Genomic DNA, 57671 nt, shown 5'->3' on the forward strand with positions numbered 1-57671 from the left:
CTTCGTAGCTGTACTTGTCGTGCATGTAGTGAATAACGTTCAGTGCGGTGACGTACTGTTTAGCCAGCCAGTCCATGAAGTGATCCATGCGGTCCATAACTTCGTCGAAGTTCAGAACGTCGCCTTTGATCGGTTCAGATTTAGGACCAACCTGCATTTTCAGTTTTTCATCAACGCCACCGTTGATTGCGTACAGCATGGTTTTCGCCAGGTTTGCACGCGCACCGAAGAACTGCATTTGTTTACCAACAACCATCGGGCTTACGCAGCAAGCGATAGCGTAGTCGTCGTTGTTGAAGTCCGGACGCATCAGGTCATCGTTCTCGTACTGCAGAGAAGAGGTGTCGATGGACACTTTAGCGGCGAATTTCTTGAAGTTCAGAGGCAGTTTTTCAGACCACAGAACGGTGATGTTCGGCTCCGGAGAAGGACCCATGGTGTACAGGGTGTTCAGGAAGCGGAAGCTGTTTTTGGTAACCAGAGTACGGCCATCAACGCCCATACCGCCGATTGATTCAGTTGCCCAAATCGGGTCACCGGAGAACAGTTCATCATATTCAGGAGTACGCAGGAAGCGAACCATACGCAGTTTCATGACCAGGTGGTCGATCATTTCCTGTGCGTCTTGCTCGGTGATTTTGCCTGCTTTCAGGTCACGTTCGATGTAAGCATCCAGGAAGGTGGATACGCGACCGAAGGACATTGCTGCACCGTTCTGAGATTTAACCGCGGCCAGGTAGCCGAAGTAAGTCCACTGGATAGCTTCCTGAGCGTTGGTAGCCGGACCAGAGATATCGCAGCCATATTTAGCAGCCATTTCTTTGATCTGACCCAGAGCGCGGTGCTGTTCAGCGATTTCTTCACGCAGACGGATAGTTGCTTCCAGGTTTACGCCATTTTCCAGATCGGACTGCAGAGAGACGAACTGAGCGTATTTGTCTTTCATCAGGTAGTCGATACCGTACAGCGCAACGCGACGGTAGTCACCGATGATACGGCCACGGCCATACGCATCTGGCAGACCAGTCAGAACACCGGATTTACGGCAGTTCAGAATGTCTTTGGTATAAACATCGAATACACCCTGGTTGTGGGTTTTACGGTATTCGGTGAAGATTTTTTTCAGCATCGGGTCCAGTTCGCGATTGTACGCTTTGCAGGAACCTTCAACCATTTTGATACCGCCAAACGGGATAATCGCACGTTTCAGCGGAGCTTCAGTTTGCAGACCAACAATTTTCTCAAGCGCTTTGTTGATGTAGCCAGCGTCGTGAGAAGTGATGGTAGAAGCAACGGAGGTGTCAAAGTCAACAGGCGCGTGAGTGCGGTTTTCCTGTTTAACGCCTTCCATTACGCTGTCCCACAGTGCAGTGGTCGCTTCAGTTGCGCCAGCCAGGAAGGACTCGTCACCCTCATACGGAGTGTAGTTTTTCTGAATGAAGTCACGGACGTTTACTTCATTCTGCCAATCACCTTTGGTAAAACCTTCCCAGGCTGTGGCTAACTTTTCATTAAGCTCGGACATGTAACACCTACCTTCTTAAGTGGATTTTTTATTTACTGCGTGTAATGAGCATCAACAAATTAATGATGATCGTTACCACGCAGGTAAATGACCCAGTATGTCAACCCGACCAACAAACCGCCGCCGATAATGTTACCGATCGTAACCGGAATCAGGTTATCGGTGATGAAATTCATCACGGTCAGGTGAGAAAAATTCTCCGGAGAAGAACCGACAGCGGTCCAGAATTCCGGGGTGGCGAAATCGCGTATTACGATACCCATAGGGATCATAAACATGTTTGCGATACTGTGCTCAAAACCGCTGGCAACAAACATTGCGACCGGTAATACCATGATAAACGCTTTGTCCATCAGGCTGCGGCCAGAGTAGCTCATCCATACCGCCAGGCACACCATTAGGTTAGCCAGAATACCAAGGCTTACAGCTTCAACAAAAGTATGGTGCACTTTGTGGTCGGCAGTTTGCAGGACGTTGAGTCCCCACGCGCCGTTGGCGGTCATATACTCGCCAGAAAGCCACATGAGTAACACAAAAATCAGCGCACCAATCAGGTTACCGACATAAACGTTAAGCCAGTTCTTCGCTAACTGACCCCAGGTAATACGACCACTGGCTTTAGCGACGACAATCAGTACGGTTGAAGTGAAGAGGTCAGCGCCGCAGACAACGCAAAGGATCAGCCCCAGGGAAAAGCAGATACCACCCACCAGCTTTGCCATGCCGAAAGGCATTGTGCCGGTACCGGTTGTGGCAGTGATATAGAAAACAAAGGCAATTGAAATGAACACACCGGCAGTAATTGCCAGATAGAACGTCTTAAGCGGATGTTTCGTTGCTTTATAGACGCCTGCTTCTTCGGCAACTTTGGCCATAGCAGCAGGAAGTATAAGATCAAAAGGGTTGTCAGCTTTCACACTAACTCTCTCTTTATTAAGTCGGCGACGAGATACTAACAAAGCATTATAGATGAGAATTTGATATAGATCATATCTCGCCTGGCTTATAGGCCCGTAAGACGCATGGTTTTTATGCAATTACGGTGTAACTTGTTGATTATCCATGTAAAAATAAATTTTAAAAATTATAAAGTGAGTTGAAATTTTTCTTTATGCCTCCAGTCGGACGGTTAATTAAAATGGAGTAATTGAGATAAATAGCGATATTAATAAACCAAAAATTTTAATATCAACTACTAATATTTAACCTTGTTTTTACATTTATTTTTGAGTACACAAAAATAAAAAAACAGGGCGCTTAGAGCGCCCCGTAATATAGCCCAGACAATACGTTTAGCCTACTCAACGCGGGCTGTTTGCCACTATTTTGACCAGTGTGCTGCTTTCGCGCGTTGCAGCTTCTCATAGGCTTTCAGCAGAGACTGATGTGCCGGGAAAGCCCGCAGATCGCTATCAACCGTTTGTAATCCGTAGAATGGCGCTTCTCCGCTCATTGCTGCACTTGCTGCTTCAACTGCCTCTGCACCGTACATACGAACAAATGCGTTAAGATACTGCAGCGGCTGACGATCTTCTTCCTGAGAGAGCAGCAGCAGAGTTTGCAGGCAACGGTAATAGTTTGCGCGTTCAGCACTAAAGACGGATGCATTAAATTCCATTGTCCATTCCGTCCAGATCAGTGCCTGCTCAAGGTCACCACCCGCCAGAGCCAGCATTACTTTGAGCTCGCCAATGCGCAGGGTATACCAGCCATTATCCGCACCGGTCGCCAAACCCAGCAGCTCACGTACGCGAGTGAAGTCGTCAAATCCTTCTTCATCCAGTTGTGCGAGCAGGTTGAGGTAGTCTTCTTTTTCCCATTCGCTGCCTGGCAGAGAGAGAATGGTCTCACGCAGGTGCGCTCCCATGCTGTTGTTGGCTAACCACAAATCTTCTGCAGGGTAGATGTCAGACATGCCCGGGACGATAATGCGGCAAGCGTAAACGCTCAGATGCTCGTAGTCGGCGATGTAGACTTCCTTATCTTCCGCTTTGAAGATGGCCATCAGGGTGGCGAACTCTTCTTCCGTGGTGCCAGAGAAATTCCAGTCAACGAACGGGTAATCGGCATCTTGCTTGAACAGATCCCAGGAGATCAGACCGCTGGAATCGATGAAGTGCGTTTCGAGGTTAGTGTGCTCAGCCACTTCTTCATCGTCGAAGGTTGGGGGAGTGAAGACATCAAGATCTTTCAGGCCACGGCCCTGCAACAGTTCAGTGACGGTACGCTCCAGTGCAACACCGAAATCCGGGTGCGCGCCGAAAGAGGCAAAACAGGTACCGTTAGCCGGGTTGAACAGTACAACGCAGATAACCGGGTATTTGCCGCCCAGCGAGCCGTCGTATGCGAAGATTGGGAATCCTTCGGCTTCCAGCTTTGCAATGGATTCAACGACTGCCGGGTAACGCGCCATCACTTCGGCCGGAATTTCCGGCAGGCTGATGCTTTCCGCGATAATGCGGTTTTTCACATAGCGCTCAAAAACTTCAGACAGCCCCTGAACGCGGGCTTCATTCGGTGTGTTACCCGCAGACATACCGTTAGATACGTACAGATTACCGATAATGTTCATCGGAATGTAAACGGTCTGATTATCTGACTGACGGGTAAACGGCAGGCCGCAAACGCCGCGTTCTTCATTGCCGGATTGCAGATCGATAAGCATGCTACCGGTCAGTTCATTGTCTGGATCGTAGAATGCACGCAGACGCGCATCCAGCAAACCTTCAGGTACGTCATCATCTTCTGTCAGTGGGAACCATTTTTCGTTCGGGTAATGTACGAACGGGCCGTTAGCGATGGTGTCGCCCAGCCAGAAATCCGCAAAGAAGTAATTCGTGGACAGACGCTCAAAATATTCGCCCAGTGCGGAGGCCAGCGCCGCTTTTTTCGTCGCACCTTTACCGTTGGTAAAGCACAGCGCGCATTCTTTGTCGCGAATATGCACAGACCAGACGTTAGGAACGGGATTCAACCACGAGGCTTCTTCAATTTGAAAACCGAGGTCGAGTAATTTTTGCTGGAAGCGAGCGATGGAATCTTCCAGTGCGGCATCTTTGCCGGGGATAAATGTTTGCGTCATGAAAATCACTTTTGTCGTACGGAAAGCGCGCAATGATACGGGTTTTCAATGAATGGCGCTATCGCCGCCCGAGCCTCGGCGCAAATAAAGCATTTGATTCACACCGTAGCGTGTTCAGTCGAATGTCTGCGGACTATCTGCTGAAGGGAAGGGGGCTTCTTTCTTTATATATCTCTGCGCTATGCAAAACCAGAATGGTCGAAGGTTGGCTGGGCCAAATGCGCCTCCTGATAGCGAAAATCTCGGTTTTTATCCGTCAATCCGATAGATTCTTTTGTGTGATGCACCGCTCATTTTTGCCCTGGCCAGTTTTACCCATTGCGGCGCGTGTCACTGAATGATAAAACCGATATCCACAGGAATAACTTATACCCAATGTCTGTCACAGGAATTATCGTAAACGACAGGATGTTGATCGGATAACAACACAACGTGGTGAGGGGAAATGGCTCAGGTCTTCAATTTTAGTTCAGGTCCGGCAATGCTACCGGCAGAAGTACTTAAACTGGCTCAACAGGATCTTCGCGACTGGAACGGTCTTGGCACGTCGGTGATGGAAATTAGCCACCGTGGCAAAGAGTTCATCCAGGTCGCAGAGGAAGCGGAGCAGGATTTTCGCGATCTTCTCAGTATCCCCTCCAACTATAAAGTGTTGTTCTGTCATGGCGGTGGCCGTGGGCAGTTTGCGGGTATCCCATTAAATATTCTGGGTGACAAAACCACGGCGGATTACGTCGATGCCGGTTACTGGGCCGCCAGTGCAATTAAAGAAGCGAAAAAGTACTGCACGCCAAATGTTATCGACGCCAAAGTCACCGTTGACGGACTGCGTGCTGTTAAACCGATGAGTGAATGGCAGCTTTCTGACAATGCGGCGTATCTGCACTATTGTCCGAACGAAACCATCGACGGTATCGCGATTGATGAAACGCCGAATTTTGCCAGCAACGTGGTGGTTACGGCGGATCTGTCCTCGACCATTCTTTCCGCACCGCTTGACGTTAGTCGTTATGGCGTAATTTACGCCGGGGCGCAGAAAAACATCGGCCCGGCCGGGCTGACCATTGTCATCGTACGTGAAGATTTGCTGGGTAAGGCCCATGTGTCCTGCCCGTCAATCCTCGACTATACCGTGCTGAATGACAACGACTCCATGTTCAATACGCCACCGACCTTTGCCTGGTATCTGTCTGGCCTGGTTTTTAAATGGCTGAAAGAGCAGGGCGGTGTTAACGCGATGGATAAAATTAACCAGCAAAAAGCGGAACTGTTGTACGGCGTGATTGATAACAGCGATTTCTACCGCAACGATGTGGCGAAATCGAACCGTTCACGCATGAACGTCCCGTTCCAGTTGGCTGACAACGCGCTGGATAAACTTTTCCTGGAAGAGTCGTTTGCTGCCGGTCTGCATGCACTGAAGGGACATCGTGTAGTTGGCGGAATGCGGGCTTCAATCTATAACGCTATGCCGCTGGAAGGCGTAAAAGCACTGACCGATTTCATGGTCGATTTCGAGCGCCGCCGCGGCTAATCTGCTGTATTTTCATCCCCACAGTCAGTCTGTGGGGTTTTTATGTCTGTTTTTGAGAGTTGAGTTTCATGGAATCCCTGACGTTACAACCCATTGCGCGGGTGGATGGCACCATCAATCTGCCTGGATCCAAAAGTGTTTCTAACCGCGCTTTGCTGCTGGCTGCATTAGCAAATGGCACCACTGTCCTGACCAACCTGCTGGACAGCGATGATGTCCGCCATATGCTTAATGCTCTGAATGCGTTAGGGATTAGCTATACCCTTTCTGCCGATCGCACGCGTTGCGAGATAATCGGTAACGGCGGCGCGCTGCATGCAGAAGGCGCTGTAGAGCTGTTCCTTGGCAATGCCGGAACCGCAATGCGCCCGCTGGCCGCAGCGCTGTGCCTGGGCAGCAATGACATCGTGCTGACGGGCGAACCGCGCATGAAAGAGCGCCCGATTGGTCATCTGGTTGATGCGTTACGCCAGGGCGGAGCCAACATTGAATACCTGGAGCAGGAAAATTATCCGCCTCTACGTCTGCGCGGTGGTTTCACCGGAGGGCAAGTTGAGGTAGACGGCAGCGTATCCAGCCAGTTCCTCACTGCATTGCTGATGACTGCGCCGCTGGCGCCGCAGGACACGACGATCGCCATTAAAGGTGAGCTGGTATCCAAACCTTACATTGATATCACACTGAACCTGATGAAAACGTTTGGTGTTGAAATTGAGAATCAGAACTACCAGCGCTTTGTCGTGCAGGGCAACCAACAGTACCAGTCTCCGGGCGCCTATCTGGTAGAAGGCGACGCTTCATCGGCCTCGTATTTTCTTGCGGCTGGCGCGATCAAAGGCGGTACGGTGAAGGTTACCGGGATTGGGCGTCATAGCATGCAGGGTGATATTCGCTTTGCTGATGTGCTGGAAAAAATGGGCGCGACCGTGACATGGGGTGATGATTTTATTGCCTGTACTCGCGGTGAGTTGAACGCTGTCGATATGGACATGAACCATATTCCTGATGCGGCAATGACCATTGCGACCGCCGCGTTGTTTGCAAAGGGCACAACGACTTTACGGAACATTTACAACTGGCGCGTCAAAGAGACCGACCGTCTGTTTGCGATGGCAACGGAGTTGCGGAAAGTGGGCGCGGAAGTTGAAGAGGGGCATGATTTTATCCGTATCACTCCGCCGGTTAAGCTGCAGTTTGCGGATATTGCGACCTATAACGATCACCGTATGGCGATGTGTTTCTCGCTGGTGGCGTTGTCTGACACGCCGGTAACCATTCTGGACCCTAAATGCACCGCCAAAACCTTCCCGGATTATTTCGAACAGTTGGCCCGTATTAGTACTCCTGCCTGATCCTCACGAAACGCCGGTCCCTGGACTGGCGTTTCGATGTCCGTAACCGCACTGTTTTTACGCTTACAACTAATGCTAATTTGTTGATGATTTAACTTATTTATTTGTTTTTATTATAAATATCATCGGAAGATTAGCATGAAAAATAAATCACTCTTTTTGGCGTTGGCGGTTTCCGCTACGTTGTTGGCAGGTTGTAAAAATGGCGTAAATGGCGACCTTGTTGCCAGTTCCGGTATGGCGGCTTATAAAGCTGCGACGCTTTCCGACGCTGATGTCAAATCTCTCTCTAACAGTTCATGTAAGCAGATGGATAGCGAAAACCAGCTAGCGGGCGCAAAAAGCAAATACACTAAGCGTCTGAATAAAATTGCGAAAGCGTTGGGTAATAACATTGATGGAACGCCGGTCAACTATAAGGTTTATATGACCAGTGATATCAATGCCTGGGCAATGGCGAATGGATGCGTACGTGTTTATTCGGGTTTGATGGACCAGATGACCGACAATGAGATTGAAGGTGTGCTGGGTCATGAGTTGGGCCATGTTTCTTTAGGACACTCACGTAAAGCAATGCAGACTGCGTATGCCACACTCGCTGCGCGCGATGCTATTTCTGCGACCAGCGGCGTCGCTTCTCAGCTTTCCCAGTCTCAGTTGGGCGATCTGGCGGAAGGTGTGATTAACTCAGCGTTCTCCCGTAGCCAGGAATCGGATGCGGATGACTTTTCCTATGATTTGCTGAAAAAACGCGGTATTGACCGTCAGGGGTTAGTGACTGCGTTTGATAAGTTTGCCACGATGGACGCAGGCCATGCAAAATCACTGATGGATTCTCATCCGGCATCTGACGATCGTGCTCAGCATATGCGTGAACGTATCGCTGCAGATAAAAAGTAAAACAGTGTCATCTTCCGGGCTGGTTTCTCGCTAGCCCGCTATAATTGCGCAATTCTTCCTCATATCGTTACAGACTAATCGGGTTTTTACACTCTGTGTTAACGATTATTAGCGTTGGCGCGTATAATGCGCGGCGTTCACGTTAACGTATGCCCGTTTAAGGAGAAAAAGATGACGGCAATTGCCCCGGTTATTACCATTGATGGCCCAAGTGGTGCAGGAAAAGGCACCTTGTGCAAGGCAATGGCGGAAGCATTGCAGTGGCATCTGTTAGATTCAGGCGCGATCTACCGCGTACTGGCGCTCGCAGCGTTACATCACCATGTTGATGTCACTTCTGAAGATGCTCTGGTACCGCTTGCCTCACACCTGGATGTGCGTTTTATCTCAACGGACGGCAACCTGGAAGTCATTCTGGAAGGCGAAGATGTCAGCGGCGAAATCCGCACCCAGGAAGTGGCGAATGCCGCCTCTCAGGTCGCTGCGTTTCCTCGCGTACGCGAAGCGCTGTTACGTCGTCAACGCGCGTTTCGTGAAGCGCCCGGCCTGATTGCCGACGGACGTGATATGGGCACGGTGGTGTTCCCTGATGCGCCAGTAAAAATTTTTCTGGACGCCTCCTCGCAAGAACGTGCGCATCGACGTATGCTACAGTTGCAGGAGAAGGGCTTTAGTGTTAACTTTGAACGCCTTTTGGCCGAGATCGAAGAACGCGATTACCGCGATCGCAACCGTGCTGTAGCGCCGCTGGTTCCCGCTGCTGATGCTTTAGTTTTAGATTCAACCCGATTAAGCATTGAGCAAGTGATTGAAAAAGCGTTACAATACGCGCGCCAAAAACTGGCTCTCGCATAAGTGCGACCGAATTTGCAGTACCCCCGTTGCAATGGATTGACAGCGGGTATGTTAAACAACCCCATCCGGCATGGAGCCAGGTGGACGTTAAATATGAAACCTGAAGATTAAACATGACTGAATCTTTTGCTCAACTGTTTGAAGAATCCTTAAAAGAAATCGAAACCCGCCCGGGTTCCATCGTTCGTGGTGTTGTTGTTGCTATCGACAAAGACGTAGTACTGGTTGACGCCGGTCTGAAATCTGAGTCCGCCATTCCGGCAGAGCAGTTCAAAAACGCCCAGGGCGAGCTGGAAATCCAGGTTGGTGACGAAGTTGACGTTGCTCTGGATGCAGTAGAAGACGGCTTCGGTGAAACCCTGCTGTCCCGTGAAAAAGCTAAACGTCACGAAGCTTGGATCACGCTGGAAAAAGCTTACGAAGAAGCTGCAACCGTTACTGGTGTTATCAATGGCAAAGTCAAGGGTGGCTTCACTGTTGAGCTGAATGGTATTCGCGCGTTCCTGCCGGGTTCCCTGGTAGACGTTCGTCCGGTCCGCGACACGCTGCACCTGGAAGGCAAAGAGCTTGAATTCAAAGTAATCAAGCTGGATCAGAAGCGTAACAACGTTGTTGTTTCCCGTCGTGCCGTTATCGAATCCGAAAACAGCGCAGAACGCGATCAGCTGCTGGAAAACCTGCAGGAAGGCATGGAAGTTAAAGGTATCGTTAAGAACCTCACTGACTACGGTGCATTCGTTGATCTGGGTGGCGTTGACGGCCTGCTGCACATCACCGACATGGCATGGAAACGCGTTAAGCATCCGAGCGAAATCGTAAACGTTGGCGACGAAATCACTGTTAAAGTGCTGAAGTTCGACCGCGAGCGTACTCGTGTATCTCTGGGCCTGAAACAGCTGGGCGAAGATCCATGGGTAGCTATCGCTAAGCGTTATCCGGAAGGTACCAAACTGACTGGTCGCGTGACCAACCTGACCGACTACGGCTGCTTCGTTGAAATCGAAGAAGGCGTTGAAGGCCTGGTTCACGTTTCCGAAATGGATTGGACCAACAAAAACATCCACCCGTCCAAAGTTGTTAACGTTGGCGACGTAGTGGAAGTTATGGTTCTGGATATCGACGAAGAACGTCGTCGTATCTCCCTGGGTCTGAAGCAGTGCAAAAACAACCCATGGCAGCAGTTCGCGGAAACCCACAACAAGGGCGACCGTGTTGAAGGTAAAATCAAGTCTATTACTGACTTCGGTATCTTCATCGGCCTGGACGGCGGCATCGACGGCCTGGTTCACCTGTCTGACATCTCCTGGAACGTTGCAGGCGAAGAAGCAGTTCGTGAATACAAAAAAGGCGACGAAATCGCAGCAGTTGTTCTGCAGGTTGACGCAGAGCGTGAGCGTATCTCTCTGGGCGTTAAACAGCTCGCAGAAGATCCGTTCAACAACTGGGTTGCACTGAACAAGAAAGGCGCAATCGTAAACGGTAAAGTCACTGCAGTTGACGCTAAAGGCGCAACCGTAGAACTGGCTGACGGCGTTGAAGGTTACCTGCGCGCTTCTGAAGCTTCCCGCGACCGCGTTGAAGATGCAACTCTGGTTCTGAGCGTAGGCGACGACGTTGAAGCTAAATTCACCGGCGTTGATCGTAAGAACCGTGCAATCAGCCTGTCTGTTCGTGCTAAAGACGAAGCTGATGAGAAAGATGCAATCGCAACTGTTAACAAACAGGAAGATGCAAACTTCTCTAACAACGCAATGGCTGAAGCTTTCAAAGCAGCTAAAGGCGAGTAATATCGAGTACTCTATACCCGCACATGCAACTTGAAGTATGACGGGTATAAATCCTTTGTGCTGTTAACAACACAAAGGGTGACGAGTAGCTTGACAGATTACAGGATTCGTCCTGTAATCAATGACAAAGGGCGGCTACGGCCGCCCTTAATCAATGCAGCAGCTAATTTTGCCTTTAAGGAACCGGAGGAATCATGACCAAGTCAGAATTGATTGAAAGACTTGCAACCCAGCAACCTCATATTCCCGCGAAAGCGGTTGAAGATGCAGTAAAAGAGATGCTGGAACATATGGCCTCGACTCTTGCGCAGGGCGAGCGTATTGAAATCCGCGGTTTCGGCAGTTTTTCTTTGCATTACCGCGCACCACGCACCGGACGTAATCCGAAGACTGGCGATAAAGTGGATCTGGAAGGAAAATATGTTCCGCACTTTAAGCCGGGTAAAGAACTGCGCGATCGCGCCAATATTTACGGTTAAGTCCTCAGCAAGACTTAGCCCCGAGAAAAGCACCTGTATGGGTGCTTTTTTCATTTTCACCTCCCAGTGCTGGAATCTCTCTCCCAACATATTTGTATGTTACATCTGCAGTTAAATAACATCGGAACGCACCTCGTTTACCGGTAAATAGTTGCCAGACATCTGCTGAATTGTCCTGCACACTCCCTGTCACAGGGAGGTGTCATATGAAACTAACAACAATCAGTACGTGTGCGTTATGCGGCATTCTCCCGCTGACGGTATTACCCGTATTACCTGACATGCTGTGTGTCAGCTTGGTATTTGGTCTGGCGTGTCTGCTTTGTCTCATTCCTCATCGATATATGCATTACGCTGGATTAGTCCTGCTGTTTTTCCTGTGGGGAATACTGGCTGCGAAAGAGGTTATCTGGGCCGGTAATACGCTGCCTGCGAAAACCCAGCAAGCCATTGTGAGGATAACCGGAACTGACAATATGACAACGCACTACGGCCAAATCACTCACCTTCAGGGGAAACGAATCTTTCCTGCCGTTGGCGTCGTACTGTATGGACAGTACTTACCTGGCGATGTTTGCGCAGGTCAGACATGGGCGATGATGCTGAAAGTTCGTGCTGTGCATGGGCAACTGAATGAAGGTGGATTTGATAGCCAGCGCTATGCATTGGCACAGCATCAGCCGCTAACGGGGCGATTTCTGCAGGCCTCAGTGATTACACCGCAATGCAGTCTGCGTGCACGTTATCTCTCCTCGCTAAAAACCACGCTTGCCGCCTATCCCTGGCAGCAAGTCATACTGGGGCTGGGGATGGGGGAACGTTTGTCTGTATCGCAGGCGGTAAAAAATATAATGCGTGACACCGGAACAGCACATTTGATGGCCATTTCCGGGCTGCATATTGCTTTTGCCGCACTCCTCGCTGGCGGATTGATACGAGGCGGACAATTTTTTATGCCAGCACGCTGGATCTGCTGGCAGGCTCCGCTAGTCGGGGGGGTGCTCTGCGCTGCATTTTATGCCTGGCTGACGGGGCTGCAACCACCGGCATTACGCACGGTCATCGCGCTAATGGTATGGGGGGCACTAAAACTAAGCGGCAGGCAGTGGAGTGGCTGGGCGGTCTGGATTACCTGTCTGGCAGCAATTGTGGTAGTAGATCCGGTCGCGGTGATTTCACAAAGTCTGTGGTTGTCTGCTTTCGCCGTAGCGGCGCTGCTATTCTGGTTTCAGTGGATGCCGATGCCGTGCTGGCCGCTCTCGCGTATCGGACGTGCAGTGCTGGCGCTTGCTCATCTTCAACTGGGAATTACGGTACTGCTTCTGCCTGTCCAAATCGCATTATTTCACGGTGTTAGCCTGAGCTCATTGCTGGCCAATTTATTTGCGGTACCGCTGGTCACATTTGTTTCAGTTCCTCTGATATTAGCGGGTATGGTCGTGCATTTAACCGGTCAGGTGATGATCGAGGCAGGGCTGTGGTATCTCGCTGACCGTTCTATGGAGCTGTTATTTTGGGGTCTCAATAGCTTACCGGAAGGATGGCTCAACATTGATGCGCGTTGGCAATGGCTTGCACTGTCCCCATGGCTGATGCTTATTGCATGGCGATTAAATGCCTGGGAAACGCTACCGGTTGCCTGTTTTACCGGGCTTTTGTTATTGAGTGGACCGTTCTGGAGGACACCCCGCGCTGATTTGTGGCAGGTACATATGCTGGACGTCGGGCAGGGGCTGGCGATGGTGATTGCGCGTAATGGTAAAGCACTGCTTTATGATACTGGTCTGGCATGGCCTGAAGGTGATAGCGCGCAACAGCTGATTATTCCCTGGCTACGTTGGCACAACCTGGAACCGCAAGGGGTAATTCTAAGTCACGAGCATTTGGATCACCGTGGAGGGTTGCAATCGCTACAGCAAGCCTGGCCGTCACTGTGGATCAGAAGTCCGTTGGGCTGGAAAGGGCATCTCCCTTGTTTTCGCGGGGAGCATTGGCAATGGCAGGGATTAACATTTAGTGCACATTGGCCAGTCAGTGGAAATAAAGAGCAGGGGAATAACCATTCCTGTGTGGTAAAGGTGGATGACGGACATCAGAGTATTCTCCTGACTGGTGATATTGAATCCCCTGCTGAACAAAAAATGCTAAGTCACTACTGGCAGCATCTGCAGGCTACGTTTGTGCAGGTTCCACACCACGGGAGTAACACGTCATCCTCATTGGCGCTGATTCAACGCGTTGGCGGACAGGCCGCAATAGCCTCAGCATCCCGCTACAATGCCTGGCGTCTACCGTCATGGAAAGTCCGACAGCGTTACCGGAAACAAAATTATCAGTGGCTGGACACACCCCACCAGGGGCAAATCACGCTAGATATTTATCAAAAAAGTTGGCGCATACGCAGCTTACGGGATCAGATTTTACCCCGTTGGTATCATCAGTGGTTTGGCGTGTTGGAGGATAACGGGTAGAATATGCGGCTATTCTAACAAATGCTGGTTTTTTGAATGCATAACGATAAAGATCTCTCTACGTGGCAGACGTTTCGCCGACTATGGCCAACCATAGCGCCTTTTAAATCGGGTCTGATCGTGGCGGGTATAGCGTTAGTCCTTAACGCGGCCAGCGATACCTTCATGTTATCGCTCCTCAAGCCATTACTGGATGATGGTTTTGGTAAAACTGATCGCTCTGTGCTGCTGTGGATGCCTCTGGTGGTCATTGGGCTAATGATAGTTCGCGGTATTACGAGCTACGTCTCCAGCTACTGTATTTCATGGGTGTCAGGCAAAGTGGTCATGACCATGCGCCGCCGCCTGTTTGGTCATATGATGGGTATGCCTGTCGCCTTTTTTGATAAACAGTCTACCGGTACGCTGCTGTCTCGTATTACCTATGATTCAGAGCAGGTCGCGTCATCATCTTCTGGTGCGCTAATCACCGTAGTACGTGAAGGTGCCTCGATTATTGGCCTGTTTATCATGATGTTCTATTACAGTTGGCAGCTGTCATTGATCCTGATTGTGCTGGCGCCAATTGTGTCAGTGGCAATCCGAGTGGTTTCCAAGCGCTTTCGTAGCATCAGTAAAAACATGCAAAACACCATGGGGCAGGTTACGACAAGTGCGGAGCAGATGCTGAAAGGCCACAAAGAAGTTTTGATTTTTGGTGGTCAGGAAGTTGAAACCAAGCGTTTTGACAAAGTCAGCAACAAGATGCGTCTGCAGGGTATGAAGATGGTTTCTGCCTCTTCTATCTCCGATCCTATCATCCAGTTGATCGCTTCTCTGGCTCTGGCCTTCGTGTTATATGCGGCCAGTTTCCCAAGCGTGATGGAAAACCTGACGGCAGGGACAATCACCGTTGTCTTCTCTTCAATGATCGCCCTGATGCGTCCACTGAAGTCACTGACTAACGTCAATGCGCAGTTCCAGCGCGGTATGGCGGCATGCCAGACCTTATTTACGATACTGGATAGCGAACAAGAGAAAGATGAAGGTAAACGCGTCATTGAGCGCGCTTCTGGCGATCTGGAGTTCCGTAATGTGACCTTTACCTACCCGGGCCGTGACATTCCTGCGCTACGTAACATCAACCTGAATATTCCGGCGGGCAAAACCGTTGCCCTGGTTGGTCGTTCGGGTTCTGGTAAATCCACTATCGCCAGCCTGATCACGCGCTTCTACGATATTGATGAAGGGCAGATTCTGATGGATGGGCACGACCTGCGTGAATACACCCTGTCATCGCTGCGCGATCAGGTGGCGCTGGTATCGCAGAACGTTCACCTGTTCAATGATACGGTTGCCAACAACATCGCCTACGCGCGTACCGATATGTACAGCCGCGAGCAGATCGAAAAAGCGGCACAGATGGCCTACGCCATGGATTTCATCAACAAGATGGATGATGGTCTGGATACGGTGATTGGCGAAAACGGCGTGCTGCTTTCAGGTGGTCAGCGCCAGCGTATCGCCATCGCTCGCGCCTTGCTGCGCGACAGTCCGATCCTGATCCTCGATGAAGCTACGTCGGCGCTGGATACCGAATCCGAACGCGCGATTCAGTCTGCGCTGGATGAGCTACAGAAAAACCGTACCTCTCTGGTTATTGCTCACCGCCTTTCTACCATTGAACAGGCAGACGAGATCATCGTGGTGGAGGATGGTCTGATTGTCGAACGCGGAACCCATAGCGAACTGCTTGAGCAGCGTGGGGTTTATGCACAATTACATAAGATGCAATTCGGTCAATGATCGCACGTATCTGGTCTGGTGAATCGCCGCTGTGGCGATTGCTACTTCCACTCTCCTGGCTGTATGGCCTGGTGAGTGGCGGGATCCGCCTATGCTACAAGCTTGGGCTTAAACGTGCATGGCGTGCGCCAGTACCGGTGGTGGTGGTTGGCAATCTTACCGCGGGCGGCAATGGTAAAACGCCGGTAGTGATTTGGCTGGTTGAGCAGCTGCAGCAACGCGGTATTCGTGTGGGCGTAGTGTCTCGTGGTTATGGCGGGAAAGCAGTGACTTATCCGCTATTGCTAACGGCAGACACCACTACCGCAGAAGCGGGTGATGAGCCTGTGCTTATCTTTCAACGTACCGGCGTACCCGTAGCGGTATCTCCGGTAAGATCGGATGCGGTAAAAGCGATCCTTGCTCACCATGACGTGCAGATTATTGTGACAGACGATGGGTTACAGCACTATCGTCTGGCTCGTGATGTGGAAATCGTGGTGATTGACGGTGTGCGTCGGTTTGGTAACGGCTGGTGGCTCCCTGCTGGGCCAATGCGTGAACGCGCAGGTCGCCTTAAATCGGTAGATGCCACGATCGTTAATGGCGGCGTTGCGCGACCGGGTGAAATTCCCATGCATCTTGAGCCGGGGCCGGCCGTTAATTTACGTACCGGTGAACGTCGCGATGTGGCGCAACTGCCTGATATTGTCGCCATGGCGGGTATCGGTCATCCACCCCGTTTTTTTGCCACGCTTGAGGCATGTGGCGCCAGGTTACAAAAATGTGTCGCACTGGCGGACCATCAGTCTCTGACCTACAGTGACGTCAGTGCGTTGTTAGCAGAAGGACAAACGCTGGTGATGACGGAAAAAGATGCGGTTAAATGTCGTGCGTTTGCCGATGAAAACTGGTGGTATTTACCGGTTGACGCTCATCTGTCAGGCGAACGGCCTGATGTGTTGCTGGATAGCTTAATCTCGCTGACTCGCTGACTGATTCACGCTGCGGCAGCGAATCATTTATGAGGCCATAAATGTCGTTGCCGCACCTTTCTTTGACAGATGCCCGTCATCTTCATCTTGCTGCCCAGGGGCTACTGAAAAAAACACGCCGCCGGGCAACGCCTGCAGATATTCTTCCCACCATTTCGCGTATGTCGTTACTGCAAATCGATACCATCAATATTGTGGCGCGCAGTCCCTATCTGGTGCTGTTTAGTCGTTTGGGTGACTATTCCCCCCAATGGCTGGATGAGTCCTTACTGCAGGGCGAATTGATGGAGTATTGGGCGCATGAAGCCTGTTTTTTACCGCGCAGCGACTTTACGCTGATACGCCATCGTATGTTGGCTCCGGAAAAAATGGGCTGGAAATACAAAGCGGCGTGGATGAAAGAACATGCCCATGAAATTGAGCAACTGTTACAGCATATCCAGCATAACGGGCCGGTACGTTCAGCCGATTTCGAGCATCCGCGTAAGGGCGCCAGCGGTTGGTGGGAATGGAAACCACAAAAGCGGCATCTGGAAGGGCTTTTTACATCCGGGAAAGTGATGGTGGTGGAGCGGCGTAATTTTCAGCGAGTGTATGATTTAACGCATCGCGTCATGCCTCATTGGGATGACGAGCGTGACCGGCTGTCGCAGGATGAAGCCGAAATTGTGATGCTGGATAATAGCGCCCGTAGTTTGGGTATTTTCCGTGAGCAGTGGTTGGCGGACTACTATCGCCTGAAGCGTCCGGCGTTAAAAAACTGGTGCGATATGCGAAGGGAACAGCGACATATAATTCCTGTTGATGTAGAAGGGCTGGGCACCTTGTGGTTGCACAGCCACCTTCAGCCGCAACTGGAACTTGCTCTGGCGGGAAAGTTGACTGCCACCCACAACGCTGTTTTATCCCCGTTTGATCCGGTGGTCTGGGATCGTAAACGGGCAGAACAGCTGTTTGATTTTAGCTACCGACTGGAATGCTATACGCCAGCGCCGAAACGTCAGTATGGTTATTTCGTCTTGCCGTTGCTGCATCGCGGGCAGTTAGTTGGGCGCATGGACGCCAAAATGCACCGTAAAACCGGCGTGCTGGAGGTTATTTCGCTGTGGTTGCAGGATGGCATCAAACCAGGGGTTACTCTGCAAAAAGGATTGTTTCAGGCGATTGATGATTTTGCCCGCTGGCAGCAGGCGACGCGAGTGACATTGGGGCATTGCCCGGACGGTTTATTTGCTGAATCTCGGCACGGTTGGGAAATAGACCCAGCCTCTTAATTGATTATGTTAATATTTACGGATTCACAATCCGGTCCATCTGGAGGAACTATGGATCATCGTCTGCTTGAAATCATTGCCTGCCCGGTATGCAATGGCAAACTCTGGTTTAACCAGGAAAAACAGGAACTGATTTGTAAACTGGATAACCTTGCTTTCCCACTGCGCGACGGCATTCCAGTTTTGCTGGAAACCGAAGCCCGTGTTCTGACTGCTGATGAGAGTAAATCATGAGTTTTGTGGTCATTATTCCTGCGCGTTATGCGTCCACACGTTTGCCGGGTAAGCCGCTGCTGGATATCAACGGCAAGCCCATGATTGTGCATGTCCTGGAACGTGCGCGTGAATCTGGCGCTGAGCGTATTATTGTTGCCACCGATCATGAAGATGTCGCTCGTGCGGTAGAAGCGGTGGGTGGCGAAGTGTGCATGACCCGTGCCGATCACCAGTCTGGCACGGAGCGACTGGCGGAAGTTGTCGAGAAATGTGGCTTTAGCGATGATACCGTTATTGTGAACGTCCAGGGTGATGAGCCGATGATCCCGGCGGTCATTATTCGTCAGGTCGCTGAGAATCTGGCGCAGCGCCAGGTTGGTATGGCGACCCTTGCAGCCCCGATTCACAGCGCAGAAGAGGCGTTTAATCCAAATGCGGTAAAAGTTGTGCTGGATGCCGAAGGTTATGCTCTCTATTTTTCCCGTGCGACGATCCCATGGGATCGCGACCGTTTTTCCAAAAGCCTCGAAACGGTGGGCGATACCTTCCTGCGTCACCTGGGCATTTACGGTTATCGCGCCGGATTTATTCGCCGTTATGTAAACTGGCAGCCGAGTCCGCTTGAGCATATTGAAATGCTGGAGCAACTGCGTGTGCTGTGGTACGGCGAGAAAATTCACGTTGCCGTCGCAAAAGAAGTCCCGGGAACCGGCGTAGACACTGCCGAAGACCTTGAGCGCGTTCGCGCTGAAATGCGTTAGTTTTTCTCATGACACTCCCCCCGGTGATGCGATTTTTTGGGAGGAGTGTCGTATCGTTACGCTTTCCCTCCACTTTTCTTTTCATCAATTGATCTCATCCGGGTGACATCTGTCTGCACGACGCTCATTATGAAAGCAGTAGCATTAATGAGGGCAATCTGAAATGGAACAGTTGCGTGCCGAACTCAGCCATCTGCTGGGTGAAAAACTCAGTCGTATTGAATGCGTAAATGAAAAAGTGGATACGGCCCTGTGGTCACTGTATGACAGCCAGGGAAATCCGATGCCACTGATGGCGAGAAGTTTCACCACACCGGGGATGGCGCAGCAGTTAGCATGGAAAACCACCATGCTGGCACGTAGCGGGACTGTGCGTATGCCAGTCATTTATGGGGTCTTAACGCACGAAGAGCATCCCGGCCCTGATGTCCTGTTGCTTGAGCGTTTACGCGGTGTGCCGGTAGAAGCGCCAGCCAGAACGCCCGAACGCTGGGAACATTTAAAGGATCAGATTGTAGAAGGTCTGCTTTCATGGCATCGACAGGATAGCCGCGGCTGTGTGGGAATGGTGGATAACACGCAAGAGAATATCTGGCCATCCTGGTATCGTCAGCGAGTTGAGGTGCTGTGGACTACGTTAAGTCAGTTCAACAATACCGGGCTGACAATGCAGGACAAACGGATCCTGTTTCGTACCCGTGAGTGTTTGCCCGCTTTATTTGAAGGATTCAATGATAACTGCGTGCTGATCCACGGTAATTTCAGCTTACGCAGCATGCTTAAAGACGCCCGTAGCGATCAGCTTCTGGCAATGGTGGGGCCGGGGTTGATGCTGTGGGCGCCCAGGGAATATGAACTGTTCCGCTTAATGGATAATGCGCTGGCGGAAAGCCTGCTATGGCAATACCTGCAGCGCGCGCCAGTGGCGGAGTCGTTCATCTGGCGGCGCTGGCTGTATGTGTTATGGGATGAGGTTGCGCAACTGGTCAATACCGGACGTTTTAATCGTTCCAACTTTGACCTGGCAACGAAATCACTACTGCCGTGGCTCGCCTGAACCTTTTAGCCACTGCCAGATGCGCCCCAACGTTTCGTAACCAACACGATCGCTATGCATCAGCCAGACAGGCGAAGGAATTGCTCGCTCCCACGGATTGAGTGGTGAATCGATGGCCAGTTGATTAGCGGGTGCAGGCAACGGATGCAGTCCGGCCTGCTGGAAGAAAATCATCGCACGCGGTAAGTGCGATGCGGATGTCACCAGCAGGAACGGCGTATCGCCAATGGCCTGTTTTACTGCTATCGCTTCTTCTTCGGTATCTTTAGGTTTGTCCAGCGTAATGATCTCGCTGCGGGGCACGCCCAGCGACTGCGCCACGCGAGCGCCAGCTTCAGCCGTGCTGACATTATTGGTTTTTGCGGCAGCGCCGGTAAAGATAAGCTTCGAGCCCGGGTTTGCGCGCCATAGGCGAATACCTTCATTCAGACGTGGAAGGCTGTTGTTGATCAGGTTTGAACTTGGCGCCCACTGCGGATTCCACGTATATCCGCCACCCAACACCACAATGTACTCCACTTTTTGCGTACCCTGCCAGGTTGGATAACTATCCTCAAGCGGTTTCAGCAGACGATCGGCGACAGGTTGCAGGCTAAGCAGTAAAAGTGCGAGCCAACTCAGGCTGATACACACTTTCCCCGTTTTCTGAAAGCGGCTAAACCAGATTAACCCCAGGCCGATGCCCATCACAAGCAGCATCAACGGAAGCGGCAGCATCATACCGCCAATCACTTTCTTCAGCGTAAAAAGCATCCTTTTTGGTTCCTTTTTTAACCATATAGCAGGGGATCTGCAGCGATATTACACCAGGAAGGTTCATTCTCGGCGTGGGTGTGACAAAATAGCGGTTTTACTTAGTCACCCTAAAGCCAGCCTGTGGAGAGCCCGATGCGGGATCGCAATTTTGATGACATTGCAGAGAAGTTTTCCCGTAACATTTACGGCACCACCAAAGGTCAATTAAGACAGGCTATTCTCTGGCAGGATTTGGATCGCTTACTGCCCACGCTCGGTGAACAGAAATTACATATTCTGGATGCGGGTGGGGGCGAAGGGCAAACGGCCATCAAAATGGCGGAGCGCGGTCACTTCGTGACATTATGTGACCTGTCCGGTGAGATGATCGCCCGTGCGCAACAGGCAGCAGAGGCAAAAGGTGTGAGCGGAAACATGCATTTCATACAATGCGCCGCTCAGGATGTTGCTGCGCATTTGGAAAGCCCGGTTGATCTGATATTGTTTCATGCTGTGCTGGAATGGGTGGCCGAACCGGTTTGCGTGCTGCAAACCCTGTGGTCGGTATTACGTCCCGGCGGCGCGTTATCGTTAATGTTCTACAATGCTAACGGTCTGCTGATGCACAACATGGTCGCAGGGAATTTCGACTATGTGCAGGTTGGGATGCCAAAACGTAAAAAACGTACGCTTTCACCAGACTATCCGCGTGAACCAGGACAGGTTTACCAGTGGCTGGAAGAGATCGGTTGGCAGATAACCGGTAAGACAGGCGTGCGCGTGTTTCATGATTATCTGCGAGATAAGCATCAACAGCGTGACGGTTATGAAATGTTACTTGAGTTAGAAACGCGCTATTGCCGCCAGGAACCGTATATCAGCCTTGGCCGCTATATTCATGTCACCGCGCGCAAACCGCAGATGCAAGGATAACCTATGAGTGAATTTTCCCAGACAGTCCCCGAACTGGTTGCCTGGGCCAGAAAAAATGACTTCTCCATCTCTCTGCCGGTAGACAGACTTTCGTTCCTGCTGGCGGTAGCCACGCTGAACGGTGAGCGACTTGACGGTGAGATGAGCGAAGGCGAGCTGGTGGATGCGTTCCGCCATGTGAGTGATGCGTTTGAGCAAACCAGCGAAACCATCGGTGTTCGCGCCAATAACGCGATTAACGACATGGTACGTCAACGTCTGCTGAACCGCTTTACCAGCGAGCAGGCGGAAGGTAACGCTATTTATCGTTTAACGCCGCTGGGGATTGGCATCACGGATTACTATATTCGTCAGCGCGAATTCTCTACATTGCGTTTGTCGATGCAGTTGTCGATTGTTGCTGGTGAGCTGAAGCGCGCGGCAGATGCCGCCGCAGAAGGTGGTGATGAATTCCACTGGCACCGCAACGTCTATGCACCATTGAAGTATTCGGTAGCGGAAATTTTCGACAGTATCGATCTGACCCAGCGCATCATGGATGAACAGCAGCAGCAGGTAAAAGACGACATCGCACAGTTGCTAAACAAAGACTGGCGGGCGGCAATTTCCAGCTGTGAAATGCTGCTGTCTGAAACGTCTGGTACGCTGCGTGAACTGCAGGATACGCTGGAAGCCGCAGGCGATAAGCTCCAGGCGAACTTGTTACGCATTCAGGACGCGACGATGGCTCATGACGATTTGCATTTCGTCGACCGGCTGGTGTTCGACCTGCAAAGCAAGCTCGACCGTATTATCAGCTGGGGTCAGCAATCCATCGATTTGTGGATCGGCTACGATCGTCACGTGCACAAGTTTATCCGTACCGCTATTGATATGGACAAAAATCGCGTCTTTGCCCAGCGTTTACGTCAGTCTGTCCAGAGCTATTTTGACGATCCGTGGGCGTTGACCTATGCCAATGCCGATCGTCTGCTGGATATGCGTGACGAAGAGATGGTGCTGCGTGATGAAGAGGTCACCGGTGAGCTCCCGGCCGATCTGGAATATGAAGAATTTAACGAGATCCGCGAACAGCTGGCGGCAATTATCGAAGAGCAGTTGGCTATCTATAAATCCAGACAAACGCCACTGGATCTCGGATTGGTCGTGCGCGAGTATCTGGCGCAATATCCACGTGCGCGTCACTTCGACGTTGCGCGTATTGTTATCGATCAGGCGGTACGTCTTGGCGTAGCGCAAGCAGACTTCACCGGACTGCCAGCCAAATGGCAGCCGATTAATGATTACGGAGCCAAGGTACAGGCGCATGTCATTGACAAATATTGAACAAGTGATGCCGGTAAAGCTGGCGCAGGCGCTGGCGAATCCGTTATTTCCGGCGCTGGATAGCGCCTTACGTTCGGGCCGCCATATCGGTCTGGATGAACTGGATAATCATGCCTTCCTGATGGATTTTCAGGAATATTTTGAAGAGTTTTACAGCCGCTATAACGTGGAATTGATCCGTGCGCCGGAAGGGTTCTTCTACCTTCGTCCGCGTTCAACGACGCTCATTCCCCGTTCGGTCCTGTCTGAACTGGACATGATGGTCGGTAAAATTCTTTGCTATCTCTATCTCAGCCCGGAACGTCTGGCGAACGAAGGGATTTTTACTCAGCAAGAGCTGTACGACGAGCTGCTAACGCTGGCGGATGAAGCCAAACTGCTGAAGCTGGTGAACAACCGTTCGACCGGTTCGGACGTTGATCGCCAGAAACTCCAGGAAAAAGTGCGTTCTTCACTTAACCGCCTGCGTCGTTTAGGCATGGTGTGGTTTATGGGTCACGACAGTAGCAAATTCCGTATTACGGAATCAGTCTTCCGCTTTGGCGCGGACGTGCGCAGCGGTGACGATCCGCGCGAAGCGCAGCGTCGCTTAATTCGTGATGGCGAAGCGATGCCGGTCGAGAACCGCCTGCAGCTCAACGATGAGCCCGAAGAGAATCAGCCGGACAGTGGAGAAGAAGAATAATGATTGAACGCGGTAAATTTCGCTCACTTACGCTGATTAACTGGAATGGTTTTTTTGCCCGTACGTTTGACCTTGATGAGCTGGTTACCACGCTGTCGGGCGGGAACGGGGCGGGTAAATCCACCACCATGGCGGCATTCGTTACAGCGCTTATCCCGGACTTAACCTTGCTGCATTTTCGTAATACCACCGAAGCCGGTGCAACCAGCGGCTCACGCGATAAAGGTCTGCACGGAAAGCTGAAAGCAGGTGTCTGTTACTCGATGCTTGACGTGCTCAACTCGCGCCATCAGCGTGTGGTCGTTGGCGTGCGTCTGCAGCAGGTTGCCGGGCGCGATCGTAAAGTGGACATCAAGCCATTTGCGATTCAGGGGTTACCGATGTCGGTGCAGCCAACCCAACTGGTCACGGAAACGTTGAACGAACGGCAGGCTCGCGTGCTGTCTCTTGCTGAGCTAAAAGAGAAGCTTGATGAGATGGAAGGCGTGCAGTTTAAGCAGTTCAACTCGATAACCGATTATCACTCGTTGATGTTCGATTTGGGCATCATTGCCCGTCGTCTGCGCTCTGCCTCCGACCGTAGTAAATTCTATCGCCTGATTGAAGCCTCACTGTACGGCGGTATCTCCAGCGCCATTACTCGCTCACTGCGCGATTACCTGCTGCCAGAAAACAGCGGCGTGCGTAAAGCGTTCCAGGATATGGAAGCGGCGCTGCGTGAAAACCGCATGACGCTGGAAGCGATTCGCGTCACCCAGTCAGATCGTGACCTGTTTAAGCATTTGATCAGCGAAGCGACTAACTATGTGGCGGCAGATTATATGCGCCACGCTAATGAACGTCGTATTCACCTCGACAAAGCGCTGGAATATCGTCGTGAACTGTATACCTCGCGCCAGCAGCTGGCCGCAGAGCAGTATAAGCATGTGGATATGGCGCGTGAACTGGGCGAGCATAACGGCGCGGAAGGCGATCTGGAAGCCGATTATCAGGCTGCGAGCGATCATCTGAATCTGGTGCAAACCGCACTGCGTCAGCAGGAAAAAATTGAACGCTACGAAGCGGATCTCGAAGAGTTGCAGATCCGTCTCGAAGAACAAAATGAAGTCGTGGCAGAAGCTGTCGATCGTCAGGATGAGAATGAAGCCCGTGCGGAAGCCGCCGAGCTGGAAGTGGATGAGCTGAAAAGCCAGCTTGCCGATTACCAGCAGGCGCTGGACGTCCAGCAAACGCGCGCCATCCAGTACACTCAGGCGATTCAGGCACTGAGCCGAGCCAAAGAGCTTTGCCACTTACCGGATCTGACCGCCGATAGCGCCGCTGAATGGCTGGAAACCTTCCAGGCCAAAGAGCAGGAAGCGACCGAGAAGTTGCTGACGCTGGAACAAAAAATGAGCGTGGCGCAAACTGCGCACAGCCAGTTCGAACAGGCTTACCAGCTGGTGGCGGCTATCAACGGCCCGCTGGCGCGTGGTGAAGCCTGGAGCGTGGCGCGTGAGCTGCTGCGCGAAGGCGTTGAACAGCGCCACCTGGCGGAACAGGTTCAGCCATTGCGCATGCGTTTGAGCGAGCTGGAACAGCGTCTGCGCGAACAGCAGGAAGCCGAGCGTCTGCTGGCTGAATTCTGCAAGCGTCAGGGTAAACAGTTCGATATCGATGAGCTGGAAGCGCTGCACCAGGAACTGGAAGCGCGTATCGCCGCCTTGTCGGACAGCGTCTCGTCTGCCAGCGAACAGCGTATGACGCTGCGTCAGGAGCAGGAGCAGCTGCAATCGCGTATCCAGCATCTGATGAAACGCGCGCCTGTCTGGCTGGCCGCGCAAAATAGCCTGAACCAGCTTAGCGAACAGTGTGGTGAAGAGTTTACCTCCAGCCAGGATGTGACTGAGTATCTGCAACAATTGCTGGAGCGCGAGCGTGAAGCCATTGTTGAGCGTGATGAAGTCGGCGCGCGCAAAAATGCGGTTGATGAAGAGATTGAACGTTTAAGTCAGCCGGGCGGGGCGGAAGATCAGCGCCTCACTGCGCTGGCGGAACGCTTCGGCGGCGTGCTGCTGTCTGAAATCTATGACGATGTTAGCCTTGAAGATGCGCCGTACTTCTCTGCGCTGTACGGTCCTTCGCGCCATGCCATCGTGGTGCCGGATCTGTCACTGATTACTGAGCAACTTGATGGGCTGACGGATTGCCCGGAAGACCTCTATTTCATCGAAGGGGATCCGCAGTCGTTTGATGACAGCGTTTTCAGCGTCGATGAACTTGAAAAAGCGGTGGTGGTGAAAACCGCCGAGCGTCAGTGGCGTTATTCCCGCTTCCCGACGGTGCCGATTTTTGGTCGTGCTGCGCGCGAAAGCCGTATCGAAACCCTGCATGCCGAGCGTGAAGGGCTGTCTGAACGTTTTGCAACGCTCTCCTTTGACGTCCAGAAAACCCAACGTCTGCACCAGGCGTTTAGCCGCTTTATTGGCAGCCATCTGTCGGTGGCATTTGAAGCCGATCCGGAAGCGGAAATTCGCCAACTGAACAGCCGTCGCGTTGAACTCGAACGTGCGCTGACCAATCATGAAAATGATAATCAGCAAAGCCGTATGCAGTTTGAACAGGCGAAAGAGGGGGTTTCTGCTCTTAACCGCCTGCTGCCGCGTTTGAATTTGCTGGCAGATGACATGCTGGCCGATCGTGTGGACGAAATTCGTGAGCGTCTGGATGAAGCCCAGGAAGCGGCGCGTTTTGTGCAGCAGCACGGCAACCAGTTAGCCAAACTGGAACCGATGGTTTCGGTTCTGCAAAATGACCCGGAGCAGTTTGAACAGCTGAAAGAAGACTACGCGTATTCTCAGCAGATGCAGCGTGATGCGCGTCAGCAAGCTTTTGCCCTGACCGAAGTGGTACAGCGCCGGGCGCACTTTAGCTATTCCGACTCCGCCGAAATGCTCAGCGGTAACAGCGATCTGAATGAGAAACTGCGTGAGCGTCTGGAACAGGCGGAAGCTGAACGTACCCGCGCCCGTGAAGCGTTGCGCAGCCATGCCGCGCAGTTGAGCCAGTACAATCAGGTTATGGCCTCGCTGAAAAGCTCTTATGACACCAAGAAAGAGCTACTGAACGATTTACAACGCGAACTGCAGGATATCGGCGTTCGCGCAGACAGCGGCGCTGAAGAGCGTGCGCGTATTCGTCGTGATGAACTGCATGCGCAGCTCAGTAATAATCGCGCGCGTCGCAACCAACTGGAAAAAGCGCTAACCTTCTGCGAAGCGGAGATGGAAAACCTGACCCGCAGACTGCGCAAGCTTGAGCGCGATTACCATGAAATGCGTGAGCAGGTGGTGACCGCGAAAGCCGGCTGGTGTGCGGTGATGCGGATGGTGAAAGATAACGGTGTGGAGCGTCGTCTGCACCGTCGCGAGTTGGCCTATCTTTCCGGTGACGAACTGCGTTCGATGTCGGATAAGGCGCTCGGTGCGCTACGTCTGGCGGTTGCGGATAACGAACATCTGCGCGATGTGCTGCGCATGTCTGAAGATCCAAAACGTCCAGAACGTAAAATTCAATTCTTTGTTGCGGTTTACCAGCATCTGCGTGAACGTATTCGCCAGGATATTATCCGTACCGACGATCCGGTTGAAGCCATCGAGCAGATGGAGATTGAATTGAGCCGTCTGACGGAAGAGTTAACCTCCCGTGAACAGAAGCTGGCCATCAGCTCTCGCAGCGTGGCAAATATTATTCGTAAGACAATTCAGCGCGAACAGAACCGTATTCGTATGTTGAACCAGGGTCTGCAAAGCGTGTCGTTTGGCCAGGTAAACAGCGTTCGTCTGAACGTCAACGTACGCGAGACGCATGCCACCTTGCTGGACGTACTCTCCGAGCAGCATGAGCAGCACCAGGATCTGTTTAACAGCAATCGTCTGACCTTCTCTGAAGCGCTGGCGAAGCTGTATCAGCGTCTGAATCCGCAGATTGACATGGGACAGCGTACGCCGCAAACCATTGGTGAAGAACTGCTCGACTACCGCAACTACCTGGAAATGGAAGTTGAGGTTAACCGTGGTTCTGACGGTTGGCTGCGTGCCGAATCGGGCGCCCTGTCCACAGGGGAAGCGATCGGTACCGGGATGTCAATCCTCGTGATGGTTGTTCAAAGCTGGGAAGATGAAGGGCGTAGACTGCGTGGGAAAGATATCTCGCCATGCCGCCTGTTGTTCCTTGATGAAGCCGCACGACTTGATGCCCGCTCCATCGCAACCCTGTTTGAACTGTGCGAGCGTTTGCAGATGCAGCTGATTATTGCTGCGCCGGAAAATATCAGCCCGGAGAAAGGCACAACCTACAAACTGGTGCGTAAAGTCTTCCAGAACACCGAACACGTTCATGTGGTGGGTCTGCGTGGTTTTGCCCCTCAGTTACCTGAGCCCTTACCTGGGATAGAAGATGCCTCTTCGCAGGCAAGCTAAGTAAAAAGGCGGCGCTAAAGCCGCCTTTTTCTTTTCCGATATGCACATGATACCTGGTGTAATTTCTTTAGACTTCTTTACATTAGGTTAGGCAAAAATGATTTGATGTTTATATACTGAAGGTAAGCCTAACGCGTCACCGGGCTTGCTCGTCATACTTCAGAATGTATTGGCGTTTTACAGGCCCGCTCCCTTGAGAGTAATGGGGAATACAGGCGGTCTGGCTACTCAAAGTATGATAAAGAAAACAGGGGGCAAGGGATGTTGCTTAATAAAATGTGTGGTCGTCGGCTGTCGGCAATCAGTTTGTGCCTGGCCGTAACATTCGCTCCACTGTTCAACGCGCAGGCTGATGAGCCTGAAATGATTCCTGGCGACAGCTCTGCGGCCGTCAGCGAACAGCCTACAGCGTTATCGCAACCGCAGGTACAATCTTACGCGACAGGTGTGATGGCGGGAATTCAGTCTCTGCCCAATGGCACATCTGTGGACAAAGCCCGCGCTGAATTGCAATCTCAGCTACCAGCAGGCTATACGCCGGTTTATATGAGCCAGCTGGAATTACTGTATGCCGCACGCGAAATGAAACCGATGTGGGAAAATCGTGATGCGGTAAAAGCCTTTCAACAACAGTTAGCCGAGGTGGCGATTGCCGGGTTTCAGCCGCAGTTTAACGCCTGGGTTGCGTTACTGACTGACCCAGCAGTCACAGGCCTGGCACGTGATACTGTACTTTCTGATGCGATGATGGGCTATCTGCACTTTATTGCCAATATCCCCGTCAAAGGTAGCCGCTGGCTCTACAGCGATAAGCCTTATGCACTGGCAACGCCACCGCTCTCCGTTGTTAACCAATGGCAGGTAGCGCTGGACAACGGTCAGCTAACTTCATTTATCACCAGCCTTACACCTCAGCATCCACAGTATGCTGCAATGCATGAGTCGTTGCTGAAGCTGGTGGGGGATTCGCGACCCTGGCCACGGTTAACCAGCACCACGACGTTGCGTCCCGGTGAATGGAGTAATGATATCCCGGCGCTGCGCGAAATTCTGCGTCGTACCGGAATGCTGAACGCCGGTGTCAGCACTTCTGCCAAAGAAGGGCGTAGCGCCTACGATCGCGAACTTGTTGACGCGGTGAAACGTTTTCAGACATGGCAGGGGCTGGGGGCCGATGGCACGATTGGCCCTGCGACGCGTGACTGGCTGAACGTGACGCCTGCTCAACGCGCGGGCGTACTGGCGTTAAATATTCAGCGTTTGCGCCTGCTGCCGAGCGATCTGTCTACCGGCATCATGGTAAACATCCCAGCCTACTCGCTGGTTTATTATCAGAACGGAAATCAGGTGCTGGCTTCCCGTGTTATTGTCGGACGTCCCGATCGTAAAACGCCGATGATGAGCAGCGCGTTGAATAATGTGGTTGTAAATCCACCGTGGAACGTGCCGCCGACGCTGGCCCGGAAAGATATTCTGCCTAAATTGTGGAACGATCCGGGGTACCTTGAGCGTCACGGGTATACTGTAATGCGCGGCTGGAACAGCAAAGAGACGATAGATCCGTGGCAGGTTGACTGGGCTACAATCACCGCCTCAAATCTGCCGTTCCGCTTCCAGCAGGCACCGGGCGCGCGTAATTCGCTGGGTCGCTATAAATTCAATATGCCGAGTTCGGACGCTATTTATCTGCACGATACGCCAAACCATAATTTGTTCCAGAAGGATACTCGGGCGCTAAGTTCTGGCTGTGTGCGCGTGAATAAGGCCTCGGAACTGGCGAATATGCTGCTGCAGGATGCTGGCTGGAATGATACGCGCATCTCGGATGCCCTGAAGCAAGGGGATACGCGGTATGTAAATATCCGCCAGAATATTCCGGTCAACCTGTACTATCTGACTGCCTTTGTGGGAAGCGATGGACGTACGCAGTATCGAACAGATATTTACAATTACGATCAGACAGCGCGATCCAGCGCACAAATCATGTCGAAAGCTGAGCAATTAATCAGATAAATGAAGCAGTTCGAGGAAAATGATTGTCGTAAGTTATGACGAAAACGGGGCAGGATGGCTGCAAGCCCCGTATTTCCTGGGTTTGGGAGCCTTGACGTGGACTACTTAGCCAGATAAGGTTTCCCGCGTGCGCTAGAGCATACATACGATAACATTGACCTGTAGACCTTAATACCATGGACAAATTTGACGCTAATCGCCGCAAACTGCTGGCGCTTGGTGGCATTGCCCTCGGCGCTGCCATCCTGCCTACGCCTGCGTTTGCTACACTCTCCACCCCACGTCCGCGTATATTGACTCTGAATAACCTGCATACCGGTGAGTCAATAAAAGCAGAGTTTTTTGATGGCAGGGGCTATATTCAGGACGAATTAGCAAAACTTAATCACTTTTTCCGTGACTTTCGGGCGAATAAAGTGAAATCCATCGACCCGGGATTGTTTGATCAACTCTTCCGTCTGCAGGGATTGCTGGGTACGCGTAAACCCGTACAACTGATCTCCGGCTATCGTTCCATCGATACCAATAACGAACTCCGTGCACGTAGTCGTGGTGTGGCAAAGAAAAGCTACCACACGAAAGGCCAGGCCATGGATTTCCACATTGAAGGCATCGCATTAAGCAATATTCGCAAAGCTGCGTTATCTATGCGCGCAGGTGGTGTAGGATACTACCCCAGCAGTAACTTTGTGCATATCGACACCGGGCCTGCACGGCACTGGTGATCCGTAAGCTTAATGAAACAGGAGCTGTATGAACTATCGTATTATTCCGGTCACTGCATTCGCCCAGAACTGCTCGCTAATCTGGTGTGAGCAGACGCGTCTGGCCGCACTGGTCGATCCCGGCGGTGATGCCGAGAAAATCAAACAGGAAGTCGATGCCAGCGGTTTGACGCTCATGCAGATCCTGCTTACCCATGGACATCTTGACCATGTAGGGGCAGCGGCTGAACTGGCACAGCATTATGGTGTTCCGGTTATTGGTCCGGAAAAAGAAGATGAGTTCTGGTTACAGGGGCTCCCTGCTCAGAGCCGCATGTTTGGCCTGGGTGACTGTGAGCCGCTGACGCCCGATCGCTGGCTAAACGAAGGCGATCGGATTAGCGTCGGCAACGTAACCTTACAGGTGCTGCATTGCCCGGGTCACACGCCAGGGCATGTTGTCTTCTTTGATGAACAATCAAAGTTACTGATTTCAGGCGACGTGATTTTCAAAGGTGGCGTAGGGCGCAGTGATTTCCCGCGTGGGGATCACAACCAATTGATTGATTCGATTAAACGTAAACTCTTACCATTGGGTGATGACGTGACGTTTATCCCGGGTCACGGCCCACTTTCTACGCTGGGTAACGAACGGCTACATAACCCGTTCCTGCAGGATGAAATGCCAGTCTGGTAACACCGCAGATAAATAAAAAGGCCGCGATTGCGGCCTTTTTATGCGCAATAAATTACAGCACTGCGACAATCGCTTCGCACAGCGGTGCCATGTTATCTGGCGTCATTCCTGCGACGTTTACACGTCCGGAAGCGACGGCATAGACACCAAACTCTTCACGCAGACGCAGAACCTGTTCTTTTGTCAGGCCGCTGAAAGAGAACATACCGTTCTGTTTGATGATAAAGCTGAAGTCGCGGTTTGCACCTTTCTCCTGCAGCGTATTGACAAACAGTAAACGCATGCGCTGAATACGTTGGCGCATGTCAGTCAGTTCCTGTTCCCAGATGGCACGCAGCGCATCGTTGCTCAGAATTGTGGCGACTACGGATGCACCGTGGGCTGGCGGGTTGGAGTAGTTCGCACGAATTACCGATTTCATCTGGCTAAAGGCACGGTCAACGGTTTCAGCATCAGCTGCAACCAGTGTACAGGCACCTACGCGCTCATTGTACAGACCAAAGTTTTTGGAATAGGAGCTGGCGACAATCAGCTCTTTATGCAGCGCGGCGAATGCACGCAGACCCTCTGCATCTTCTTCCAGACCACGCGCAAAGCCCTGGTAGGCGAAGTCGAACAGTGGTAACCAACCTTTTTCGACTGACAGCTGAGCCAGCGTTTGCCACTGCTCCAGCGTCGGATCGATACCGGTCGGATTGTGGCAGCATCCGTGGAATAATACGACGTCGCCAGCTTGTGCTTCAGCCAGGCTTGCCAGCAATGCATCAAAGTCCAGTGAATGGTTTGCAGCATCGTAATAGTTATATTCACGCACTTCCAGACCAGCAGAATTAAATACGCTCTTATGGTTCGGCCAGCTTGGGTTGCTGACCCACACGCGTTTTGCGCTGGTGTTTTTTGCCAGGAAATCAGCGGCCACACGCAGGGCACCCGTACCACCAGGGGTCTGTGCGGTACGCGCGCGTTTTTCATTAATCAGAGCACTTTCTTTACCAAACAGTAATTCCTGAGTGCAGCGACCAAACTCTGGAATACCGTCAATGCCAAGATAGTTTTTGGTGGTTTCATTTTCCAGGATATATTGCTCGGCTTTTTTAACGCTGGTCAGTACCGGCGTTTTGCCTGTCTCATCTTTATATACACCGATTCCGAGGTTGATTTTCCCCGGGCGGTCATCGGCACGAAACAAATCAGCCAGGCCCAAAATGGGGTCGGCAGGAGCGGCGGTAATGTTCTCAAACATGACGAGGTTCCATTGTGGTTACAGAAGGGAAGTCCGCTATCAGGTTAACGGTAGATTTACAAAATGCCAACCGTTAGTGACGAAAAGCAGGGGTGTTTTTTGAAGACGCAAGAATCCGCTGGCGGATATAAAAAAACAGGACCGAAGTCCTGTTTTTTAGGCATTTAGCAAAGAGGTCTGCTATTAGAACTGGTAAACGATACCCACTGCAACGGTGTCGTCAGAGCCTACGCCCAGTTTGTTGTCAGAATCGATCTGGTTGATGATGTAATCAACATAGGTGGACATGTTTTTGTTGAAGTAGTAAGTCGCGCCCACTTCGAAGTAGTTCACCAGATCTACGTCACCGATACCTTCGATATCCTTACCTTTAGATTTGGTATAGGCGAGGGACGGACGCAGGCCGAAGTCGAACTGGTACTGAGCAACTAACAGTACGTCTTCAGTTTTGTTCGCATAACCGTTAGAAATGCGGGTTGCGTTGCGGGTTTCGCTGTAGTTCGCTGCCAGGTAGATGTTGTTAGCATCGTATTTCACGCCGGTAGCCCACTGCTCAGCTTTGTCGCCATGGCCGCGCAGAAGCGGGTTTTGCTGGGCATCGGTACGGTCAGCCGCGCCGTATGCACCGACGATACCGAAGCCTTCGAATTCGTAGCTTACAGAACCGCCAACGCCGTCACCATTAGAGCGACGAACGTCATCACGCTCGTTTTTACCCAGGTACTGAACAGCGAAGTTCAGGCCTTCAACCAGACCGAAGAAGTTGGAGTTACGGTAAGTCGCGAGGCCACCGTTACGCTGAGAGAAGAACTGGTCGGAAGCCGCAGTATCGCCACCGAATTCTGGCAGCATATCGGTGTAACCCAGTGCATCGTATACGACGCCGTAGTTACGACCGTAATCGAAGGAACCTGCGTCACCGAATTTCAGACCAGCAAACGCCAGACGGGTTTTGTTCCCATTCTGAGAGTCGTCACCGCCTTCGGAGTTATTGCCGCTGAACTGGTATTCCCACTGGCCGTAACCGGTCAGCTGGTCGTTAATCTGAGTTTCCCCTTTGAAACCAAGACGGGCGTAAGTCTGATCGCCATTAGGTGCGTAGGCGTTGTCACCGTTGTGCTTGGAAAAATAGTGCAGACCTACAGCTTTACCGTAGATGTCTACTTTATTGCCATCTTTGTTATAAACTTCTGCAGCGTTAGCTGCCCCGGCTACCAGCAGAGCAGGGATAACCACTGCAAGAATATTGCGCTTCATCATTATTTATTACCCTCATCGGTTTTTATATGACACCTGCCACTGCCGCCAATAAATTCCGTCAATAAAAATTTACGGAACTATTGATGAGAGTTTGGTGTCTTTATGTGTCTGCAGGCATCTTTCCATTCAAACTACCGTTTCGCTACTCTCAAAGTGCTACAAATATAAAGATTTGGTTTCAAAAAGAAAAAATGTGTAACAAAACGTTATTTTTATGCAACTTTGTGAACGACTTCAAATTTCAGGTGTCCCTGCGATTGAATTTTGCTCAGTTTTATCTATTTATATGATTTTCTTATACTTAATTTTGCTAACGACATTTTTATCTAGCCCCGCAAAAAAGAACCATTTTTACAAATGCATATTTTGGCCGTCCAGAATGCCGTGTGAATGGGTAATAAATGCTCTATTTGATCATGAAGTGCTAATCCACAATAAAAATAGTGATTATTTTTTGTTCTCAAATGTTGCAGTGAAACATTGCGTAACAGGAAGGGGGAATTTACGGGTTGAGTTTAGTGCGGGATGAGAGTCCATCTAAGGCGACAAATACAGCAATGCGCTGAACGAAAAAAGGCCAGCAGTGCCGGCCTTTATGATTAAAGCGACAACGTTAGAAGCTGGCGTTACGCGGTGTACGCGGGAACGGAATAACATCGCGGACGTTCTGTACGCCGGTGACATAAGCGATCAGACGCTCAAAGCCCAAACCAAAACCGGAATGCGGAACGGTACCGTAGCGACGCAGATCGCGATACCACCAGTAATCTTCTTTGTTCAGACCCATCTCCAGCATACGGGCATCCAGCACGTCCAGACGCTCTTCACGCTGAGAACCACCGATGATTTCACCGATTCCCGGTGCCAGCACGTCCATTGCCGCAACGGTTTTACCGTCGTCGTTAAGGCGCATATAAAACGCCTTAATATCTTTCGGATAGTTTTTAACAACCACCGGCGCTTTAAAGTGTTCTTCGGCAAGATAGCGTTCATGCTCAGAAGACAGATCGACACCCCAGTAAACCGGGTTTTCGAACTGTTTGCCGCATTTTTCCAGGATGCTTACCGCATCGGTGTAATCCACCTGCGCGAAGTCAGCATCAATAAAACGTTCCAGGCGTGATACCGCGTCTTTGTCGACACGTTCGGCGAAGAACTTCATATCATCCGCACGTTCTTCCAGTACGGCTTTGAACGCGTATTTCAGCATTGCTTCAGCCAGACCTGCAACATCGTTCAGATCGGCAAAAGCGACTTCCGGCTCGAGCATCCAAAACTCTGCCAGGTGACGACTGGTGTTAGAGTTTTCTGCACGGAACGTCGGGCCAAAAGTATAAATTTTGGACAGGGCGCAGGCGTAAGTTTCACCGTTCAACTGACCGGAAACGGTCAGGAACGCTTCCTTACCAAAGAAGTCTTTATCGAAATCGACTTTACCCTGATCGTTACGCGGCAGGTTTTCCAGATCCAGCGTAGAAACACGGAACATTTCACCCGCACCTTCCGTATCGGAAGCGGTGATCAGCGGAGTAGATACCCAAAAGAAACCCTGCTCATGGAAGAAGCGATGCAGCGCTTGCGCCAGCGTATGACGTACGCGCGCTACCGCACCAATCATATTGGTGCGCGGACGCATATGCGCCACTTCACGCAGATACTCAATGCTGTGACGCTTAGCCGCCATTGGGTAGGTATCAGGATCTTCAACCCAGCCCGCGACTTCAACTTCAGTGGCCTGAATTTCAAAGCTCTGTCCTTGTCCAGGTGATGCAACGACTTTACCCGTTACGATAACTGAACAACCCGTCGTCAGGCGCAGTACGTCCTGATTGTAATTGGGCAGAGAATTATTGATGACGGCCTGTACAGGATCAAAGCAGGAACCGTCATAAACGGCGAGGAAGGAGATGCCAGCTTTTGAATCTCGGCGGGTACGCACCCATCCGCGCACGGTGACTTCGCTGTCAACGGCTACGCGGCCCTGGAGTACGTCGGCTACAGGCACAACGCTCATAATATTCTCTCTGTTAATAGTCGGATATATAAACACATGTCCACCCATAATGGGGGGGATACCTATGTTACCTGGCATCTGCAATCAGACAAGCAGAATTCGTAGCTGGAGTGAAAGATTTCGGAAATAAACGTGAAAAGGGAGCCAAAGTGGCTCCCTGGAAGGACTAGCTGGCTTTTTTAATATGCGGGAGATCGAAGGCTTTGCGCAGCGCGCGCACAAACGCTTTATCATGGCAGATGGTTTTACCCGGGCTGTCAGATAACTTCGCCACCGGTTTGCCGTTACATTCGACCAGCTTGATAACGATATTCAGCGGCTTAACCTGGGGGATGTTACACGTCAGGCGTGTCCCGATACCAAAGCTCAACTTCACGCGAGAAGAGAAGTGGCGGTAGAGTTCAATCGCTTTATTCAGATCGAGGTTATCGGAGAACACCAGCGTTTTGCTTTGCGGGTCAATGCCCAGTTTTTCATAATGGGCGATGGCTTTCTCACCCCATTCCACCGGATCGCCAGAGTCGTGGCGCAAACCCTGATAGTGGGTGGCAAACTCAACGCCAAAGTCGCGCAAAAACGCGTCCATGGTGATGCAATCGGTCAGGGCGATGCCGAGCTGGTCGGGATATTCGTTCAGCCAGGCGGCCAGGGCAACGCGCTGGCTGGTGGCAAGCTCAGGGCTGATTTGCTGGTGTGCCTGGAACCATTCATGCGCCTGGGTTCCCATCGGCGTTAATGACAAACGACGGGCAAGATCGTAGTTGCTGGTGCCAACAAACCACGGCTCTTGCTGCAGGCGTTTAACGATAGCCTGCTGGACTTCACGTGAAAAACGACGACGCGTACCGAAATCCATCAGATGGAAGCGGGACATATCGACATCTTTCGTTAAAGCAGAGAATTCTGCTAATTTGTTTTCCAGCTCAGCCAGCGCCTGTGGGACGCCTGATTCGGGCGAGCGATAACGGTGTACCAGCTCGCTTATCACCGCTAACAGCGGAACTTCCCACATGATCACTTCGCGCCATGGCCCGGTTAAGCGAATGTTCAACTTACCGTTGTCATTGGTGACGCAAACCTGTTCCGGGTTATAGCGGAAATCACGTAACCAGGTGAGGTAATCAGCTTTGAAGAAAGGCAGGCCGGAGAGCCACTGGTACTCGTCCTCCTGCAGTCGCAGGTGCTGCATAGCATTCACCTGTTCGCGAATAGAATCGGCATAAATACCGAGCAGGTCATCGCCACGGCAACGAAATTCAGCCGCTACTTGTACATCATAGTAGTGGTGAAAAACGGCTTGCTGCATATGCAACTTATAAGCGTCTGTATCCAGCAGCGAGTGCAGAACAGGAGAAGCGAATTGTGTCATAGGTGCGCAGTAGCATCCTCTCACGGGAGCGTTTAGTACAATAAACAACTAAGAAAACCGCTGGAGTATACCCTGTTTAGCGATTTATTGAACCCCGATCACACCATAAGCTGTCTTTCTGGTCGAGGGCAATTCGTGCCGCGTGTTATAAAAATGTAGCAAAAAGGGCGTTTGTGCCTGAAAAGATGAACATTCTGCGTAGCGTGATTTACGCAACAGGAATAGACTGAAGCCGAGACTCTACCAAAGATGCTAAAGGTTTTTTTATGACACAACAGCCACAAGCCAAATACCGCCACGACTACCGTGCGCCGGATTACCAGATTACTGATATTGACTTGACCTTTGACCTGGATGCTGAAAAAACCGTGGTCACCGCAGTGAGCCAGGCTGTCCGTCATGGTGCATCCGATGCGCCCCTGCGCCTGAATGGCGAAGATCTGACCCTGGTGTCAATCCACGTGAATGATGAACCGTGGACAGCATATAAAGAAGAAGAGGGCGCTCTGGTCATCAATCAACTGCCGGAACGTTTTACGCTGCGTATCGTGAATGAAATTAGCCCAGCGGCGAATACCGCGCTGGAAGGGCTTTACAAGTCAGGTGACGCGCTGTGTACCCAGTGCGAAGCGGAAGGCTTTCGCCATATTACCTGGTATCTCGACAGGCCGGACGTGCTGGCGCGTTTTACGACCAAAATTATTGCCGATAAAACCAGATATCCATTCCTGCTTTCCAACGGTAACCGCGTGGCGCAGGGCGAACTGGAAAACGGTCGCCACTGGGTACAGTGGCAGGATCCATTCCCGAAACCGTGCTATTTGTTTGCGCTGGTAGCGGGTGATTTCGACGTGCTGCGCGACACCTTTACCACCCGCTCCGGGCGTGAAGTGGCGCTGGAACTGTATGTCGATCGTGGGAACCTGGACCGCGCGCCGTGGGCGATGACCTCGCTGAAAAACTCCATGAAATGGGATGAAGAGCGCTTTGGCCTCGAATATGATCTCGACATCTATATGATTGTCGCCGTGGATTTCTTCAACATGGGCGCGATGGAGAATAAAGGTCTGAACATCTTTAACTCCAAATACGTGCTGGCGCGTACCGATACCGCCACCGACAAAGATTATCTCGATATTGAGCGCGTCATCGGTCACGAATATTTCCATAACTGGACCGGCAACCGCGTGACCTGTCGCGACTGGTTCCAGTTGAGCCTGAAAGAGGGGTTAACCGTGTTCCGCGATCAGGAATTCAGTTCCGATCTTGGCTCACGTGCGGTAAACCGTATCAGCAATGTGCGTACCATGCGCGGCCTGCAGTTTGCTGAGGACGCCAGCCCGATGGCGCATCCTATCCGTCCGGATATGGTCATTGAAATGAACAACTTCTATACCCTGACCGTATATGAGAAGGGTGCGGAAGTGATTCGTATGATCCACACCCTGCTGGGTGAGGCTAACTTCCAGAAAGGGATGCAGCTGTACTTTGAGCGTCACGATGGTAGCGCCGCGACCTGTGATGATTTCGTGCAGGCGATGGAAGATGCGTCGAACGTCGATCTCTCCCATTTCCGCCGCTGGTACAGCCAGTCCGGTACGCCGATTCTGACCGTGCGAGATGACTACAATCCAGCAACGGAACAGTACACACTGACTATCAGCCAGCGTACGCCAGCCACGCCGGATCAGGCTGAAAAGCAGCCCTTGCATATTCCTTTTGCCCTTGAGTTGTATGACAACGAAGGGAAAGTGATCCCGCTACAAAAAGGCGGGCACCCGGTGAATTCCGTACTCAACGTGACCCAGGCAGAGCAGACGTTTGTCTTTGATAACGTCTACTTCCAGCCGGTTCCGGCGCTGCTGTGCGAATTCTCCGCGCCGGTGAAACTGGAATATAAATGGAGCGATCAGCAACTGACCTTCCTGATGCGCCATGCGCGTAACGATTTCTCTCGTTGGGATGCGGCGCAAAGCCTGCTGGCGACCTATATTAAGCTCAATGTTGCCCGTCATCAGCAGGGACAACCGCTGTCGCTGCCGGTCCACGTGGCCGATGCATTCCGCGCGATTCTGCTCGATGAGAAAATCGATCCGGCACTGGCGGCAGAGATCCTGACGCTGCCTTCAGTAAATGAAATTGCCGAACTGTTCGACATCATTGATCCGGTGGCGATAACCGAAGTACGCGAAGCGTTAACCCGCACGCTGGCGGCCGAGCTGGCGGATGAATTCCTCGCCATCTATAACGCTAATCATCTTGATGAATACCGCGTTGAGCATGGCGATATTGGCAAACGTACGCTGCGCAACGCCTGCCTGCGATTCCTGGCCTTTGGCGAAACCCATCTGGCTGACACGCTGGTAAGCAAGCAGTACCGTGAAGCGAACAATATGACCGATGCGCTGGCGGCGCTGTCTGCGGCGGTCGCAGCACAGTTGCCGTGTCGTGACGCGCTGATGCAGGAATACGACGACAAATGGCACCATGACGGTCTGGTGATGGATAAATGGTTTATCCTGCAGTCCACCAGCCCGGCGAGAAATGTGCTGGAAACGGTACGCGGCCTGCTGAAGCATCGTTCCTTTAGTATGAGTAACCCGAACCGCATCCGTTCGCTGATTGGTGCCTTCGCGGGCAGCAACCCGGCGGCATTCCATGCGGAAGATGGTAGCGGTTATCAGTTCCTGGTGGACATGCTGACTGAGCTCAACAGCCGTAACCCGCAGGTGGCGTCACGTCTGATTGAGCCGTTGATTCGTTTAAAACGCTATGATGCAAAACGTCAGGCGAAGATGCGTGCGGCGCTGGAACAGCTGAAAGGACTGGAGAATCTGTCAGGCGATCTGTTCGAGAAAATTACTAAAGCGTTGGCCTGAGACGTTGACCTGTAGTTTTGTTGGCCGGATAAGGCGGTAACGCCGTCATCCGGCAAAATGCCCGGTGGCGCTCATGCTTACCGGGCCTACAACGTCCTGAATGTTTATCCATGCAGTCGGATTGACTGTTCTGCCTCGCCACGCTGCATCACCCGGTTCAACACCTCGGCTTCCAGTTCTGCCAGACGCACCGAGCCAATCCGGCGTGGTCGCGCAATATCCACCGTTAAATCCAGTCCGATTTTTCCATCCTCAATCAGCAAGACACGATCGGCCATTGCCACCGCTTCGCTGACGTCATGGGTGACCAGCAGTACGGTAAAGCCGTGCTCTTGCCACAAAGAGACAATCAGATCCTGCATCTCAAGGCGGGTTAAGGCATCCAGCGCGCCGAGGGGTTCATCCAGCAGAAGCAGACCGGGGCGATGAATTAATGCCCGCGCCAGGGCCACGCGCTGTTTTTGTCCGCCAGAAAGCGCTGCGGGCCACTCCTGAGCACGATTCTCCAGCCCAACTGCGGCCAGCGCATCTCGGGCTGCATTGCGCCAGTGACCTTTCAGACCCAGACCCACGTTATCGATAACCGTCTTCCATGGCAGCAGACGCGCATCCTGAAACATCATTCGCGTATCATCCTGAATCTCTGCCAGCGGGGTGGTTCCGGCGAGTAATGCGCCAGAGGTGGGCGACTCCAGCCCAGCCAGCAGGCGCAGCAACGTACTTTTACCTCCGCCACTGCGGCCTACCACGGCAACGAACTGTCCGGCCGGAATATGCAAATCTAACTGATTGAGCACCGTATTGGCGGCGTATTGTTTTGTCACGGCGCTCAGCAAAAGCGGCGTGCCCTGGTTCAGGCGAGCGGTGTTCATACGGTAGCCTCCTTCACATGGTAAGCCGGGTTCCAGCGCAGCCAGATTCGCTCCAGCAGTTGGGCACTGACATCGGCTAGTTTGCCGAGCAGGGCATAGAGAATAATGGCCACCACGACCACATCGGTTTGTAGAAATTCGCGGGCGTTCATCGCCAGGTAGCCAATACCGGCATTGGCTGAAATGGTTTCTGCGACGATAAGCGTCAGCCACATCAGCCCGAGAGCGAAACGCACCCCAACCATAATCGAGGGCAGGGCGCCGGGGAGGATCACATGAATAAACAGTGAAAAACCAGACAACCCATAGCTGCGCGCCATTTCAACCAGCCCGCGGTCGATATTGCGTATCCCGTGCCAGGTGTTGATGTAAATCGGGAACAGCGTGCCCAGGGCGACGAGAAAGATCCTGGCGGATTCATCAATACCGAACCACAAAATCACCAGCGGGATCAGCGCCAGATGCGGTACGTTACGCAGCATCTGCACCGAGGTATCCAGCAGGCGTTCTCCCCAACGCGAAAGACCGCTGATCAGTCCCAGCGTCAGGCCAATCGATCCACCGATAGAGAATCCGATCAGCGCGCGCCAGGCGCTGATCGCCAGATGCTGCCAAAGTTCGCCGCTGGCGGAAAGCGTCCAGAAAGCTTCGACCACGCCCTCCGGTGAGGGCAGGATGCGGTTGGACAGCCAGCCCATTGATGATGCGAGCTGCCAGAGCGCCACCAGACCTACCGGTAAAAACCAGGGCGCGAGGCGCAATAACCACCTATTTTTCTGTGTTGCCATTAGCCGCTCCTTAGCTTTGTGCGACTTTGCGCGGGATGAATTCGTTCGCCACCGCTTCGCCTTGCTGTTGCAGGCGCTGCGGTTGCGGAATTTCGGGTATCGCGACATCCAGATGCGGGAACAGCAGCTCACCAACTCTGTATGCCTCTTCCAGATGCGGATACCCGGACAGCACAAAGCTGTCGATTCCCAGCGCGGCATACTCGTTAATACGCGCTGCGACCGTAGGACCATCTCCGACCAGTGCGGTCCCTGCGCCACCGCGTACCAGTCCGACCCCCGCCCACAGGTTCGGGCTAATTTCCAGTTTGTCGCGTTTACCGTTGTGCAGTGCAGCCATTCGCTGCTGACCAACCGAATCCGTTTTTGAGAAGGCTGCCTGGGCTTTGGCGATGGTGTCGTCATCCAGATGGGTTATCAGACGATCCGCTGCCTGCCATGCCTCGCGCGTTGTCTCCCGTACGATCACATGCAGACGAATACCGAAGCGGATCTTACGCCCGCGCGCCGCCGCTTTAGCCCGCACCTGTTCAATCTTCTGTTTCACCTGTTCGGGCGGCTCGCCCCAGGTCAGGTAGAGATCAACCTGTTCGGCGGCCAGATCTTGTGCGACGTCAGACGAGCCGCCGAAATAGAGTGGAGGATGTGGCCGCTGGATCGGCGGGAAGAACAGTTTTGCCCCGCGAACATGAATATGTTTGCCGTTGAAATCCACCGTTTCACCTTGCAGCAAGCGCCGCCAGACCTGAGTAAATTCGCCAGAGGCTTCATAGCGCCCGGTGTGATCGAGGAACACGCCGTCGCCAGCCAACTCCTGCGGATCGCTGCCGGTCACCAGGTTAAATAGCGCCCGACCATTAGAAAGCCTGTCGAGCGTTGCTGCCTGACGCGCGGCAACCGTCGGCGAGGTGACGCTTGGGCGTAGCGCGACCAAAAATTTTAACCGCTGGGTGACCGGGATCATCGAGGCGGCGACCAGCCAGGCATCTTCGCAGGAGCGACCGGTGGGGATCAGCACGCCGGTAAACCCCAGACGGTCGGCCGTTTGCGCAATTTGTTGCAGATATCCGTGATCGACCGGGCGCGAACCTTCTTCCGTTCCAAGATAATGACCGTCACCGTGGGTGGGTAAAAACCAGAACATGTTCAGACTCATAATTTTTCTCCTGCCTGCTGAGTGGGTTGCCAGATACGCTGGCGAATATCGATTTTTTTCGGCACCAGACGGTTGTCATAAAACAGATCCGCGGTTTGTTGCTGTAGCGCAGCAACAGAGTCGCTGACGGGCGTAATGGTGGTTGGCGGGCGGTGATCCAGATAAGAGGCAATTACCGGCTCAGGCAGGCCCATGGTTTTAGCCAGCAGGGCAATGCTTTGCTGGCGCTGGCTGAGGGTTAACGCATCGGCCTGGCTAAAGGTATTCAGTATGCCAAGAATAAAAGCGCCATTTTTTTCGGCATAAGGACGTGCGGCGAGATAAAACGAACCGGTTTGCTTGAGGTCTGAGCCGTCTTTCAGCACGCGTACATCACCTTGCAATAACGCGGCGGAATAGTAGGGATCCCAGATAGCCCACGCATCAACGTTTCCTTGCTGGAAGGCCGCTCGCGCATCGGCTGGCGTCAGATAGGTCGGTTGAATATCGGTAAATTTCAGCCCAGCCTGTTGCAGTGCACGGAGCAGTAAATTGTGGGCGCTGGAACCTTTCTGGAAAGCGACTTTATGTCCTTTAAGCTGCGCGACGTTCTGGATCGGGCTATTTTTCGGCACCAGAATCACTTCAGCTTTCGGTTTGGGGGGCTCAACGCCCACGTAAACCAGATCGGCCCCCGCGGCCTGGGCGAAAATGGGTGGAATGTCACCCGTACTGCCGAGATCGATACTGCCGATATTGAGCGCTTCCAGCATTTGTGGCCCGGCAGGGAACTCAACCCACGAGATTTTGGTTTGCGGGTAGCGTTTCTCAAGTAGCTGATGGCTTTTGGCCAACACCATGCTGACGCTCCCTTTCTGATAACCAATGCGTAGAGCATCGGGCGCAGGTTCTGCGGCGTGCGCCAGCGTTGACAGTGACAGCAGCCCAGCCAGTGTGAACCACGACGTGTGACGTTTGAGCAGATTAAGCATGGGCGGCACCTCGCAGGGCATTCAGTTGAGGGAGTTGGATATCGCGACGATGCAATGCCAGCCAGAAGGTGTCGAGCGCACTATCCATGCGCTGCTGCAGGTTGGGCGTAAACTGCGGTTTATGCTGATAATCGATGACCTGCGAATCATCGGCAAATACGCCGTGCAGGATCTCCTGGGCTTTTAACGCACTCAGTACCGGTTTCAGCGCGTAATCGACGGCCAGTAAATGCGCCACGCTGCCGCCGGTCGCCAGCGGCAACACCACTTTTCCTTCCAGCGCCCGCTCGGGGAGCAGATCGAGCAGCGTTTTCAGTGCGCCAGAGTAAGCGGCTTTATAGACTGGTGTTGCGACAATCAGCCCGTCTGCATCCTGCAATTGTTCGATAAATGTGTTCAACGCCGGACTGTCAAAACGGGCATAGATCAGGTCTTCCGGGGCAAAATTGTGCAGGTTCCAGTGAAAGACTTCGACATCATGACTGTTGAGTTTTTCTCGGGCATATTCCAGTAACGCGCTGGAGCGAGAGGGAAAGCGTGGGCTTCCCGCCAGAGTAATGACGCGCATAATTTCAACCTCTCCTTATAACTAATTGTTTGCTTTTAGTTAACATTGATAACAATTTATGCAGTCTGGCAGAGAGATTTTGTTTATCGAAATGATTTATACGGGATAGAAAAGTTGGAAATTGAATAAAAAGGCAGGGGCCAGGAAAACGATTGCTATTTATTGCCGCAGGTCAATTCCCTTTTTGCTCGCGATCGCACATAATACGCCCCCGGTTTGCACACCGGGAATCCAGGAGAGTTCATGTACTACCCCTTCGTTCGTAAAGCCCTTTTTCAGCTCGATCCAGAGCGCGCTCATGAATTGACATTCCAGCAGTTACGTCGCATTACCGGCACGCCGCTTGAAGCGCTTGTCCGCCAGAAAGTACCGGCAAAACCGGTTACCTGTATGGGGCTGACGTTTAAAAACCCGCTCGGTCTTGCTGCCGGACTGGATAAAGACGGGGAGTGCATTGATGCACTTGGCGCGATGGGATTCGGCTCAATTGAAATAGGTACCGTGACGCCGCGTCCTCAGCCGGGTAACGATAAACCGCGTCTGTTCCGTCTGGTTGATGCAGAAGGTTTGATCAACCGCATGGGGTTTAATAACCTGGGTGTTGATAACCTGGTTGAGAACGTTAAAAAATCGCATTTTGACGGTATTCTGGGGATTAATATTGGCAAGAATAAAGATACCCCAGTAGAGAATGGCAAAGATGACTATTTGATTTGTATGGAAAAAGTCTATGCTTATGCAGGTTATATTGCGATTAATATCTCTTCACCGAATACGCCGGGATTACGTACGCTGCAATACGGCGAGGCTCTGGACGATCTGCTGACGGCTATTAAAAATAAGCAAAACGATCTGCAAGCGATCCACCATAAATATGTGCCGGTGGCGGTAAAGATCGCGCCGGATCTTTCTGTGGAAGAACTGATCCAGGTTGCTGACAGTTTAGTTCGGCATAATATTGATGGCGTAATTGCGACTAACACCACGCTCGATCGTTCGCTCGTTCAGGGAATGAAAAATTGCGATCAAATGGGTGGTCTGAGCGGGCGACCATTGCAATTAAAAAGTACAGAAATTATTCGCCAGTTGTCTCAGGAATTAAAAGGGCAGTTGCCAATTATTGGTGTTGGCGGGATCGACTCGGTGATTGCCGCGCGGGAAAAAATGGCTGCCGGCGCAAGCCTCGTACAGATTTATTCGGGCTTTATTTTTAAAGGTCCGCCGTTGATTAAAGAAATCGTCAGCAATATCTGATCTATGCCTTAATCCGACAACCAGGGCTTTATTTCTGGCCCTGGTTGTTTTATATTCCTTTACTGTTGCTTATTTAAACATTCTGAGCTTTTATTATTAAGGCAATAAACGAAGCGGCAAAAGGATACTGTCGTAATGGCGATGATTAAGGAAAGGAGAGAAACTGATGCGAATTAAACCCGACGATAACTGGCGCTGGTATTATGATGAAGAGCACGATCGTATGATGCTCGATTTAGCCAATGGCATGTTATTCCGCTCGCGTTTTGCGCGTAAAATGCTCACGCCTGATGCTTTTTCTCCATCTGGTTTTTGTGTTGATGACGCCGCGCTTTATTTCTCCTTCGAAGAAAAATGCCGTTATCTGGATTTAGCTAAAGAACAAAAAGCGGAACTGGTGCTAAATGCGCTGGTGGCTATTCGGTATCTTAAACCGCAAATGCCAAAAAGCTGGCACTTTGTTGCGCACGGTATTAACTGGTCGCCAACCGTGGGTGACGCCGCCTGTGTGGATTTAAGCGATACCGAAGAACAGGTAAATCTGTTAGTGGTCGAGCCGGGTGAAAATGCCGCACTGTGTTTGCTTGCGCAGCCCGGAGTGGTCATCGCTGGTCGCACCATGCAACTTGGCGATGCGATTAAAATCATGAATGACAGACTGAAACCACAGGCAATTGTCGACAGTTTCAACCTTGAGCAGGCGGTCTAACTTTCCAGCCTGATTGCTGTCTTGGGTACACAACTGCAGCAAAGAATCGTTCCGTCATCGCCAATCGCTGATTTTTTCAGTGGGTTGACTTCGCCTTCTACCAGCCGAATCCGGCAGCATCCGCAAATTCCCGCACGACACGAGTAGGGAACACGGATCCCCTGGTTTTCCAGCTGTTCCAACAATACCTGCTGATTATTTCCGCGAAACGTTTGACCCTGCCAGTCAATCATCACTGTTGCATCGGGTTGTTGTTGCAAAGCCGTATCATCAGATTCCGTCGCGCTGTACAGCCGGGCGGGTCGGGTCGCCAGTATTTCGACTTCATCACCTACACGAATTACGCCGCTATTACGGGCGATGAGATTCTGGCCGAAATCGACATCACCGTTGTCCGCCGCCGTGCGGAAGGTTTGCAGCGTTGCCAGTGGCTCGCCAGACGGATGTTTCTGGCCTTTTTCTGGGCTGACGGTAGTGAAAATACAGCGGCTACAGGGTTTTGCCACATCAAAAATGACGTCGCCGATGCGAATCACTTTCCAGGTATCTTCTTCCCAGGCGCCAGCGCCTGAAATCACCAGATTAGGGCGAAACTGTTCCATTTTGACGCTTGCCGGACAGCGCTGTTGCAGATCGCGTAGCGACGCTTCATTGGTCAGCAGGTAGGGATAACCGTCGGCGAAGGATAAGGGAACGTCATCGTGGCGCTTTACCCGGCGCGTAAGTTGCGGGCCAACCCAACGCAACTGCACATCACGGGAAAAGAAACCGCTGATCCAGCGATTGATATCCGCTGGTGCTACTCGCGCGGTAAAATGATTTCCCCATACTTCAGTTGGCGCATCCTGGGCGGCGAAGTCGGCAAATCGTACGAGCGCACTGCTGCCGTCTGGCGCCGTAAGATGCAGTCCATCGTGGAAAGGAGAAGGGGTAAAGCGGACCATTTGCGGGAACTGTCGGGCAGTGATGAACGTTCCGTCAGGTTCAGTGATCATAAATATGCGATCAAAGGCAAGGCCGCTGATATCTGCCAGGGCGTGCGTTAGCCCAATGCCGCGCATTGATTTAACCGGATGGATAAAAAGTCGGGTTAACGTGACCACTGTACAGCCCCTCGAATGAAAATAAGCCTTCAACTTTATGACATACAGCCCATATTAGCTATAATGCGCAGCAATTTTCTTGGAGTAAAAGTGACATTATGAATTCTCTGTTTGCCAGTACGGCCCGCGGGCTGGAAGAGCTGTTAAAAACTGAACTGGAAAACCTCGGCGCGCTGGAGTGCCAGGTCGTTCAGGGTGGGGTCCATTTTAAGGGCGACACGCGGCTTGTTTACCAGAGCCTGATGTGGAGCCGCCTGGCCTCGCGCATTATCCTGCCGATGGGAGAATGCAAGGTCTACAGCGATCTTGATCTGTACCTCGGCGTTCAGGCAATCGACTGGACAGAGATATTTAATCCTGGTGCCACCTTTGCCGTGCATTTTAGCGGCCTGAACGAGACGATTCGTAATAGTCAGTACGGTGCACTGAAAGTAAAGGATGCGATTGTCGATGCCTTTACCCGTAAAAACCTGCCGCGTCCGAACGTAGATCGTGAATCACCCGATCTGCGCATTAACGTCTGGTTGAACAAAGATACCGCCAGCATCGCCCTCGATCTGAGCGGTGACGGCCTGCATCAGCGTGGTTATCGCGATCGCGCGGGTCAGGCGCCGATTAAAGAAACGCTGGCCGCCGCTATTGTTATGCGTTCTGGCTGGCAGCCGGGAACCCCGTTACTCGATCCGATGTGTGGTTCCGGCACACTGCTGATTGAAGCGGCGATGTGGGCAACCGATCGCGCGCCGGGCCTGCACCGTGGCTACTGGGGCTTCAACGGTTGGGCGCAGCACGATGAAGTCGTCTGGCAAGAAGTCAAAGCCGAAGCACAGGTTCGTGCACGCAAAGGGTTGGCGGACTATACCTCGCACTTCTATGGATCTGACAGCGATGCGCGGGTAATTGAAAAAGCGCGCAGTAATGCTCGCCGCGCCGGTATTGCCGATCTGATGACGTTTGAAGTTAAAGATGTCGCTAAACTGAGCAACCCGCTGCCGAAAGGACCGTATGGTACGGTTATCAGCAACCCGCCATACGGCGAACGTCTGGATAGCGAACCGGCGTTGATAGCTCTGCACAGCCTGCTGGGACGCACGATGAAAAACCAGTTTGGCGGCTGGAATTTGTCGCTGTTCAGCGCCTCGCCGGATCTGCTCAGCAGCCTGCAATTGCGTGCGGATAAACAGTTTAAAGCGAAAAATGGCCCGCTGGATTGTGTACAGAAGAACTATCACGTTGCAGAAACGACCGCTGACAGCAAACCTGCAACGGTGGCGGAAGATTATGCCAACCGCCTGCGCAAGAATATTAAGAAATTGGAAAAATGGGCACGTCAGGAAGGGATTGAATGCTATCGCCTGTATGACGCTGACCTGCCGGAATACAACGTTGCAGTGGACCGCTATGGTGACTGGGTCGTGGTTCAGGAATATGCGCCGCCGAAGACGGTTGATGCGCAGAAAGCACGTCAACGCCTGTTCGACATTATCGCCGCAACGCTGTCGGTACTGGAAATCGCACCAAACAAACTGGTGCTGAAAACCCGTGAGCGCCAGAAAGGAAAGAACCAATACCAGAAAATGAACGAGAAGGGCGAGTTCATTGAGGTGAGCGAGTATAACGCGCGCCTGTGGGTAAACCTGACCGATTATCTGGATACCGGCCTGTTCCTCGATCACCGAATTGCACGCCGCATGTTGGGGCAGATGAGCAAAGGGAAAGACTTCCTTAACCTGTTCTCCTATACCGGCAGCGCCAGCGTACATGCGGGATTGGGCGGTGCGCGCAGCACCACAACGGTAGATATGTCGCGTACCTATCTGGAATGGGCAGAGCGTAACCTGCGACTGAACGGGTTAAGCGGACGTGCGCACCGCTTGATTCAGGCCGACTGCCTGGGCTGGCTGCGTGATGCCAATGAACAGTTTGATCTGATCTTCATTGATCCGCCGACGTTCTCTAACTCTAAGCGTATGGAAGACTCGTTCGATGTGCAGCGCGATCATCTGGCGCTGATGAAAGATCTGAAACGCCTGCTGCGTAAAGACGGCACGATTATGTTCTCCAACAACAAACGTGGATTCCGTATGGACCTCGACGGTCTGGCTGAACTGGGATTGAAAGCACAAGAAATTACCCAAAAAACGCTTTCCCAGGACTTTGCCCGTAACCGTCAGATCCACAACTGCTGGCTGATTACCGCAGCCTGAAAGGAAAAATAAATGTCATTGATCAGTATGCATGGCGCATGGCTGTCGTTCAGCGATTCGCCACTTCTTGATAATGCAGAATTGCATATCGAGGATAACGAACGCGTCTGTCTGGTAGGCCGTAACGGCGCGGGAAAATCGACGCTGATGAAGATCCTGAACCGTGAGCAGGGTCTTGACGATGGGCGTATTATTTATGAGCAGGATCTGGTTGTGGCGCGTCTGCAGCAGGATCCGCCGCGCAACGTGCAGGGTAGCGTCTACGATTTCGTCGCCGAAGGGATTGCAGAACAGGCGGTTTACCTCAAGCGTTATCATGATATCTCGCATCTGGTGATCACCGACCCGAGTGATAAAAACCTCCAGGAACTGGCGAAGGTTCAGGAACAGCTGGATCACCATAATCTGTGGCAGCTGGAAAACCGTATTAATGAAGTACTGGAACAGCTTGGCCTGGAAGCAGACATGGAGCTGGCATCGCTTTCCGGCGGCTGGTTACGTAAGGCGGCGCTGGGCCGTGCGTTAGTAAGTAACCCGCGCGTACTGCTGCTGGATGAACCGACGAACCACCTGGATATTGAAACCATCGACTGGCTGGAAGGGTTCCTGAAAACCTTCAATGGGACAATCATTTTCATCTCCCACGACCGTTCATTTATTCGCAATATGGCGACGCGCATTGTCGATCTCGACCGCGGCAAGCTGGTGACCTATCCCGGGAACTACGATCAGTATCTGCTGGATAAAGAAGAAGCATTGCGCGTAGAAGAGTTACAAAACGCGGAATTTGACCGCAAACTGGCGCAGGAAGAAGTCTGGATCCGTCAAGGGATTAAGGCGCGTCGAACCCGCAATGAAGGCCGCGTGCGTGCGCTGAAAGCCATGCGTCGCGAGCGTGGCGAGCGGCGTGAAGTGATGGGCACAGCGAAGATGCAGGTCGAAGAAGCGAGCCGCTCAGGCAAGATTGTTTTCGAAATGGAGAATGTTGATTACCAGGTTGACGGGAAGCAGCTGGTGAAAGATTTCTCCGCGCAGGTGCAGCGCAGCGACAAAATTGCCTTAATTGGGCCTAACGGCTGCGGCAAAACAACGCTGCTGAAGCTGATGCTGGGACAATTACAGGCCGACAGTGGTCGCATCCACGTCGGGACGAAACTGGAAGTTGCCTATTTCGACCAGCACCGTGCTGAACTGGATCCGGATAAAACCGTGATGGATAACCTTGCTGAAGGTAAGCAAGAGGTGATGGTGAACGGTAAGCCGCGCCATGTGCTGGGCTATCTTCAGGACTTCCTGTTCCATCCGAAACGTGCGATGACGCCAGTACGTGCTCTCTCTGGCGGGGAACGCAATCGCCTGCTGTTGGCGCGTTTGTTCCTGAAACCCAGCAATCTGTTAATTCTCGATGAACCCACCAACGATCTCGACGTCGAAACGCTGGAACTGCTCGAAGAGTTGATTGACGGTTATCAGGGGACCGTATTGCTGGTAAGCCACGACCGTCAGTTTGTTGACAATACTGTTACCGAGTGCTGGATTTTTGAAGGTGGCGGCAAAATTGGTCGTTATGTGGGCGGCTATCATGACGCGCGTGGCCAACAAACACAGTATGTGGCGTTTAAACAACCCGTTGAGAAAAAAACGGAGGAAACTGTTGCGCCTAAAGCAGAAATTGTAAAACGCGGCACCAGCAAACTAAGCTATAAACTACAGCGCGAACTGGAGCAGCTTCCTGCGCTGCTTGAAGAACTGGAAGCTAAGCTGGAAGCCTTACAGACTCAGGTTGCTGACGCCGCGTTTTTTAGTCAGCCGCACGAGCAAACGCAACAGGTGTTAGCTAATCTGAACGAAGCAGAACAAGAACTTGAGCAAGCCTTTGAGCGCTGGGAGTATCTTGAGTCTTTGAAGAATGGCGCATAATTAAAGGAGCACATATGTGCGAACATCACCATGCCGCGAAGCATATTTTGTGCTCGCAGTGTGACATGCTGGTGGCGCTTCCTCGCCTTGAGCATGGTCAGAAAGCGGCATGTCCACGATGTGGCACTACGTTAACGGTTGAGTGGGACGCGCCACGGCAGCGTCCTACCGCCTATGTGTTAGCAGCATTGTTCATGCTGCTTTTATCAAACCTGTTTCCCTTTGTGAATATGAACGTCGCAGGGGTGAGTAGTGAAGTGACGTTGCTGCAAATTCCCAGCGTGCTCTTTTCTGAAGATTACGCCAGTCTCGGCACCTTCTTTATCTTATTCGTTCAGTTGGTTCCGGCCTTTTGTCTGCTGACGATCCTGCTACTGGTAAACCGGGTTGAGATGCCGGGGCGGCTTAAAGCATGGCTGGCGCGCATTTTGTTTCAGTTAAAAAGCTGGGGAATGGCAGAAATCTTCCTTGCGGGCGTGCTGGTGAGCTTTGTTAAACTAATGGCCTATGGCGATATCGGTGTGGGCAGTAGTTTCATCCCGTGGTGCTTCTTTTGTCTTCTCCAGTTACGAGCATTCCAGTGTGTCGATCGTCGCTGGCTGTGGGATGATATTGCGCCGATGCCGGCTATCAAACAGGTCTTAAAGCCAGGTGTTCCCGGTATCCGACAAGGGTTGCGTTCCTGCTCCTGTTGCACGGCTATTCTTCCGGCTGATGAGCTGGTGTGTCCGCGCTGTCAAACGAAAGGCTATGTGCGGCGTAAAAACAGTTTGCAATGGACACTGGCATTACTGTTCACGTCGATCATGCTTTATCTTCCTGCCAATATTCTGCCGATTATGATCACCGATTTGCTGGGGTCAAAACTGCCATCAACCATTCTTGAGGGCGTGGTTTTAATCTGGAGCGAAGGTTCTTATCCCGTGGCTGCAGTTATCTTTATCGCCAGTATTATGGTGCCGACCTTAAAAATGATCGCCATTGCCTGGCTATGTTGGGATGCCAAAGGGCATGGCAAACGCGACAGCGAACGTATGCACCTGATTTATGAGGTGGTGGAATTTGTCGGTCGCTGGTCAATGATCGACGTTTTTGTTATTGCGGTGCTCTCTGCGCTGGTGCGTATGGGAGGGTTGATGAACATTTATCCTGCAATGGGTGCTTTGATGTTTGCTTTAGTCGTCATTATGACAATGTTTTCTGCGATGACATTTGATCCGCGTCTGTCGTGGGACCGTGAACCAGAACCAGGCCATGAGGAGTCCTGACAGCATGGAATCTAAAAGTGGGGAAGCCAAAGTGCAGAAGGTAAAAAACTGGTCGCCCGTGTGGATATTCCCGATCGTCACTGCACTCATTGGCGCATGGGTTCTGTTTTACCACTACAGCCATCAGGGGCCGGAAGTCACGTTGATTACGACCAATGCCGAAGGTATTGAAGGGGGCAAAACGACGATTAAGAGCCGCAGTGTGGACGTCGGCATCGTTGAGAGCGCAACCCTGACGGATGATCTGACCCATGTGGAGATTAAAGCGCGTCTTAATTCCGGTATGGAAAAGCTGCTGCATAAAGATTCTGTTTTTTGGGTTGTGAAGCCGCAGGTGGGGCGTGAAGGTATCAGTGGCCTGGGAACGCTGTTGTCCGGGGCATATATTGAGCTGCAACCCGGTAATAAAGGCAGCAAGCTGGAAAATTACCAATTGCTCGATTCTCCACCGCTGGCGCCGCCTGATGCGAAAGGGATCCGCGTGATCCTGGACAGTAAAAAAGCCGGTCAATTGAGTCCGGGTGACCCGGTGCTGTTCCGTGGATATCGCGTGGGCTCGGTTGAGACCAGCACGTTTGATGCTCAAAAACGCACGATCAGCTACCAGCTTTTCATCAATGCGCCAAACGATCGACTGGTAACCAGTAATGTCCGTTTCTGGAAAGACAGCGGTATTGCCGTCGATCTCACTTCGGCAGGTATGCGAGTAGAAATGGGCTCGCTCACGACGCTGTTTGGCGGTGGGGTAAGCTTTGACGTACCGGAAGGGCTGGAGCAAGGCCAACCGGTTGAACAGCATTCCTCTTTTAATCTGTATGACGATCAAAAAAGTATTCAGGATTCCTTGTATACCGATCACATTGATTACCTGATGTTCTTCAAGGATTCAATTCGTGGTCTGCAGCCGGGTGCGCCGTTGGAATTCCGTGGTATACGCCTGGGTACAGTAAGTAAAGTGCCTTTCTTCGCGCCAAATATGCGCCAGGTATTTAACAATGATTACCGCATTCCTGTTCTGGTGCGTATTGAACCTGAACGGCTGAAAGCGCAGTTGGGTGAAGACACCGATGTGGGGGCTCATCTTGCTGAGTTGCTCAAACGTGGGCTGAGAGGCTCATTGAAGACGGGGAACCTGGTGACCGGCGCGCTGTATGTCGATCTCGACTTTTACCCGAAAGAGCCGCCAATTACAGGGGTACGCGAGTTTAATGGTTATCAAATTATCCCAACAGTGAGTGGCGGTCTGGCGCAGATTCAGCAACGTCTGATGGAAGCGTTGGATAAGATTAATGGCCTGCCGCTGAACCCGATGATTGAGCAGGCAACCAATACGCTGTCGGAAAGCCAGCGCACGATGAAGCATCTGCAAACTACGCTGGATAACATGAATAAGATCACGTCCAGCCAGTCGATGCAGCAGCTTCCTGCGGATATGCAGAATACGTTACGTGAACTGAATCGCAGCATGCAGGGCTTCCAGCCGGGTTCTGCGGCCTATAACAAGATGGTGGCAGATATGCAGCGTCTTGATCAGGTACTGCGTGAACTGCAGCCGGTTCTGAAAACGCTGAACGACAAGAGCAACGCGCTGGTGTTTGAAGCGAAGGACAAAAAAGATCCAGAGCCGAAGAGGGCGAAACAATGAAAAAGTGGCTAGTGGTGATGATGGCGGTCTGGCTGACGTCATGTAGCTCCAGCGGAGAGAGTAAAAGCTATTATCAGCTCCCCATTGCGCAAGGGGGGGGACAAAGTTCAGCTAATCAGGGCAATCGCCTGTTGTGGGTTGAACAGGTTGCAGTACCTGATTACCTGGCGGGGAATGGTGTGGTGTACCAGACCAGCGACGTGAAGTATGTGATAGCAAATAACAATCTCTGGGCCAGCCCACTGGATCAGCAACTGCGTAATACCCTTGTCGCAAATCTCAGTATGCAACTTCCTGGTTGGGTGGTCGCTTCTCAGCCGTTGGGAAGCACTCAGGATACGCTTAACGTGACGGTGACAGGCTTTCACGGACGTTACGACGGCAAAGTGATTGTCAGCGGTGAATGGTTGCTGAATCACCAGGGGCAATTAATCAAGCGTCCGTTCCATATCGAAGTTGTACAGACGCAGGATGGCTACGATGAAATGGTGAAAGTTCTGGCCAGCGCCTGGAGTCAGGAAGCGACGGCAATCGCCCAGGAGCTGAAACGCATTCCATAAGCTTAAATAATTGTAAATTATGCCGCCTCAGGCTCATCGCCAGAGGCGGTTTTTTTTATTTTTTTAGCAGTTGAGGTAGCTGTTCTGACAGAGAATTTTTGTACAAATGATTTACCAGCTAGCTCACAAATATGACACTGGCGTGAATTTTGCGCATTGACGAGTCTAATGTTTAGGGGTATTCGTTTAGTGTGATTGCACACTTAGTAATCACTGTTTTCTTTTCCACCAGACCTAAAAATGAGGGAAACGAGGCATGAAGAGACAAAAACGAGATCGCCTGGAACGGGCACATCAACGTGGATATCAGGCCGGCATTGCCGGACGCTCAAAAGAAATGTGTCCCTATCAGACGCTGAATCAGAGGTCATACTGGCTGGGAGGCTGGCGAGAAGCCATGGGGGATAGGGTTTTAATGGCCTGATTCTGTCTCTTTAGATAAAAGAAACCTCCGCTAAGCGGAGGTTTCGCCTTTTGTAGACCGGCAAAATAACGTGCGCTGCCATTCGGCCATGTCGCACTGCCAGACCTACAGATGTCTGCGATTAGAACGCCGAGGTGTCCTGGAACAGACCCACTTTCAGATCATTTGCGGTGTAGATCAGGCGACCATCAACCAGCACTTCACCATCAGCCAGACCCATGATCAGGCGGCGGTTAACGATGCGTTTGAAGTGAATGCGGTAAGTGACTTTCTTCGCGGTCGGCAGAACCTGACCTGTGAATTTCACTTCGCCCACGCCCAGTGCACGGCCTTTACCTTCGCCGCCCAACCAGCCGAGATAGAATCCAACCAACTGCCACATGGCATCCAGACCCAGACAACCTGGCATTACCGGATCGCCGATAAAATGGCATCCGAAGAACCACAGGTCCGGGTTGATGTCCAGTTCAGCTTCCACATAACCTTTGTCAAAGTTGCCGCCGGTTTCGGTCATCTTGATGACACGATCCATCATCAGCATGCTTGGTGCAGGCAGTTGTGGGCCTTTAGCACCAAACAGCTCACCGCGACCAGAGGCAAGAAGGTCTTCTTTTGTATAGGATTCGCGTTTATCTACCATGTTCTCTGTAAGCCTTATTTTATTGAAGCACGCAGGATAGCTAACACGTGTACGCTGAACAAGTCCGATCAGTTCGGAATAATCCAATTCAGCCAACGTAGCGGCCATGGAAAACGGTGACGGCCTTCCTGTTGCGTTGCCGCAGCAATACGCTCCTGGATAGTTTGCATCAGCGTCGTCTGACCTTCTCCATCCCACACCAAATTTAATAGCAGTGGCAGCGCATCGGTCACGTCGTCTACTGCCCAGATAGTGAATTTTTCTTCTTCAACAGCCTGCAACAGTGCGGGTGGCAGGCTCAGATGTCTGACGTTGGCTGCAGGGATAATCACACCCTGAGTCCCCGTTAATTCACGCTGCTGGCAGATGGCAAAGAAGCCTTCAATTTTCTCATTCAGACCGCCGACAGGTTGAGCACGACCAAACTGATCGACAGAACCGGTTATCGCGATGCTTTGATTGACGGGAACGTCAGCGAGAGCGCTTATTAGCGCACACAGTTCTGCCATAGAGGCGCTGTCACCGTCTACTTCACTGTATGATTGCTCAAATGTCAGAGAGGCAGAGAACGGTATTTGCTGTTCAAGCTGGAGTTCCGACATCAGGAACGCCTGCATAATCATCATACCCTTGGCATGAATATTTCCGCCCAGCTCGGCTTTACGTTCAATATCGGTAAATTCGCCATCGCCAATATGCACGACGCAACTGATACGTGAAGGTTCACCAAATGCGCGGGGATGACCTGGAAATTCGATCACCGACAGGGCGTTTATTTGCCCAATACGCTCGCCTTCCGTTTCAATGAGGATCTGCTCTTGCAGGATCTCATCCTGCATCCGTTCAGAGAGGAATCCTTCTCGCCATTCACGCTGAGCAAGCATCAGGCTCAATTGCTCCGCAGTGCAGGTATCACTGTCGCAAAGAGGGGCCACTTCTTTGAGCTGGCGGGTGATCCATAGCGGATTAAGCGGCAGCGTATCCTGTTCGCCGGTATAGCGAACGGCTTCGCGGATGAGAACCTGCCAGGCATCGGCAGCGGGATAGGGCAGATTGTTGCGGCGGGCAGTATGCGTTACCCACTGACACCACTGTGTCATGGTTTCGGCATCCACTATCTGCAAGTTATCTTCAAATTCGCTGTAGATAGCCTGTTCTGCCAGTTCTGGTTCCATTTCCTGGAAGTCTGCCAGCGATTCACGTTCGCCGACCAACA

45 protein-coding genes (1 of these 45 running past the window's edge) are annotated in these 57671 nt (G+C 52.0%); 29 read left to right on the plus strand and 16 right to left on the minus strand.

The genetic code is table 11. The features are described 5' to 3' along the window. From FDX24_RS05990 to ycaO, 3 genes are all read right to left on the minus strand, one after another. Nucleotides 1-1525, minus strand: a 1525-nt coding sequence (locus FDX24_RS05990; RefSeq protein ID WP_137363989.1) for a pyruvate formate lyase family protein, incomplete at its 3' end; no start/stop codon positions are given. Between the two features lie 59 nt (nucleotides 1526-1584). Next, nucleotides 1585-2442, minus strand: a complete 858-nt coding sequence (focA, locus tag FDX24_RS05995; protein ID WP_003831909.1) for a formate transporter FocA — start codon at nucleotides 2440-2442, stop codon at nucleotides 1585-1587. 404 nt (nucleotides 2443-2846) lie between these two features. After that, the gene (gene ycaO / locus FDX24_RS06000) at nucleotides 2847-4607 is read right to left on the minus strand and encodes a 30S ribosomal protein S12 methylthiotransferase accessory factor YcaO (protein ID WP_061067615.1); all 1761 of its coding nucleotides are present in this window, start codon (nucleotides 4605-4607) and stop codon (nucleotides 2847-2849) included. A gap of 445 nt (nucleotides 4608-5052) precedes the next feature. Between ycaO and serC the strand changes: the two genes are divergently transcribed. The 13 genes from serC (at nucleotide 5053) to FDX24_RS06065 (ending at nucleotide 20052) form a co-directional block, all read left to right on the plus strand. After that, entirely contained in the window at nucleotides 5053-6141 is a 1089-nt protein-coding gene (gene serC, locus FDX24_RS06005; RefSeq protein ID WP_048212142.1) for a 3-phosphoserine/phosphohydroxythreonine transaminase, read from the plus strand. 68 nt (nucleotides 6142-6209) lie between these two features. Further along, entirely contained in the window at nucleotides 6210-7493 is a 1284-nt protein-coding gene (gene aroA, locus FDX24_RS06010) for a 3-phosphoshikimate 1-carboxyvinyltransferase (protein ID WP_061067616.1), read from the plus strand. A gap of 138 nt (nucleotides 7494-7631) precedes the next feature. Further along, nucleotides 7632-8393: a M48 family metallopeptidase gene (locus FDX24_RS06015; RefSeq protein ID WP_048212141.1), complete on the plus strand. Its 762-nt coding sequence runs from the start codon at nucleotides 7632-7634 to the stop codon at nucleotides 8391-8393. A gap of 171 nt (nucleotides 8394-8564) precedes the next feature. Then, entirely contained in the window at nucleotides 8565-9248 is a 684-nt protein-coding gene (gene cmk / locus FDX24_RS06020) for a (d)CMP kinase (protein ID WP_005123561.1), read from the plus strand. Nucleotides 9249-9361: 113 nt separating this feature from the next. After that, nucleotides 9362-11035, plus strand: coding sequence for a 30S ribosomal protein S1 (gene rpsA, locus FDX24_RS06025; protein ID WP_003035776.1), 1674 nt, complete (start codon nucleotides 9362-9364; stop codon nucleotides 11033-11035). Between the two features lie 194 nt (nucleotides 11036-11229). Beyond that, a complete protein-coding gene (gene ihfB, locus FDX24_RS06030) occupies nucleotides 11230-11514 on the plus strand; it encodes an integration host factor subunit beta (protein WP_003035780.1) in 285 nt (94 codons plus the stop codon). A 206-nt stretch (nucleotides 11515-11720) separates the two neighbouring features. Then, nucleotides 11721-13985 carry a ComEC family protein gene (locus FDX24_RS06035; protein ID WP_137363990.1) on the plus strand — a complete coding sequence of 755 codons (2265 nt, stop codon included), beginning with the start codon at nucleotides 11721-11723 and terminating at the stop codon, nucleotides 13983-13985. A 36-nt stretch (nucleotides 13986-14021) separates the two neighbouring features. Further along, nucleotides 14022-15770 (plus strand): lipid A ABC transporter ATP-binding protein/permease MsbA, encoded by a 1749-nt coding sequence (gene msbA / locus FDX24_RS06040; RefSeq protein ID WP_048212139.1) that lies wholly within the window; start codon nucleotides 14022-14024, stop codon nucleotides 15768-15770. Beyond that, nucleotides 15767-16744, plus strand: a complete 978-nt coding sequence (gene lpxK / locus FDX24_RS06045) for a tetraacyldisaccharide 4'-kinase (RefSeq protein WP_137363991.1) — start codon at nucleotides 15767-15769, stop codon at nucleotides 16742-16744. Before msbA ends, lpxK begins: the two co-directional genes overlap by 4 nt. A gap of 41 nt (nucleotides 16745-16785) precedes the next feature. Then, nucleotides 16786-18018 (plus strand): winged helix-turn-helix domain-containing protein, encoded by a 1233-nt coding sequence (locus FDX24_RS06050; RefSeq protein ID WP_137363992.1) that lies wholly within the window; start codon nucleotides 16786-16788, stop codon nucleotides 18016-18018. Nucleotides 18019-18069: 51 nt separating this feature from the next. Then, nucleotides 18070-18252: a protein YcaR gene (ycaR, locus tag FDX24_RS06055; protein WP_003035793.1), complete on the plus strand. Its 183-nt coding sequence runs from the start codon at nucleotides 18070-18072 to the stop codon at nucleotides 18250-18252. Next, a complete protein-coding gene (gene kdsB / locus FDX24_RS06060) occupies nucleotides 18249-18995 on the plus strand; it encodes a 3-deoxy-manno-octulosonate cytidylyltransferase (protein WP_048212136.1) in 747 nt (248 codons plus the stop codon). Before ycaR ends, kdsB begins: the two co-directional genes overlap by 4 nt. A 163-nt stretch (nucleotides 18996-19158) precedes the next feature. Then, nucleotides 19159-20052 (plus strand): YcbJ family phosphotransferase, encoded by an 894-nt coding sequence (locus FDX24_RS06065; RefSeq protein ID WP_005123553.1) that lies wholly within the window; start codon nucleotides 19159-19161, stop codon nucleotides 20050-20052. Here FDX24_RS06065 and elyC read toward each other — a convergent pair. Next, a complete protein-coding gene (gene elyC, locus FDX24_RS06070) occupies nucleotides 20032-20805 on the minus strand; it encodes an envelope biogenesis factor ElyC (RefSeq protein ID WP_137363993.1) in 774 nt (257 codons plus the stop codon). The two genes, FDX24_RS06065 and elyC, sit on opposite strands and share 21 nt — an antisense overlap. A 135-nt stretch (nucleotides 20806-20940) precedes the next feature. Here elyC and cmoM point away from each other — a divergent pair, with 135 nt between their 5' ends. The 7 genes from cmoM (at nucleotide 20941) to FDX24_RS06105 (ending at nucleotide 31605) form a co-directional block, all read left to right on the plus strand. Further along, nucleotides 20941-21720 carry a tRNA uridine 5-oxyacetic acid(34) methyltransferase CmoM gene (gene cmoM / locus FDX24_RS06075; RefSeq protein ID WP_040231810.1) on the plus strand — a complete coding sequence of 260 codons (780 nt, stop codon included), beginning with the start codon at nucleotides 20941-20943 and terminating at the stop codon, nucleotides 21718-21720. A gap of 3 nt (nucleotides 21721-21723) precedes the next feature. Further along, nucleotides 21724-23046, plus strand: a complete 1323-nt coding sequence (gene mukF / locus FDX24_RS06080) for a chromosome partition protein MukF (protein WP_048212134.1) — start codon at nucleotides 21724-21726, stop codon at nucleotides 23044-23046. Then, nucleotides 23027-23731 (plus strand): chromosome partition protein MukE, encoded by a 705-nt coding sequence (gene mukE / locus FDX24_RS06085; RefSeq protein WP_016152457.1) that lies wholly within the window; start codon nucleotides 23027-23029, stop codon nucleotides 23729-23731. Before mukF ends, mukE begins: the two co-directional genes overlap by 20 nt. Further along, the gene (gene mukB / locus FDX24_RS06090; protein ID WP_137363994.1) at nucleotides 23731-28191 is read left to right on the plus strand and encodes a chromosome partition protein MukB; all 4461 of its coding nucleotides are present in this window, start codon (nucleotides 23731-23733) and stop codon (nucleotides 28189-28191) included. The genes mukE and mukB overlap by 1 nt, the downstream gene beginning before the upstream one ends. A 261-nt stretch (nucleotides 28192-28452) precedes the next feature. After that, nucleotides 28453-30204: a L,D-transpeptidase gene (ldtD, locus tag FDX24_RS06095; protein WP_115602301.1), complete on the plus strand. Its 1752-nt coding sequence runs from the start codon at nucleotides 28453-28455 to the stop codon at nucleotides 30202-30204. A gap of 176 nt (nucleotides 30205-30380) precedes the next feature. Continuing rightward, nucleotides 30381-30929: a YcbK family protein gene (locus tag FDX24_RS06100; protein ID WP_003831948.1), complete on the plus strand. Its 549-nt coding sequence runs from the start codon at nucleotides 30381-30383 to the stop codon at nucleotides 30927-30929. 28 nt (nucleotides 30930-30957) lie between these two features. Beyond that, nucleotides 30958-31605 (plus strand): MBL fold metallo-hydrolase, encoded by a 648-nt coding sequence (locus FDX24_RS06105; RefSeq protein ID WP_086523635.1) that lies wholly within the window; start codon nucleotides 30958-30960, stop codon nucleotides 31603-31605. A gap of 52 nt (nucleotides 31606-31657) precedes the next feature. On the opposite strand, the gene aspC is transcribed toward FDX24_RS06105, so the two are convergent. The 4 genes from aspC to pncB form a co-directional block, all read right to left on the minus strand. After that, entirely contained in the window at nucleotides 31658-32848 is a 1191-nt protein-coding gene (aspC, locus tag FDX24_RS06110; protein WP_061067624.1) for an aspartate transaminase, read from the minus strand. Nucleotides 32849-33031: 183 nt separating this feature from the next. Next, nucleotides 33032-34108 carry a porin OmpF gene (gene ompF, locus FDX24_RS06115; protein ID WP_048212129.1) on the minus strand — a complete coding sequence of 359 codons (1077 nt, stop codon included), beginning with the start codon at nucleotides 34106-34108 and terminating at the stop codon, nucleotides 33032-33034. A gap of 613 nt (nucleotides 34109-34721) precedes the next feature. Further along, entirely contained in the window at nucleotides 34722-36122 is a 1401-nt protein-coding gene (asnS, locus tag FDX24_RS06120; RefSeq protein WP_048212128.1) for an asparagine--tRNA ligase, read from the minus strand. 166 nt (nucleotides 36123-36288) lie between these two features. Continuing rightward, nucleotides 36289-37491: a nicotinate phosphoribosyltransferase gene (pncB, locus tag FDX24_RS06125; protein ID WP_137363995.1), complete on the minus strand. Its 1203-nt coding sequence runs from the start codon at nucleotides 37489-37491 to the stop codon at nucleotides 36289-36291. Nucleotides 37492-37757: 266 nt separating this feature from the next. On the opposite strand from pncB, the gene pepN reads away from it, so the two are divergent. Next, on the plus strand, nucleotides 37758-40370 hold the full coding sequence (pepN, locus tag FDX24_RS06130) for an aminopeptidase N (RefSeq protein ID WP_137363996.1): 2613 nt from the start codon (nucleotides 37758-37760) through the stop codon (nucleotides 40368-40370). 104 nt (nucleotides 40371-40474) lie between these two features. Here the strand turns inward: pepN and ssuB are convergent, their stop codons facing one another. Genes ssuB through ssuE form a run of 5 tightly spaced genes read right to left on the minus strand, consistent with a single transcriptional unit; the run spans nucleotide 40475 to nucleotide 44725 of the window. After that, a complete protein-coding gene (gene ssuB, locus FDX24_RS06135; RefSeq protein WP_137363997.1) occupies nucleotides 40475-41242 on the minus strand; it encodes an aliphatic sulfonates ABC transporter ATP-binding protein in 768 nt (255 codons plus the stop codon). Next, nucleotides 41239-42030, minus strand: coding sequence for an aliphatic sulfonate ABC transporter permease SsuC (ssuC, locus tag FDX24_RS06140; RefSeq protein ID WP_137363998.1), 792 nt, complete (start codon nucleotides 42028-42030; stop codon nucleotides 41239-41241). The genes ssuB and ssuC overlap by 4 nt, the downstream gene beginning before the upstream one ends. Nucleotides 42031-42040: 10 nt before the next feature. Continuing rightward, entirely contained in the window at nucleotides 42041-43186 is a 1146-nt protein-coding gene (ssuD, locus tag FDX24_RS06145; protein ID WP_137363999.1) for an FMNH2-dependent alkanesulfonate monooxygenase, read from the minus strand. After that, entirely contained in the window at nucleotides 43183-44157 is a 975-nt protein-coding gene (locus tag FDX24_RS06150) for a sulfonate ABC transporter substrate-binding protein (protein ID WP_137364000.1), read from the minus strand. The genes ssuD and FDX24_RS06150 overlap by 4 nt, the downstream gene beginning before the upstream one ends. Continuing rightward, nucleotides 44150-44725 (minus strand): NADPH-dependent FMN reductase, encoded by a 576-nt coding sequence (gene ssuE, locus FDX24_RS06155; RefSeq protein WP_137364001.1) that lies wholly within the window; start codon nucleotides 44723-44725, stop codon nucleotides 44150-44152. The genes FDX24_RS06150 and ssuE overlap by 8 nt, the downstream gene beginning before the upstream one ends. Before the next feature lie 243 nt (nucleotides 44726-44968). Here ssuE and pyrD point away from each other — a divergent pair, with 243 nt between their 5' ends. Further along, a complete protein-coding gene (gene pyrD, locus FDX24_RS06160) occupies nucleotides 44969-45979 on the plus strand; it encodes a quinone-dependent dihydroorotate dehydrogenase (protein WP_101742829.1) in 1011 nt (336 codons plus the stop codon). 166 nt (nucleotides 45980-46145) lie between these two features. Next, nucleotides 46146-46688, plus strand: a complete 543-nt coding sequence (gene zapC / locus FDX24_RS06165; RefSeq protein WP_061067635.1) for a cell division protein ZapC — start codon at nucleotides 46146-46148, stop codon at nucleotides 46686-46688. Here zapC and FDX24_RS06170 read toward each other — a convergent pair. Then, on the minus strand, nucleotides 46685-47791 hold the full coding sequence (locus tag FDX24_RS06170) for a YcbX family protein (protein ID WP_137364002.1): 1107 nt from the start codon (nucleotides 47789-47791) through the stop codon (nucleotides 46685-46687). The two genes, zapC and FDX24_RS06170, sit on opposite strands and share 4 nt — an antisense overlap. 98 nt (nucleotides 47792-47889) lie before the next feature. Between FDX24_RS06170 and rlmKL the strand changes: the two genes are divergently transcribed. From rlmKL to rmf, 6 genes are all read left to right on the plus strand, one after another. Then, nucleotides 47890-49998, plus strand: coding sequence for a bifunctional 23S rRNA (guanine(2069)-N(7))-methyltransferase RlmK/23S rRNA (guanine(2445)-N(2))-methyltransferase RlmL (gene rlmKL / locus FDX24_RS06175; RefSeq protein ID WP_101742827.1), 2109 nt, complete (start codon nucleotides 47890-47892; stop codon nucleotides 49996-49998). 12 nt (nucleotides 49999-50010) lie between these two features. Next, nucleotides 50011-51918, plus strand: a complete 1908-nt coding sequence (locus tag FDX24_RS06180) for an ABC transporter ATP-binding protein (protein ID WP_101742826.1) — start codon at nucleotides 50011-50013, stop codon at nucleotides 51916-51918. Nucleotides 51919-51932: 14 nt separating this feature from the next. Beyond that, complete coding sequence (gene pqiA, locus FDX24_RS06185) at nucleotides 51933-53186, plus strand: membrane integrity-associated transporter subunit PqiA (protein ID WP_137364003.1); 1254 nt, start codon at nucleotides 51933-51935, stop codon at nucleotides 53184-53186. Between the two features lie 4 nt (nucleotides 53187-53190). Next, nucleotides 53191-54831, plus strand: a complete 1641-nt coding sequence (gene pqiB, locus FDX24_RS06190) for an intermembrane transport protein PqiB (protein WP_048212114.1) — start codon at nucleotides 53191-53193, stop codon at nucleotides 54829-54831. Next, nucleotides 54828-55391, plus strand: coding sequence for a membrane integrity-associated transporter subunit PqiC (gene pqiC / locus FDX24_RS06195; RefSeq protein ID WP_048212113.1), 564 nt, complete (start codon nucleotides 54828-54830; stop codon nucleotides 55389-55391). Before pqiB ends, pqiC begins: the two co-directional genes overlap by 4 nt. Nucleotides 55392-55647: 256 nt before the next feature. Next, nucleotides 55648-55815, plus strand: a complete 168-nt coding sequence (rmf, locus tag FDX24_RS06200) for a ribosome modulation factor (RefSeq protein ID WP_003035871.1) — start codon at nucleotides 55648-55650, stop codon at nucleotides 55813-55815. Between the two features lie 121 nt (nucleotides 55816-55936). Here rmf and fabA read toward each other — a convergent pair whose 3' ends face one another. Continuing rightward, on the minus strand, nucleotides 55937-56455 hold the full coding sequence (fabA, locus tag FDX24_RS06205; RefSeq protein WP_003035875.1) for a bifunctional 3-hydroxydecanoyl-ACP dehydratase/trans-2-decenoyl-ACP isomerase: 519 nt from the start codon (nucleotides 56453-56455) through the stop codon (nucleotides 55937-55939). A 68-nt stretch (nucleotides 56456-56523) separates the two neighbouring features. After that, nucleotides 56524-57671, minus strand: the 3' portion of a protein-coding gene (locus tag FDX24_RS06210; RefSeq protein WP_048212112.1) for a Lon protease family protein. 613 nt of this gene lie beyond the right edge of the window; only the last 1148 of its 1761 coding nucleotides appear in the window; its start codon lies off the right edge, out of view; it ends in the stop codon at nucleotides 56524-56526.

The organism is Citrobacter sp. wls716, from assembly GCF_005280975.1.
GTDB lineage: Bacteria > Pseudomonadota > Gammaproteobacteria > Enterobacterales > Enterobacteriaceae > Citrobacter > Citrobacter youngae.

What these genes read in the sequence shown, in the direction of transcription:
- mukB (WP_137363994.1), top strand. Translation starts at nt 23,731, where the DNA reads ATGATTGAACGCGGTAAATTTCGCTCACTTACGCTGATTAACTGGAAT.
- pepN (WP_137363996.1), top strand. Translation starts at nt 37,758, where the DNA reads ATGACACAACAGCCACAAGCCAAATACCGCCACGACTACCGTGCGCCG.
- ssuB (WP_137363997.1), bottom strand. Translation starts at nt 41,242, where the DNA reads ATGAACACCGCTCGCCTGAACCAGGGCACGCCGCTTTTGCTGAGCGCC.
- FDX24_RS06065 (WP_005123553.1), top strand. Translation starts at nt 19,159, where the DNA reads ATGGAACAGTTGCGTGCCGAACTCAGCCATCTGCTGGGTGAAAAACTC.
- zapC (WP_061067635.1), top strand. Translation starts at nt 46,146, where the DNA reads ATGCGAATTAAACCCGACGATAACTGGCGCTGGTATTATGATGAAGAG.
- asnS (WP_048212128.1), bottom strand. Translation starts at nt 36,122, where the DNA reads ATGAGCGTTGTGCCTGTAGCCGACGTACTCCAGGGCCGCGTAGCCGTT.
- aroA (WP_061067616.1), top strand. Translation starts at nt 6,210, where the DNA reads ATGGAATCCCTGACGTTACAACCCATTGCGCGGGTGGATGGCACCATC.
- elyC (WP_137363993.1), bottom strand. Translation starts at nt 20,805, where the DNA reads ATGCTTTTTACGCTGAAGAAAGTGATTGGCGGTATGATGCTGCCGCTT.
- FDX24_RS06050 (WP_137363992.1), top strand. Translation starts at nt 16,786, where the DNA reads ATGTCGTTGCCGCACCTTTCTTTGACAGATGCCCGTCATCTTCATCTT.
- FDX24_RS06105 (WP_086523635.1), top strand. Translation starts at nt 30,958, where the DNA reads ATGAACTATCGTATTATTCCGGTCACTGCATTCGCCCAGAACTGCTCG.
- rlmKL (WP_101742827.1), top strand. Translation starts at nt 47,890, where the DNA reads ATGAATTCTCTGTTTGCCAGTACGGCCCGCGGGCTGGAAGAGCTGTTA.
- kdsB (WP_048212136.1), top strand. Translation starts at nt 18,249, where the DNA reads ATGAGTTTTGTGGTCATTATTCCTGCGCGTTATGCGTCCACACGTTTG.
- cmk (WP_005123561.1), top strand. Translation starts at nt 8,565, where the DNA reads ATGACGGCAATTGCCCCGGTTATTACCATTGATGGCCCAAGTGGTGCA.
- pncB (WP_137363995.1), bottom strand. Translation starts at nt 37,491, where the DNA reads ATGACACAATTCGCTTCTCCTGTTCTGCACTCGCTGCTGGATACAGAC.
- mukF (WP_048212134.1), top strand. Translation starts at nt 21,724, where the DNA reads ATGAGTGAATTTTCCCAGACAGTCCCCGAACTGGTTGCCTGGGCCAGA.
- pqiC (WP_048212113.1), top strand. Translation starts at nt 54,828, where the DNA reads ATGAAAAAGTGGCTAGTGGTGATGATGGCGGTCTGGCTGACGTCATGT.
- fabA (WP_003035875.1), bottom strand. Translation starts at nt 56,455, where the DNA reads ATGGTAGATAAACGCGAATCCTATACAAAAGAAGACCTTCTTGCCTCT.
- ldtD (WP_115602301.1), top strand. Translation starts at nt 28,453, where the DNA reads ATGTTGCTTAATAAAATGTGTGGTCGTCGGCTGTCGGCAATCAGTTTG.
- ycaO (WP_061067615.1), bottom strand. Translation starts at nt 4,607, where the DNA reads ATGACGCAAACATTTATCCCCGGCAAAGATGCCGCACTGGAAGATTCC.
- ssuE (WP_137364001.1), bottom strand. Translation starts at nt 44,725, where the DNA reads ATGCGCGTCATTACTCTGGCGGGAAGCCCACGCTTTCCCTCTCGCTCC.
- rpsA (WP_003035776.1), top strand. Translation starts at nt 9,362, where the DNA reads ATGACTGAATCTTTTGCTCAACTGTTTGAAGAATCCTTAAAAGAAATC.
- FDX24_RS06015 (WP_048212141.1), top strand. Translation starts at nt 7,632, where the DNA reads ATGAAAAATAAATCACTCTTTTTGGCGTTGGCGGTTTCCGCTACGTTG.
- ssuD (WP_137363999.1), bottom strand. Translation starts at nt 43,186, where the DNA reads ATGAGTCTGAACATGTTCTGGTTTTTACCCACCCACGGTGACGGTCAT.
- rmf (WP_003035871.1), top strand. Translation starts at nt 55,648, where the DNA reads ATGAAGAGACAAAAACGAGATCGCCTGGAACGGGCACATCAACGTGGA.
- FDX24_RS06035 (WP_137363990.1), top strand. Translation starts at nt 11,721, where the DNA reads ATGAAACTAACAACAATCAGTACGTGTGCGTTATGCGGCATTCTCCCG.
- FDX24_RS06100 (WP_003831948.1), top strand. Translation starts at nt 30,381, where the DNA reads ATGGACAAATTTGACGCTAATCGCCGCAAACTGCTGGCGCTTGGTGGC.
- FDX24_RS06150 (WP_137364000.1), bottom strand. Translation starts at nt 44,157, where the DNA reads ATGCTTAATCTGCTCAAACGTCACACGTCGTGGTTCACACTGGCTGGG.
- pyrD (WP_101742829.1), top strand. Translation starts at nt 44,969, where the DNA reads ATGTACTACCCCTTCGTTCGTAAAGCCCTTTTTCAGCTCGATCCAGAG.
- cmoM (WP_040231810.1), top strand. Translation starts at nt 20,941, where the DNA reads ATGCGGGATCGCAATTTTGATGACATTGCAGAGAAGTTTTCCCGTAAC.
- msbA (WP_048212139.1), top strand. Translation starts at nt 14,022, where the DNA reads ATGCATAACGATAAAGATCTCTCTACGTGGCAGACGTTTCGCCGACTA.
- mukE (WP_016152457.1), top strand. Translation starts at nt 23,027, where the DNA reads ATGTCATTGACAAATATTGAACAAGTGATGCCGGTAAAGCTGGCGCAG.
- ihfB (WP_003035780.1), top strand. Translation starts at nt 11,230, where the DNA reads ATGACCAAGTCAGAATTGATTGAAAGACTTGCAACCCAGCAACCTCAT.
- pqiB (WP_048212114.1), top strand. Translation starts at nt 53,191, where the DNA reads ATGGAATCTAAAAGTGGGGAAGCCAAAGTGCAGAAGGTAAAAAACTGG.
- ycaR (WP_003035793.1), top strand. Translation starts at nt 18,070, where the DNA reads ATGGATCATCGTCTGCTTGAAATCATTGCCTGCCCGGTATGCAATGGC.
- ssuC (WP_137363998.1), bottom strand. Translation starts at nt 42,030, where the DNA reads ATGGCAACACAGAAAAATAGGTGGTTATTGCGCCTCGCGCCCTGGTTT.
- aspC (WP_061067624.1), bottom strand. Translation starts at nt 32,848, where the DNA reads ATGTTTGAGAACATTACCGCCGCTCCTGCCGACCCCATTTTGGGCCTG.
- pqiA (WP_137364003.1), top strand. Translation starts at nt 51,933, where the DNA reads ATGTGCGAACATCACCATGCCGCGAAGCATATTTTGTGCTCGCAGTGT.
- lpxK (WP_137363991.1), top strand. Translation starts at nt 15,767, where the DNA reads ATGATCGCACGTATCTGGTCTGGTGAATCGCCGCTGTGGCGATTGCTA.
- ompF (WP_048212129.1), bottom strand. Translation starts at nt 34,108, where the DNA reads ATGATGAAGCGCAATATTCTTGCAGTGGTTATCCCTGCTCTGCTGGTA.
- serC (WP_048212142.1), top strand. Translation starts at nt 5,053, where the DNA reads ATGGCTCAGGTCTTCAATTTTAGTTCAGGTCCGGCAATGCTACCGGCA.
- FDX24_RS06180 (WP_101742826.1), top strand. Translation starts at nt 50,011, where the DNA reads ATGTCATTGATCAGTATGCATGGCGCATGGCTGTCGTTCAGCGATTCG.